The organism is Actinoplanes sp. NPDC049548, from assembly GCF_040676695.1.
Lineage (GTDB): Bacteria > Actinomycetota > Actinomycetes > Mycobacteriales > Micromonosporaceae > Actinoplanes.
In genome coordinates this window covers 57,672-114,229 of sequence record NZ_JBFAPM010000003.1, presented here as the reverse complement: position 1 = coordinate 114,229, position 56,558 = coordinate 57,672, and the positions used below count along the sequence as shown (strand labels likewise).

Annotated in this window: 55 protein-coding genes and 1 pseudogene (2 of these 56 cut by a window edge); 33 read left to right on the top strand and 23 right to left on the bottom strand. The window is 72.6% G+C overall.

All coding sequences use genetic code 11. The features are described from left to right. Positions 1-192, bottom strand: the 5' end (the start) of a protein-coding gene (locus tag AB0J80_RS07710) for an LON peptidase substrate-binding domain-containing protein (protein ID WP_364701541.1). It extends 516 nt beyond the left edge of the window; 192 of the gene's 708 nt are visible here — the first part of the coding sequence; the start codon lies at positions 190-192; the stop codon falls past the left edge of the window. Positions 193-341: 149 nt separating this feature from the next. Between AB0J80_RS07710 and hisD the strand changes: the two genes are divergently transcribed. From hisD to AB0J80_RS07670, 8 genes are read left to right on the top strand one after another with little or no spacing between them, the layout of a single operon-like run. Beyond that, positions 342-1,652 (top strand): histidinol dehydrogenase, encoded by a 1,311-nt coding sequence (hisD, locus tag AB0J80_RS07705; RefSeq protein WP_364701539.1) that lies wholly within the window; start codon positions 342-344, stop codon positions 1,650-1,652. Beyond that, positions 1,649-2,725 (top strand): histidinol-phosphate transaminase, encoded by a 1,077-nt coding sequence (locus tag AB0J80_RS07700; RefSeq protein ID WP_364701537.1) that lies wholly within the window; start codon positions 1,649-1,651, stop codon positions 2,723-2,725. The genes hisD and AB0J80_RS07700 overlap by 4 nt, the downstream gene beginning before the upstream one ends. Further along, positions 2,722-3,333, top strand: a complete 612-nt coding sequence (gene hisB, locus AB0J80_RS07695) for an imidazoleglycerol-phosphate dehydratase HisB (protein WP_364701535.1) — start codon at positions 2,722-2,724, stop codon at positions 3,331-3,333. Before AB0J80_RS07700 ends, hisB begins: the two co-directional genes overlap by 4 nt. Beyond that, a complete protein-coding gene (locus AB0J80_RS07690; RefSeq protein WP_364701533.1) occupies positions 3,330-3,500 on the top strand; it encodes a hypothetical protein in 171 nt (56 codons plus the stop codon). Before hisB ends, AB0J80_RS07690 begins: the two co-directional genes overlap by 4 nt. Further along, complete coding sequence (gene hisH / locus AB0J80_RS07685; protein WP_364701531.1) at positions 3,497-4,117, top strand: imidazole glycerol phosphate synthase subunit HisH; 621 nt, start codon at positions 3,497-3,499, stop codon at positions 4,115-4,117. Before AB0J80_RS07690 ends, hisH begins: the two co-directional genes overlap by 4 nt. Positions 4,118-4,121: 4 nt before the next feature. Next, positions 4,122-4,436 carry a hypothetical protein gene (locus AB0J80_RS07680; RefSeq protein WP_364701529.1) on the top strand — a complete coding sequence of 105 codons (315 nt, stop codon included), beginning with the start codon at positions 4,122-4,124 and terminating at the stop codon, positions 4,434-4,436. A gap of 16 nt (positions 4,437-4,452) precedes the next feature. Then, a complete protein-coding gene (gene priA / locus AB0J80_RS07675) occupies positions 4,453-5,178 on the top strand; it encodes a bifunctional 1-(5-phosphoribosyl)-5-((5-phosphoribosylamino)methylideneamino)imidazole-4-carboxamide isomerase/phosphoribosylanthranilate isomerase PriA (protein ID WP_364701527.1) in 726 nt (241 codons plus the stop codon). Next, a complete protein-coding gene (locus tag AB0J80_RS07670) occupies positions 5,175-5,558 on the top strand; it encodes a Rid family hydrolase (protein ID WP_364701525.1) in 384 nt (127 codons plus the stop codon). Before priA ends, AB0J80_RS07670 begins: the two co-directional genes overlap by 4 nt. Here AB0J80_RS07670 and AB0J80_RS07665 read toward each other — a convergent pair whose 3' ends face one another. Next, positions 5,559-6,452: a LysR substrate-binding domain-containing protein gene (locus AB0J80_RS07665; RefSeq protein WP_364701523.1), complete on the bottom strand. Its 894-nt coding sequence runs from the start codon at positions 6,450-6,452 to the stop codon at positions 5,559-5,561. A 71-nt stretch (positions 6,453-6,523) separates the two neighbouring features. On the opposite strand from AB0J80_RS07665, the gene AB0J80_RS07660 reads away from it, so the two are divergent. Together AB0J80_RS07660 and hisF are read left to right on the top strand one after the other, a co-directional pair. Beyond that, positions 6,524-7,405 (top strand): EamA family transporter, encoded by an 882-nt coding sequence (locus AB0J80_RS07660; RefSeq protein ID WP_364701521.1) that lies wholly within the window; start codon positions 6,524-6,526, stop codon positions 7,403-7,405. Continuing rightward, positions 7,402-8,178, top strand: coding sequence for an imidazole glycerol phosphate synthase subunit HisF (gene hisF, locus AB0J80_RS07655; protein WP_364701519.1), 777 nt, complete (start codon positions 7,402-7,404; stop codon positions 8,176-8,178). Before AB0J80_RS07660 ends, hisF begins: the two co-directional genes overlap by 4 nt. A gap of 16 nt (positions 8,179-8,194) precedes the next feature. Here hisF and AB0J80_RS07650 read toward each other — a convergent pair whose 3' ends face one another. Beyond that, a complete protein-coding gene (locus tag AB0J80_RS07650) occupies positions 8,195-8,620 on the bottom strand; it encodes a hypothetical protein (protein ID WP_364701517.1) in 426 nt (141 codons plus the stop codon). 169 nt (positions 8,621-8,789) lie between these two features. Further along, positions 8,790-9,449: a hypothetical protein gene (locus AB0J80_RS07645; protein WP_364701515.1), complete on the bottom strand. Its 660-nt coding sequence runs from the start codon at positions 9,447-9,449 to the stop codon at positions 8,790-8,792. A gap of 59 nt (positions 9,450-9,508) precedes the next feature. Between AB0J80_RS07645 and AB0J80_RS07640 the strand changes: the two genes are divergently transcribed. Continuing rightward, positions 9,509-10,963: a PLP-dependent aminotransferase family protein gene (locus AB0J80_RS07640; RefSeq protein WP_364701513.1), complete on the top strand. Its 1,455-nt coding sequence runs from the start codon at positions 9,509-9,511 to the stop codon at positions 10,961-10,963. Continuing rightward, complete coding sequence (locus tag AB0J80_RS07635; RefSeq protein ID WP_364701511.1) at positions 10,960-11,421, top strand: pyridoxamine 5'-phosphate oxidase family protein; 462 nt, start codon at positions 10,960-10,962, stop codon at positions 11,419-11,421. Before AB0J80_RS07640 ends, AB0J80_RS07635 begins: the two co-directional genes overlap by 4 nt. A gap of 1,071 nt (positions 11,422-12,492) precedes the next feature. Here the strand turns inward: AB0J80_RS07635 and AB0J80_RS07630 are convergent. Then, complete coding sequence (locus AB0J80_RS07630; RefSeq protein ID WP_364701509.1) at positions 12,493-12,741, bottom strand: hypothetical protein; 249 nt, start codon at positions 12,739-12,741, stop codon at positions 12,493-12,495. A 91-nt stretch (positions 12,742-12,832) separates the two neighbouring features. On the opposite strand from AB0J80_RS07630, the pseudogene AB0J80_RS07625 reads away from it, so the two are divergent. After that, positions 12,833-13,547: pseudogene (locus AB0J80_RS07625) on the top strand (transposase family protein). A gap of 192 nt (positions 13,548-13,739) precedes the next feature. Here the strand turns inward: AB0J80_RS07625 and AB0J80_RS07620 are convergent. After that, positions 13,740-14,225, bottom strand: coding sequence for an SRPBCC family protein (locus tag AB0J80_RS07620; RefSeq protein ID WP_364701507.1), 486 nt, complete (start codon positions 14,223-14,225; stop codon positions 13,740-13,742). Next, entirely contained in the window at positions 14,222-14,584 is a 363-nt protein-coding gene (locus AB0J80_RS07615; RefSeq protein WP_364701505.1) for a metalloregulator ArsR/SmtB family transcription factor, read from the bottom strand. The genes AB0J80_RS07620 and AB0J80_RS07615 overlap by 4 nt, the downstream gene beginning before the upstream one ends. Before the next feature lie 123 nt (positions 14,585-14,707). Here AB0J80_RS07615 and AB0J80_RS07610 point away from each other — a divergent pair, with 123 nt between their 5' ends. Then, positions 14,708-16,951, top strand: coding sequence for a restriction endonuclease (locus tag AB0J80_RS07610; protein ID WP_364701503.1), 2,244 nt, complete (start codon positions 14,708-14,710; stop codon positions 16,949-16,951). 95 nt (positions 16,952-17,046) lie between these two features. Here the strand turns inward: AB0J80_RS07610 and AB0J80_RS07605 are convergent, their stop codons facing one another. Then, complete coding sequence (locus tag AB0J80_RS07605) at positions 17,047-18,870, bottom strand: long-chain fatty acid--CoA ligase (protein ID WP_364701501.1); 1,824 nt, start codon at positions 18,868-18,870, stop codon at positions 17,047-17,049. A gap of 204 nt (positions 18,871-19,074) precedes the next feature. Between AB0J80_RS07605 and AB0J80_RS07600 the strand changes: the two genes are divergently transcribed. After that, positions 19,075-20,289, top strand: a complete 1,215-nt coding sequence (locus tag AB0J80_RS07600) for a S8 family peptidase (RefSeq protein WP_364701499.1) — start codon at positions 19,075-19,077, stop codon at positions 20,287-20,289. 107 nt (positions 20,290-20,396) lie between these two features. Here the strand turns inward: AB0J80_RS07600 and AB0J80_RS07595 are convergent, their stop codons facing one another. From AB0J80_RS07595 to AB0J80_RS07585, 3 genes are all read right to left on the bottom strand, one after another. Next, positions 20,397-21,074, bottom strand: coding sequence for a PepSY domain-containing protein (locus AB0J80_RS07595; protein WP_364701497.1), 678 nt, complete (start codon positions 21,072-21,074; stop codon positions 20,397-20,399). Between the two features lie 139 nt (positions 21,075-21,213). Then, the gene (locus AB0J80_RS07590) at positions 21,214-22,479 is read right to left on the bottom strand and encodes a HAMP domain-containing sensor histidine kinase (RefSeq protein ID WP_364701495.1); all 1,266 of its coding nucleotides are present in this window, start codon (positions 22,477-22,479) and stop codon (positions 21,214-21,216) included. Further along, complete coding sequence (locus AB0J80_RS07585) at positions 22,476-23,159, bottom strand: response regulator transcription factor (RefSeq protein WP_364701493.1); 684 nt, start codon at positions 23,157-23,159, stop codon at positions 22,476-22,478. The genes AB0J80_RS07590 and AB0J80_RS07585 overlap by 4 nt, the downstream gene beginning before the upstream one ends. A gap of 102 nt (positions 23,160-23,261) precedes the next feature. Between AB0J80_RS07585 and AB0J80_RS07580 the strand changes: the two genes are divergently transcribed. The 4 genes from AB0J80_RS07580 to AB0J80_RS07565 are packed head-to-tail and all read left to right on the top strand — an operon-like array spanning position 23,262 to position 26,599. Further along, a complete protein-coding gene (locus AB0J80_RS07580) occupies positions 23,262-23,744 on the top strand; it encodes a hypothetical protein (RefSeq protein WP_364701492.1) in 483 nt (160 codons plus the stop codon). A 41-nt stretch (positions 23,745-23,785) separates the two neighbouring features. Beyond that, a complete protein-coding gene (locus AB0J80_RS07575) occupies positions 23,786-24,208 on the top strand; it encodes a MerR family transcriptional regulator (protein WP_364701490.1) in 423 nt (140 codons plus the stop codon). Further along, positions 24,205-25,200 (top strand): aldo/keto reductase, encoded by a 996-nt coding sequence (locus AB0J80_RS07570; RefSeq protein WP_364701488.1) that lies wholly within the window; start codon positions 24,205-24,207, stop codon positions 25,198-25,200. Before AB0J80_RS07575 ends, AB0J80_RS07570 begins: the two co-directional genes overlap by 4 nt. A gap of 4 nt (positions 25,201-25,204) precedes the next feature. Continuing rightward, a complete protein-coding gene (locus AB0J80_RS07565) occupies positions 25,205-26,599 on the top strand; it encodes a PLP-dependent aminotransferase family protein (RefSeq protein ID WP_364701486.1) in 1,395 nt (464 codons plus the stop codon). On the opposite strand, the gene AB0J80_RS07560 is transcribed toward AB0J80_RS07565, so the two are convergent. Both AB0J80_RS07560 and AB0J80_RS07555 read right to left on the bottom strand, forming a co-directional pair. Further along, entirely contained in the window at positions 26,494-27,768 is a 1,275-nt protein-coding gene (locus tag AB0J80_RS07560; RefSeq protein ID WP_364701484.1) for an amino acid permease, read from the bottom strand. The two genes, AB0J80_RS07565 and AB0J80_RS07560, sit on opposite strands and share 106 nt — an antisense overlap. A 68-nt stretch (positions 27,769-27,836) precedes the next feature. After that, the gene (locus AB0J80_RS07555) at positions 27,837-28,454 is read right to left on the bottom strand and encodes a TIGR03085 family metal-binding protein (RefSeq protein ID WP_364701482.1); all 618 of its coding nucleotides are present in this window, start codon (positions 28,452-28,454) and stop codon (positions 27,837-27,839) included. A gap of 139 nt (positions 28,455-28,593) precedes the next feature. On the opposite strand from AB0J80_RS07555, the gene AB0J80_RS07550 reads away from it, so the two are divergent. Together AB0J80_RS07550 and AB0J80_RS07545 are read left to right on the top strand one after the other, a co-directional pair. Next, on the top strand, positions 28,594-30,366 hold the full coding sequence (locus AB0J80_RS07550) for an ABC transporter ATP-binding protein (protein WP_364701480.1): 1,773 nt from the start codon (positions 28,594-28,596) through the stop codon (positions 30,364-30,366). Then, positions 30,363-32,135: an ABC transporter ATP-binding protein gene (locus AB0J80_RS07545; protein ID WP_364701478.1), complete on the top strand. Its 1,773-nt coding sequence runs from the start codon at positions 30,363-30,365 to the stop codon at positions 32,133-32,135. The genes AB0J80_RS07550 and AB0J80_RS07545 overlap by 4 nt, the downstream gene beginning before the upstream one ends. A 3-nt stretch (positions 32,136-32,138) precedes the next feature. Here the strand turns inward: AB0J80_RS07545 and rpsD are convergent, their stop codons facing one another. Beyond that, positions 32,139-32,747, bottom strand: coding sequence for a 30S ribosomal protein S4 (gene rpsD / locus AB0J80_RS07540; RefSeq protein WP_364701476.1), 609 nt, complete (start codon positions 32,745-32,747; stop codon positions 32,139-32,141). 84 nt (positions 32,748-32,831) lie between these two features. On the opposite strand from rpsD, the gene AB0J80_RS07535 reads away from it, so the two are divergent. Then, on the top strand, positions 32,832-33,584 hold the full coding sequence (locus tag AB0J80_RS07535) for a DUF2470 domain-containing protein (protein WP_364701474.1): 753 nt from the start codon (positions 32,832-32,834) through the stop codon (positions 33,582-33,584). Here the strand turns inward: AB0J80_RS07535 and AB0J80_RS07530 are convergent. From AB0J80_RS07530 to AB0J80_RS07515, 4 genes are all read right to left on the bottom strand, one after another. Then, the gene (locus AB0J80_RS07530; RefSeq protein ID WP_364701472.1) at positions 33,551-34,153 is read right to left on the bottom strand and encodes a TetR family transcriptional regulator; all 603 of its coding nucleotides are present in this window, start codon (positions 34,151-34,153) and stop codon (positions 33,551-33,553) included. The genes AB0J80_RS07535 and AB0J80_RS07530 overlap by 34 nt on opposite strands. A gap of 20 nt (positions 34,154-34,173) precedes the next feature. Beyond that, a complete protein-coding gene (locus AB0J80_RS07525) occupies positions 34,174-34,911 on the bottom strand; it encodes an ABC transporter permease (protein ID WP_364701470.1) in 738 nt (245 codons plus the stop codon). After that, entirely contained in the window at positions 34,908-35,633 is a 726-nt protein-coding gene (locus tag AB0J80_RS07520) for an ABC transporter ATP-binding protein (protein WP_364701468.1), read from the bottom strand. The genes AB0J80_RS07525 and AB0J80_RS07520 overlap by 4 nt, the downstream gene beginning before the upstream one ends. Positions 35,634-35,756: 123 nt before the next feature. After that, positions 35,757-37,133, bottom strand: a complete 1,377-nt coding sequence (locus tag AB0J80_RS07515) for a hypothetical protein (protein WP_364701466.1) — start codon at positions 37,131-37,133, stop codon at positions 35,757-35,759. 184 nt (positions 37,134-37,317) lie between these two features. Here AB0J80_RS07515 and hisI point away from each other — a divergent pair, with 184 nt between their 5' ends. Genes hisI through AB0J80_RS07500 form a run of 3 tightly spaced genes read left to right on the top strand, consistent with a single transcriptional unit; the run spans position 37,318 to position 39,790 of the window. Continuing rightward, positions 37,318-37,713, top strand: coding sequence for a phosphoribosyl-AMP cyclohydrolase (gene hisI / locus AB0J80_RS07510; RefSeq protein ID WP_364701464.1), 396 nt, complete (start codon positions 37,318-37,320; stop codon positions 37,711-37,713). Next, entirely contained in the window at positions 37,710-39,251 is a 1,542-nt protein-coding gene (locus AB0J80_RS07505; protein WP_364701462.1) for an anthranilate synthase component I, read from the top strand. Before hisI ends, AB0J80_RS07505 begins: the two co-directional genes overlap by 4 nt. Then, positions 39,248-39,790, top strand: coding sequence for a Trp biosynthesis-associated membrane protein (locus AB0J80_RS07500; protein ID WP_364701460.1), 543 nt, complete (start codon positions 39,248-39,250; stop codon positions 39,788-39,790). The genes AB0J80_RS07505 and AB0J80_RS07500 overlap by 4 nt, the downstream gene beginning before the upstream one ends. A 59-nt stretch (positions 39,791-39,849) precedes the next feature. Here AB0J80_RS07500 and AB0J80_RS07495 read toward each other — a convergent pair whose 3' ends face one another. Further along, entirely contained in the window at positions 39,850-40,122 is a 273-nt protein-coding gene (locus AB0J80_RS07495; protein ID WP_364701458.1) for a hypothetical protein, read from the bottom strand. A gap of 353 nt (positions 40,123-40,475) precedes the next feature. Between AB0J80_RS07495 and trpC the strand changes: the two genes are divergently transcribed. Genes trpC through AB0J80_RS07470 form a run of 5 tightly spaced genes read left to right on the top strand, consistent with a single transcriptional unit; the run spans position 40,476 to position 45,643 of the window. Beyond that, the gene (gene trpC / locus AB0J80_RS07490) at positions 40,476-41,279 is read left to right on the top strand and encodes an indole-3-glycerol phosphate synthase TrpC (RefSeq protein WP_364702596.1); all 804 of its coding nucleotides are present in this window, start codon (positions 40,476-40,478) and stop codon (positions 41,277-41,279) included. Beyond that, positions 41,276-42,517, top strand: coding sequence for a tryptophan synthase subunit beta (trpB, locus tag AB0J80_RS07485; RefSeq protein ID WP_364701456.1), 1,242 nt, complete (start codon positions 41,276-41,278; stop codon positions 42,515-42,517). The genes trpC and trpB overlap by 4 nt, the downstream gene beginning before the upstream one ends. Further along, complete coding sequence (gene trpA / locus AB0J80_RS07480) at positions 42,514-43,320, top strand: tryptophan synthase subunit alpha (RefSeq protein WP_364701454.1); 807 nt, start codon at positions 42,514-42,516, stop codon at positions 43,318-43,320. Before trpB ends, trpA begins: the two co-directional genes overlap by 4 nt. 34 nt (positions 43,321-43,354) lie before the next feature. After that, entirely contained in the window at positions 43,355-44,437 is a 1,083-nt protein-coding gene (gene lgt, locus AB0J80_RS07475) for a prolipoprotein diacylglyceryl transferase (RefSeq protein ID WP_364701452.1), read from the top strand. Positions 44,438-44,452: 15 nt separating this feature from the next. Next, the gene (locus AB0J80_RS07470) at positions 44,453-45,643 is read left to right on the top strand and encodes an NAD(P)/FAD-dependent oxidoreductase (protein ID WP_364701450.1); all 1,191 of its coding nucleotides are present in this window, start codon (positions 44,453-44,455) and stop codon (positions 45,641-45,643) included. Between the two features lie 31 nt (positions 45,644-45,674). Here AB0J80_RS07470 and AB0J80_RS07465 read toward each other — a convergent pair whose 3' ends face one another. Both AB0J80_RS07465 and AB0J80_RS07460 read right to left on the bottom strand, forming a co-directional pair. Next, positions 45,675-47,114, bottom strand: coding sequence for an ATP-binding protein (locus tag AB0J80_RS07465; protein WP_364702594.1), 1,440 nt, complete (start codon positions 47,112-47,114; stop codon positions 45,675-45,677). Between the two features lie 78 nt (positions 47,115-47,192). Then, positions 47,193-48,074, bottom strand: coding sequence for a GNAT family N-acetyltransferase (locus tag AB0J80_RS07460; protein WP_364701446.1), 882 nt, complete (start codon positions 48,072-48,074; stop codon positions 47,193-47,195). Positions 48,075-48,204: 130 nt separating this feature from the next. On the opposite strand from AB0J80_RS07460, the gene gltB reads away from it, so the two are divergent. Beyond that, positions 48,205-52,776 carry a glutamate synthase large subunit gene (gltB, locus tag AB0J80_RS07455; RefSeq protein WP_364701444.1) on the top strand — a complete coding sequence of 1,524 codons (4,572 nt, stop codon included), beginning with the start codon at positions 48,205-48,207 and terminating at the stop codon, positions 52,774-52,776. Beyond that, entirely contained in the window at positions 52,769-54,247 is a 1,479-nt protein-coding gene (locus AB0J80_RS07450) for a glutamate synthase subunit beta (RefSeq protein WP_364701442.1), read from the top strand. The genes gltB and AB0J80_RS07450 overlap by 8 nt, the downstream gene beginning before the upstream one ends. Before the next feature lie 47 nt (positions 54,248-54,294). Here the strand turns inward: AB0J80_RS07450 and AB0J80_RS07445 are convergent, their stop codons facing one another. Next, positions 54,295-54,513: a hypothetical protein gene (locus tag AB0J80_RS07445; protein ID WP_364701440.1), complete on the bottom strand. Its 219-nt coding sequence runs from the start codon at positions 54,511-54,513 to the stop codon at positions 54,295-54,297. A 23-nt stretch (positions 54,514-54,536) separates the two neighbouring features. Beyond that, a complete protein-coding gene (locus tag AB0J80_RS07440; RefSeq protein ID WP_364701438.1) occupies positions 54,537-55,547 on the bottom strand; it encodes a hypothetical protein in 1,011 nt (336 codons plus the stop codon). 403 nt (positions 55,548-55,950) lie between these two features. On the opposite strand from AB0J80_RS07440, the gene pyk reads away from it, so the two are divergent. Beyond that, positions 55,951-56,558, top strand: partial view of a pyruvate kinase gene (pyk, locus tag AB0J80_RS07435; RefSeq protein ID WP_364701436.1) — the 5' portion only. Its footprint extends 829 nt past the window's final position; 608 of the gene's 1,437 nt are visible here — the first part of the coding sequence; its start codon is at positions 55,951-55,953; its stop codon lies beyond the right edge, outside the window.

Below are 56,558 nucleotides of genomic sequence, written 5' to 3'. Positions count from 1 at the left end.
GTCGCCGTCGCCGGACAGCACCTCGGACCCCTGCCGCAGCGTCACCACCCCGAACTCGTGCGGCTCGTCGGTGGCCGTGGCGACCAGGTCGCGCACGAGGGTGCGGTATCGCTCCTCGAAGATGTGCAGGGGCAGCACCAGGCCGGGGAAGAGCACCGTGCCCAGCGGGAAGACCGGGAGAATCGCGCCCACGGTGCGAGCGTATCGGCATGGTCGCTGTCCGCGCGCCTTCCCGCTGCGGTGATCTTTGCTTCTCCGGCGGCAAAAGCCACATAGTGGCTCTTCCCACTGCCTGGTACGGCGGCCGGGGGTGCTCCGGCCGGCGGCCTAGACTTGGCGGCGTGCTGAACCGGATCGACCTGCGCGGCTCCCGCCGGGACCCGCGCGGTCTGCTGCCCCGTGCCCAGCTCGACGTCTCCCAGGCCGTCGAGAAGATCCGTCCCGTCGTGGAGGCGGTCCGGGAGCATGGTTTCGCCGCGATCCGGGAGGCCACCGAACGCTTCGACGGCGTACGTCTCGAGCGGCTGCGGGTGCCCGCCGAGGCCATCGCCGCGGCGGCCGAGTCCCTCGACCCGGACGTGCGTGCCGCCCTGCTCGTGGCCATCGAGCGCGCCCGCAAGGTGCACGCCGACCAGCGCCGCACGGACGTGACCACGCAGGTGGTGCCCGGCGGCAGCGTCACCGAGCGGTGGGTGCCGGTATCCCGCGTCGGCCTCTACGTCCCCGGCGGCCTCGCCGTCTATCCGTCCACCGTGGTCATGAACGTCGTGCCCGCCCAGGAGGCCGGCGTCGGCTCGCTGGTGGTGGCCAGCCCGCCGCAGCAGGACAACGGCGGCCTGCCCGACGCCCGCGTCCTGGCGGCCTGCGCCCTGCTGGGCGTCGACGAGGTCTATGCGGCGGGCGGCGCCCAGGCGATCGCCATGCTCGGCTACGGCTCCGACGGTGCCGACGAGAACGACCGCTGCGAGCCCGTCGACGTCATCACCGGACCAGGCAACATCTGGGTGACCGCGGCCAAGCGGCTGCTGCAGGGCACGGTCGGCATCGACGCCGAGGCGGGGCCCACCGAGATCGCCATCCTGGCCGACGACACGGCCTCGCCGGTGCACGTCGCCGCCGACCTGATCAGCCAGGCCGAGCACGACCCGCTGGCCGCGAGCGTGCTGGTCACCGACTCCCCGGAGCTGGCCGACGCGGTGGACGCGCAGCTCGCCGTGCTGGTGCCGGCGACCAAGCACGAGGCCCGCGTGCGCGAGGCGCTGGGCGGCAGGCAGTCCGGCGTGGTGCTCGTCGACGACCTCGAGCAGGGCCTGACGGTCGTGGACGCGTACGCGGCCGAGCACCTGGAGATCCAGACCCGCGACGCGCGAGAGTGGGCGATGCGGGTGCGCAACGCCGGGGCGATCTTCGTGGGGGCGTACTCGCCGGTGTCCCTGGGCGACTATGCGGCCGGCTCCAACCACGTGCTCCCGACCGCGGGCTGCGCCCGGCACTCGTCCGGCCTTTCCGTGCAGTCGTTCCTGCGCGGCATCCACGTCGTCGAGTACGACGAGGCGGCCCTGCGCGACGTCGCCCCGCACGTGGTCGCGCTCGCCAACGCCGAGGACCTCCCGGCGCACGGGCAGGCCGTCACGGCGAGGTTCGCGTCGTGACCACGCTCGACGACCTGCCGCTGCGCGACGACCTGCGCGGGAAGTCCCCGTACGGCGCGCCGCAGCTCGACGTGGCGGTGCGGCTCAACACCAACGAGAACTCGTACCCGGTGCCGGACGCGGTCGTCGACGCGATCGGCAAGGCGGTGCAGGCGGAGCTGCGCGACCTGAACCGGTATCCCGACCGTGACGCCGTCGCCCTGCGCGCCGATCTCGCCGGCTACCTCGGGCACGGGCTGACCACCGCGAACGTGTGGGCGGCCAACGGCTCCAACGAGGTGCAGCAGCAGCTGTTGCAGACGTTCGCGGGCCCGGGGCGCACGGCGCTCGGGTTCGGCCCGTCGTATTCGATGCATCCCCTGCTCGCCGCCGGCACCGGCACCCGCTGGATCGGCGCGCTGCGCGACCCCGACTTCGGCCTCACCCCGGCGTCGGCGCTGGCCCAGCTCCAGGAGCACGACCCCGACCTCGTCTTCCTGTGCTCGCCCAACAACCCGACCGGCACCGCCCTGGACCCCGGCGTCGTCACCGCGGTGCTCGAGGCGGCGCGCGGCATGGTGATCGTGGACGAGGCCTATGCGGAGTTCGCCCGTCCCGGCACCCCCAGCGCCCTCGGCCTGCTCGCCGACCACGCGCGGCTGGTCGTGACCCGCACCATGAGCAAGGCGTTCGGTTTCGCCGGCGGCCGGTTGGGCTATCTCGCCGCGGATCCGGCCGTGGTCGACGCGGTGCAGTTGGTCCGCCTGCCGTACCACTTGTCCGCGCTGACCCAGGCCGCAGCCCGCGCGGCGCTGGCCGAGCGGAACGCCCTGCTCGCCACCGTGGACGCGATCAAGGAGCAGCGGGACCGCATCGTCACCACGTTGCGGGACCGGGGCGTCGAGGTGGCCGACAGCGACGCCAACTTCGTGCTGTTCCGGACCGGCGCCGACCAGAAGGCCGCCTGGCATGCCTTCCTGGAGCGCGGGGTGCTGATCCGCGACGTCGGCCTGACCGGCTGGCTGCGGGTGACCGCGGGCACCGAGACCGAGACTTCCGCCTTCCTGAGCGCCGCCGAGGAGATTCTGTCGTGAGCCGCACCGCGCGCATCGAGCGCGTCACCAAGGAGACCAAGGTCCTCGTCGAGATCGACCTCGACGGTACGGGCCAGGGCGACCTCTCCACCGGCGTCGGGTTCTACGACCACATGCTCAACCAGCTCGCCAAGCACGGCGGCTTCGACCTCACCGTGCGCACCGAGGGCGACCTCGAGATCGACGCCCACCACACCATGGAGGACACCGCCATCGCGCTGGGCGAGGCCTTCGCCCAGGCGCTCGGCGACAAGGCCGGGATCCGGCGGTACGGCTCGGCCACGATCCCGATGGACGAGGTGCTCTGCCGCGCCGCGGTGGACCTGTCCGGCCGGCCGTACGTGGTGCACGACGAACCGGAGCTGGCGCCGTACATCGGGCCGGTCTACCCGACGAGCATGACCCGGCACATCTTCGAGTCGTTCGGTCACGCCGCCAAGGTGACCCTGCATGTCAGCGTGCTGCGCGCGGCCCGCGACGGCGGCCGCCCCGACGCCCACCACGTCGTCGAGGCGCAGTTCAAGGCGTTCTCCCGGGCGTTGCGCGAGGCCGTCGAGATCGACCCGCGCAACGCCGGCGCGCTGCCGTCGACGAAGGGCGTGCTGTGACCCTCGTGCCGATCCTGCTGCTGGGGCTCGCCGGCATCCTGGTCGGCGGCGTGATCTCGCTGGCCCGGCAGGGTGCCACCAAGTTCTCCATCGGACTCGTCGCCGCGCTGGCCGTGCTCGCGCTCGCCGGCGGGGTGCTGTGGCTCATCCCGGGGGACTCGCGATGACGAGCGTCGTGATCCTCGACTACGGGTCGGGCAACCTGCGGTCGGCGGAGCGGGCGGTCGCGCGTACCGGTGTGGACGTCACCGTGACCGACGACCTCGACGCCGCCGCGGCGGCGGACGGCCTGGTCGTGCCGGGTGTCGGCGCCTACGCGGCCTGCATGGCGGGCATCGACAAGCTGGGTGCCGGCCCGGTCATCGCCGCTCGGGTGGCGTCCGGGCGTCCGGTGATCGGCATCTGCGTCGGCATGCAGATCCTCTTCGAGACCGGCGTCGAGCACGGCGTCGAGACCCGCGGCCTGGGCCTGCTGCCCGGCGCGGTGACCAAGCTGGCTGCCCGGCGCATCCCGCACATGGGCTGGAACACGGTCACGCCGCCGGAGGGCTCGGTCCTGCTCGACGGGCTGGCGGCGGACACCCGGTTCTACTTCGTGCACTCGTACGCCGCGTCCGATCTCGAAGCCCTCGAGAACGCCGGGGCCAAGGTCACCACGGCCGCGCACGACGCGCCCTTCGCGGCGGTCGTCGAGCACGGGCCCCTGTCGGCCGCCCAGTTCCACCCGGAGAAGTCCGCCGACGCGGGCTACGCGCTGCTGCGCAACTGGGTCGCCGGGCTCTGACACGGTGAGCAAGGAAAGGGCCCTGCGGCGGGCCGAGCGGCTCGCCGTCCTGGAGAAGGAGAAGGCCGCCCGCGCGCGCCGCGTCGCCAGGCGGGACCGTCGCCGCGCCCTGATCCGCTCGCTGCGGCCGCAACGGCGCGGCTCCGGGCGGCTGCACCGGCGCAGCCGCGCCCAGCGCGTCGGCATCGTGGTCGTGCCGCTGCTGGCCTCGGCCCTGATCTGGTTCCTGGTGCCGGAGCTCGCGCTGCGCATCGTCCTCATCGCGTTGATCGTTCTCGTCCTGCCGGCCCTGGTCGTCGTGGTCCTCGGCCGTCGCTAGCTGATCGGAGTTCCCCGTGACCCTCACCCTGCTGCCCGCCGTCGACGTCGCGGACGGCCAGGCGGTGCGCCTCGTCCAGGGCGCCGCCGGCTCCGAGACCGGCTACGGCGACCCGCTCGAGGCCGCCCTCGCCTGGCAGAACGACGGCGCCGAGTGGGTGCACCTGGTCGACCTCGACGCCGCCTTCGGCCGGGGTTCCAACGCCGCCCTGCTCGCCGACGTGGTGGGCCGCCTCGACGTCAAGGTCGAGCTCTCCGGCGGTATCCGCGACGACGAGTCGCTGCGCGCCGCCCTCGGCACCGGTGCGGCCCGCGTCAACATCGGCACGGCCGCCCTGGAGGACCCGCAGTGGTGCGACCGCATCTGCGGCGAGTACGGCGACCGCGTCGCGATCGGCCTGGACGTGCGCGGCCGTACGCTCTCGGCCCGGGGCTGGACGCGCGACGGCGGTGACCTCTTCGAGGTGCTGGTGCGGCTCGACAAGGCGGGTGCGGCCCGCTACGTGGTCACCGACATCACCAAGGACGGCACCATGAAGGGGCCGAACCTGGAACTGCTGCGCGAGGTGTGCTCACGGACGCCGGCGCCGGTGATCGCCAGCGGCGGCGTGTCCACCCTGGACGACCTGCGCGCCCTGGCCACCCTCGAGCCGGTCGGCGTCGAGGGCGTCATCGCCGGCAAGGCGCTCTACGCGGGCGCGTTCACGGTCGCCGAGGCCCTCACCGCCCTGCGCTCGGCATGATCGAGCGGTTCGGCTCGGGCGGTCCCTGGGAGGAACGGTACGGCTACTCCCGCGTGGTCCGCGCCGGCGACCTGCTGGTGACGGCCGGCTGCACGGCCACGGTGGACGGCGTGGTGGTCGGCGTCGGTGACCCGCGGGAGCAGGCGCTGACCGCGTTCCGCATCGGCCTGGACGCCCTCGCCGGGGCGGGCGCGGCCCCCGCTGACGTGATCCGCACCCGCATGTACGTCACCGACCGGGCGTACGCGGAGGCGGTCACCCAGGTGCACGGCGAGCTCTTCCGGGACGTACGGCCGGTGACGGCGCTCATCGTGGTGGCGGGGCTGCTGCACGAGGACCACCTCGTGGAGGTCGAGCTCGACGCGTACGTGGGCGGCTGATCACGCGGCCTGCCGGTCCCACGCCTGTCGCAGCACCGCCCGTGCGGCGGTGAGCGCCGGCCGGGTGCCCGAGGCCGAGCGCCAGGCCAGGACGATGCGGCGGGTCGGCTCCGGGCGTACCGGAACCGCGGTGACGCCCTGCGGCAGGGCAGGCCGCGCGAGGCGCGGCACCATCGCGATCCCCAGACCGGCCGCGACCAGCGTGAGCTGGGTTTCGAACTCGCCGACGTGGAAGCCGGGACGCACACCGGGAAGGACCCGCAGCAGCCATTCGTGGCAGATGTCGCCGGCCTTCGCGGCGATCCACGTCTCGTCGCGCAGCCGGCTCAGCCGCACCGACGGTTCGCTCGCAAGCCGGTGACCGGACGGCACGACGAGGTCCGCCACGTCGCGGCCGATCTCCTCGTGGGCGACGCCCGGCGGGTAGCGCAGGGACACCTCGGGCCAGTCGTCGAGCACGGCCAGGTCGACGTGGCCCCGGCGCAGTGTCTCCAGGCCCTCGTGCGGGTTCACCTCGACGAGGCCGGTGGTCAGGTGCGGGTGGTCGGTGGCCAGCCGGTGCAACGCGTACGGGAGCAGCGACCGGCAAGCCGTGGCGAACGCGGCCACCGTGAGCCGCCCGACGACGGTGTCGCGATGCGCGGCGAGCGCGGCCTCGGCCTCGTCCACCGTGGCCAGCACCCGTTCGGCGTGGTCGGCGAGCACCCGGCCCGCCTCGGTCAGCCGCAGCCCACGGCCCGCCTTCTCCACCAGCGTGGCGCCGGTCTCCCGTTCGAGCTTGCCGAGCTGCTGGGAGACCGCTGACGGGGTGCAGTGCAGGGCGTCCGCGGCCGCGAGCACCGTGCCGTAGCTGGCCACGGCGTGCAGCGCCCGGAGCCGGCCGAGATCGATCATGTAGCGACGCTACACCGTCAGGCAAGAATTATTCGCTGGTGCTTCACGTACGGCTCGCCGAGGCTGAGCGGGTGAAACCCCGTGACATCGCCCTGGCCGTCGCCATCGCCGCCGCCTGGGGCGTCAACTTCGTGATCATCGACGTCGGACTCGGCCACTTCCCGCCGCTGCTGTTCAACGCCCTGCGCTTCACGCTCGCCGCCTTTCCGGCCGTGCTGCTGGCCGGCCGTCCACCCGCCGCCTGGCGCTGGGTCATCGCGGTGGCCCTCGCGCTGAGCGTGACGAAGTTCTCGCTGCTCTTCGTGGGGATGCACGCGGGGATGCCGGCCGGCCTGGCCTCCCTCGTGCTGCAGAGCCAGGCGGTCTTCACCATCGGACTGGCGGCGCTGCTGCTGCGCGAACGCCCCGGTCGCCGGCAGCTCGCCGGCCTCGCCGTCGCGGCGGCCGGCATCGGCGTCGTCGCCACCCGGGTCGGCGCCGGCGGACTGCCGGCCGGGGCCTTCGCGTCGGTGCTGGGCGCCGCCGCGGCCTGGGGACTGGCCAACATCGCCACCCGCCGCGCGGCACCCACCGACGTCCTGCGGTTCATGATCTGGGTCAGCGCCGTGGCGTCCGTCCCGCTGATCCTGCTCTCGCTGCTCGTCGAGGGGCCGGCCGCCGACCTCGCCGCGCTGCGCGCGATCGACGGACCGGCCGTCGCGGCCCTGCTCTATGTCGTGCTGGTCGCGACCCTCGCCGGCTTCGGTGGCTGGGGCCTGCTGATCCGACGGTACGGCGCCAGCCCGGTGGCCCCGTTCTCGCTGCTGGTGCCGGTGTTCGGCCTCGCGTCCGCGGCGCTGTTCCTCGGCGAGCGGATCCACCGCACCGACCTGCTCGGCGGGGTCCTGGTCATCGGGGGAGTGCTCGTGGGGGTCGCACCGGTGGTTCGCCCGCTCGATAGGGTGGCGGCATGACGGTCGCGGTGCGGGTGATCCCTTGTCTGGACGTGGACGCCGGGCGGGTGGTCAAAGGGGTCAACTTCGTCGACCTGCGCGACGCCGGGGACCCCGTCGAGCTGGCCGCCGCGTACGACGCCGCGGGTGCCGACGAGCTGACGTTCCTGGACGTGACCGCCTCCTCGGACGACCGGGGCACCATGCTCGACGTCGTCCGCCGTACGGCCGAATCGGTCTTCATCCCCCTGACCGTCGGCGGCGGCGTCCGCTCGGTGGAGAACGTCGACACCCTTCTGCGCGCGGGCGCGGACAAGGTCGGCGTCAACACGGCGGCCATCCACCGCCCGGAGCTGATCTCCGAGATCGCCGACCGCTTCGGCAACCAGGTGCTCGTGCTCTCGCTCGACGTGCGGCGGGTGCCGTCCGGCCCGTCGCCCGAGCACCCGAGCGGCTGGGAGGTCACCACCCACGGCGGCCGCAAGTCCGCCGGCCTCGACGCGGTCTCCTGGGCCCGCCGGGTGGCCGAGCTCGGTGCGGGCGAGATCCTGCTCAACTCGATGGACGCCGACGGCACGAAGGCGGGCTTCGACCTGGAGCTGATCGCGGCGGTGCGGGCGGTCGTCGACATCCCGGTGATCGCCAGCGGCGGGGCGGGAGCGGTGGAGCACTTCCCGCCGGCGGTGGCGGCCGGCGCGGACGCGGTGCTGGCGGCCAGCGTGTTCCACTTCGGAGACCTGACCATCGGCGAGGTCAAGCAGAGCCTGCGGGCGGCCGGCAACCCGGTCCGCTGAGCGTCGGCCGCCTTGGTCAGCGGCCGTCGGCGAGACGTAGGGAGTATTCGCGAACGGCTGCGTTGTAGGTCTTCTCGTCCAGCTTCCAGTCGGAGTCGCCGGGCGTCGCCGCGCGGTTGAGCTGGGTCTGCAAGGTCACGACCGCTGACGAGAGGCCGCTGAACGGGCGCGTACGCCACAGCTGCTCACCGGCCGGCGCCACCTCGACCAGGTCGTCGTCGACGGTCAGCAGGCCCGCGCCGGCGAGGCGGCGGACCGACTCCTCGAGCTCCGAGCGGCTCGGGACGCTGTGGTGCAGGAAGTCGGCGGCGGCCAGGACGTCCGCCAGGCTCGCCCCCGTCACGGGCAGGGCGGCGTGCAGCGCCCGGTCGCGCTCGAGGCGCTCGGCGATGACCGCGGACACGAAGATCCATGCGTCGTTCCAGTGCCAGCCAGCCCCCATGCCGCAATGATGCCGTCTGTCCGGCCAACCGGAAAGCACATGTGTCGCGATGATCACGACCTGTGTCCTGCCGCACGGACAAATCGCCCGTGCGGCGGTCACTCGTCCCGCGTAGGTCACCCGTGGCGCAGCTGGTCACTCGATTTTGCAGCGGTCGCCGCGGTTCCACCTAGGAGGATGCGAGCGCGGGCGCCGGGCGCGTCGCACCCGTCGTGGCCCGCACCGCGAACACCGGCATCAGGAGCTGGACCAGTGGTCCGATCGCCAGGGCGTACGCGATGGTGCCGACACCGACCGTGCCGCCGAGCAGGAAGCCGGTCGCCACGACCGACACCTCGATGGTGGTGCGGACCAGGCGGATGGACAGCCGCGGGAAGCGGTTGACGATGCCGGTCATGAGGCCGTCGCGGGGGCCGGGGCCGAACCGGGCGCTGAGGTACATGGCGGTCGCCACGCCGTTGAGCAGGATGCCGACGACCAGGTACGTGACGCGCATCGCCATCGACCCGCCCGGGGTCAGGACCGACAGGGCGGCGTCCACGACGAGGCCGATCACCACGAGGTTGGCCATGGTGCCGAAGCCGGGCCGTTGCCGCAGCGGGATCCACAGCAGCAGGATGGGGATGCCGGCGAGGATCACCACCCAGCCGAGGCTGACCCCGGTGGTGTTCGACACGCCCTGGTGGAAGACGTCCCAGGAGGTCAGGCCGAGGCGGGACTCGACCATGAAGGCCATGCTTATGCCGTACAGGACCAGGCCCGCGAAGAGCTGACTGACTCGGCGGGGAAGGCGGCGGGTGGTCGTTTCGGGGTTGCTCTGGAACGTCATGAGTGCCACTCTGAAGGCCAATTGGACCGGCTGACAGAGCCAATTTCGGGGAGGTGGCCATGACGACGTCGGTGCGGGGAGGCCAATTGGCCCGCCTGCTGGGTCAGTGGCACTCGCTTCCGGGCCGCCACCGCAGCCCCGACTACGCCGCGCTGGCCGGTGCCGTCCGAGGACTGCTGACCGACGGGCGGCTGCCGCTGGGCGTACGGTTGCCCGCCGAGCGCGAGCTGGCCGAGGCGCTGGGCGTGAGCCGGACGACCGTCACCGCCGCGTACCGGAGCCTCCGCGAGACCGGCCACCTGACCAGCCGGCGCGGCGCCGGCAGCTGGACCACCCTGCCGAACGGTCACCGGGTCGCCAGCTCCGGCCTCTGGACACCCAGCGACGACCTCGACATGATCGACATGGGTGTGGCGGCCTCGGCGGCGCCGGTCGAGCTGGTGCCGGCCGCGCGCGCCGCCGCCGACGACCTGCCGCGCTTCCTGGGCAGCGCCGGCTACCACCCGACCGGCCTCACGGAGCTGCGCGAGGCCGTCGCCGCGACCTACACGGCCCGGGGCGTGGCCACCAGCGCCGAGCAGATCCTCATCACCAGCGGCACGCAGCAGGCCCTCGACCTGGTGCTGCGCCTGTCCGTCCCGGCGGGCGCGCCGGTGCTGGTGGAATCCCCGACCTACCCCAACGCGCTGGCCGCACTCTCGGCCCGCCGCGCCCGGATCAGCACCCATGGCCTCGACGCCGGCACCGGCTGGGACGGGGAGCTGCTGCTCGCGGCGCTGCGCCAGACCCGGCCCAGGCTGGCGTACGTGATCCCCGAGTTCCAGAATCCGACCGGCCACCTCATGCCGGCCACCTTGCGCGAACGCCTCGTCGCCGCGGCCCACGCCACCGGCACCGAGCTGGTCGTCGACGAGTCCTTCGTGGACCTCCCGCTCGACGGCGACGAGATGCCCCCACCGGTCGCCGTCTTCGACCGCCACTCCCGCGTGGTCTCGATCGGCGGCATGAGCAAGGCATACTGGGGCGGCCTGCGCATCGGCTGGGTCAGGGCGTCCGCGCCGCTGGTGCAACGCCTGGCCGCGCTGCGGGTCGGCGTCGACATGGCAAGCCCGGTCCTGGAACAGCTCGTCGCCGTCCACCTGCTCCAGGACGCGCCGAGCATCGTTGCCGCCCGACGGGCACAGCTCGCCTTCCGCCGTGCCGCACTCGTGGAGGCGCTGACCGAGCACCTGCCGGAGTGGCGCTTCACCGTGCCCCGCGGCGGCGTGACGCTGTGGGCGGAGCTGGACGGCCCGATCTCGAGCGCGCTGTCCCGGGCGGCCGAGGACGTGGGCGTGCGGCTCGCGCCGGGACCGCGATTCGGGCTCGACGGAACGCTGGAACGCTTCGTACGCCTGCCGTTCACGCTGGCGGCGGATGATCTGACGGAGGCGATCCGGCGCATCGCCTCGGTGCGCCACGACCTGGACCGCGCATCCCGGCCGGCCTGGCGCACGCCGGCGGTCATCGCATGACCGGGCAGCAGGCGCCCCGGACCCGGGCCCGGCGCAAGGCGGACACGCTGGCCAAGCTCGAAGGCCCGGTGGCCGACTGCTGGGTGGCCACCGCGGACGGCGCAACCCCCTACCTCGTCCCGCTGACGTTGGCCTGGCTGCGCGAACGCATCGTCCTCGCGACCGACGGAAACTCCCGCACGGCTCGCGCGATCACCGCTACCGGGACCGCGCGGCTGGGGCTGGGCGGCACCAGGGATGTCGTGATGATCGACGTGCGGCTGGAGTCGGTCACCGCCGTCAACGCGGCACCGGACTGGCTGGCCGAGGGCTACGCCGGCCGGGCGGACTGGGACCCGCGAACGGCCGGCGACGGCTACGTCTTCCTCGTGCTGGCCCCGGACCGGATTCAGGCCTGGCGCGAGGCCGACGAGATCCCCGGCCGCACTCTGATGCGCGCCGGGGTCTGGGAGTGCTGACCGGCCGAACCCGTCCGCTGCGGCGCTGATCGTGACATCGCCGGGCCCTGCTACCGCACGTCAACGACCGACCTCGATCAGCCCGGAAGATCGACATGAATTCGCCAGGAGACCAACCGGCTTATTCGTATCGTCCGTGCCGAGTAGGCGCGCCCTTCTGGCCGATCAACGCCCGCGGGAACCGAACGCGGTGGGATGACACCGCCAACCACAGCCGCGTTCAAGCACATGTTTGGCTGCGGTAGGTAATTGCGCCCGAATTCGCCATCAAGGAGGGCCTCGTCCGCCTTTCCACCGTGATCGGCGGCGGTTACCTTGCCGGGCCGGAATGAGAATGGCCGCTGATTCGATGACGACGGGAAATCCGGGCGCACGGGAGCGGTGGGCAGGCTTCGGTCGGAGCCGCTTTCTGGGCACAAGGGATGGCCGGCGGTGTCCACGACTGTCGCGCCCGGTTGGAGGTGGCGGGCCGGCCGCGTGCGTCCGCTGCGTGGTTGTCGCCTCGCGTGGGGGATCTTCCGCGCTGTTGCTTTGCGCTTCGCCTTCCTGGGGTGCGGTGCCTCGGCCCGGGTCGTCATTCCGTACGGAGCTTTCCGGCTGCTCGAGATGACCGGTTGTGTCACCTTGACGCCTCGTGCGTGGCGGCGTCTCAGGGTGGGGGTCGCCGGGGCGACGGTCGTCAGGGTGGGGACCGCCAGGGCGGAGGTCGTCAGGGCCGGGCTGCGGCCGGCGGGCCGGTCCGCGGACTCGCGCAGGCGGCGCAGGCGCCGGGAATGACGTTGCACCAAGCCCCACGAGCGGTGCCGCTCATGCTCGAGTCGGAACTTCTCAGCCGTCGGCGAATAGCTGCGACGCAGCGTCCGGTCCCGCACATTCTTCGTGGGGAACAATGCGAGCTGCATCATCCCATTATTGTCTCAGGAGCCCGCAGGGCTCGACCATGATCACCGCCTGTATTTCATATTCAGAAAGGATTCTTGGCCCGCTGGGTGGTCCGCACATCCGAGTCGACGACAACAGCGACAAGGCCACGCATATCGATTGCTTTGACTAAGCGATGTCTCGTAACGATCAGCGGGTAGGGCTGTCTTCGGGCGACGGCGGGTCGTCCTGGTCGGGCTGCCAATAGAAGGTAACTGACCACCATGGGCCGTCCTCGGTGATGTCCTGGCTAACTGTCAGGTCGAGGATGTCCATCGGATCGATGCCGCGCGCCTCGATCTCGTCGGCAACTCGCCGCAGCAGGCGCGGCAGGTCTGTGCTCCCGTCATCGCGTGGGTTGGCCAGGCTGAAGCGGCGAGACGTCCACCATTCGCTCACTGCATGATTCTGTCGGCGGTTGCGCCCAGTTCGTGGAGTGTTGCGGGAACCCGACGGCTTTCTCGATGCAGTGATGGTCAACGATGGCATGGTGCAGGTGGTCTCAGCGTCGTGCCCGAAGTTGATTCACCCGTTCACCGGACTGCAGCCAGCGCAGTTCTGCCGGCTGGTGCGTCTGGTCGCCCGACGCGGCGGTGATGCCGACGGGCGTCCGGGCCATCCCTGGGCGCTTGACCTGCCGGATCGGGTGCTGCTGGTGGCCGTGCATTGGCGTACGAACCTGACGATGCGTCGACTTGGGCCGCTGTTCGGGGTGTCGCACTCGACGGCCCACCGTGTGATCGACACGGTCGGACGGCACCCTGATCCCGACCCGTGACCATCGACTCGCCGCGCAAAGCAAGAACTACCGCTATTCGGCGAACCTGCAGGTGGCCATCGACGCCAACACCCACCTGGTCATCGCCTTGGGCGAGCCGCAACCCGGCAACCGTAACGACACGATCGTCTACCGCAGCAGCGGCATCAACACCCAGCTCGCCGGTCGTGAGGTGATGGCTGACGGCGGCTACCGCGGCAACCCCGAGGTGATCATGCCGTACCGCAAACCCCGTGACGGCAGCGAGCTGACCGAGTGGAAGCAGGACTGCAACACCGGCCACCGCAAGGTCCGCGCTCGTGTCGAGCATGCCCTGGCCCGACTCAAGACCTATCAGATCCTGCGCGACTACCGTCGCGCCGCCCGAACCCTCGCTGTCACCTCGGCCGGAATCGCTCACCTGCACAACATCGCCCTGGCCGGCTGACCCGCAAACCAGCCACAGGCAACAACCCGAGGAGTTACGAGACATCGCTTAGCTGCGATGCGCCGGCCTTTGGGGCTTTGCCTGGCAACTCGCCGGCCGGATCAAGGCGGTTGTCCGAAGCCTCGAACCGCCGCACGGGAAGGGACCTGCGTGCAGTTCCCGAGAGGCAGGTGTCGTTCGGCGGACCGCTCTTCAGGCGTCTCGCTGCGCCTCGAAGTGGTTCTTCATGGCAGGGTAGTAGTCGTCGAAGGTCGGCATCGGTGTGCCGTCGCGCGACGCGGTCAGGGCGTCCAGGTAGTACTCCCAGCCCGGGCCGATCTCGCCGACGCCTTCCGTGTCGGTCAGGTGTTGAGTGAAGCGGAGCTCGGTCACGCCGGCGGTCTCGGTGAGCTCCATGTCCAGGTACCAGTTTCCGTGGTCTCCCTCGGCGGAGAGGGCCAGCCGGCGGGGTGGGTCGCAGGCGTCGATGGTCATGTCCATCCAGGGTGCGCCTTCCTCGTGCACCATCTGGACCTTGATCGGGCGGCCCGGTGCCGCGTCGCCCTCCCAGGGGCCGAACCAGCGGGCCGTGCGGTGCGGGTCGGTGAGGCTCGCCCAGACGTCCGTCACGGGGGCGTGGAACGTGCGGGTCAGGACGAGGTCGGTGCCGAACAGGCGGCCGGTGGGGGTCGGGCTCATGCGGTTTCCTCCTGGGGTCGGTGGCGGCCGGCGGCCGTGCGCCGTTCGCGGCGGGTGCGGTAGACCTCGGTCTCCAAGGCGTCGAGGTGGTGCTGCCAGCCGGACGGGCGGGTCATGCGTTCGATCCAGCCGGCCAGCTCGGCGAGGGGCGCGGTGACCAGCTCGTAGACCCGGTGGCGGCCGTCGGCCCGGTCCGACACCAGGCCGGCTTCGCGCAGCACCCGCAGGTGGCGGCTGACGGCCGGGCGGCTGATCTCGAAATGGTCGGCGATCTGGCCGGCGGACAGCGGCTCGCGCCGCAGCATCAGCAGGATCTCGCGCCGCACCGGATCGGCGATCGCCCCGGCTACCTCGTCCACGCCGGAAGCGTAACCTACTGGTTACGCTTTCGGCAATGGCGAACCCAAAGGTGTAACGCCCGGGAGGCACCCGACAGAACTGCTACTGTCGTGCCTCGTGTTGTCCCGACAAGCGGGGTGCGAATGGACGGCTTCGATCTCGCCAGACTGACGGATGTCGATTTCGAGGCGGTGTGCAAGGACCTGTTCGAGGATCTGCTCGGGGTCCGGCTCGAAATCTTCGCTCCGGGAGCCGATCAAGGGATCGATCTCCGGCATCTCGGCTCGGACGGACATCGGACCGTGGTGCAGTGCAAGCACTGGATCAAAGCCGGCCGCGCGGCCCTGATCCGCCACCTCGCCCAGCACGAGGCGGCGAAGGTGCGCCGGCTGGATCCGGCGCGATACGTTCTTGCCACCTCAGTGGATCTCACTCCGCAGTCGAAAGCGGCGATCGTGCAGGCGCTCGCCCCGTACGGAATGCGCGAGGGTGACATCTTCGGTCTCCGGGAGTTGGAGAGCGAGCTCAGGAAGCGCCCGGAGCTGGTACGACGCCATCTGCGGCTGTGGCTGACCAGTGCCGGGGTGCTGGACTCGCTGCTGTCCCGGGAGATCGTCGTCCGGTCGGCGGCCCTGGCGGCGGAGATCGAGGAGACCTCGCTCACGTACGTGCCGAACGCCAGCTTCGACCGTGCCATGAAGCTGCTGGAAAGCAAGCACGTCTGCGTTATCTCCGGGATTCCCGGCATCGGCAAGACCACCCTCGCCCATGTCGTCCTGGCGGCGCACCGAGCGGCGGGGTTCGAGATCGTCGAGGTGTCGGAGGATGCCGAGGAGGCCAACCGGCTCTGGGACGAAGCCGTTCCTCAGGTGTTCTACTACGACGACTTCCTGGGTCAGACGACCCTGGAGGACAAGCTCCACAAGAACGAGGACGTGCGCATCATCTCGCTTCTTCGTCGCTCCAGCAGATCCGCGGGGAAACGGTTCGTGCTCACCACTCGCGAATACATTCTGGCGCAGGCGCGGGCGCGGTACGAAAAGCTCGCCAGCCAGGATTTCGACACCCTGGGCTGCGTTCTCGACCTCGCCGACTACACGCCCCTGATCCGGGCCGAGATCCTCTACAACCATCTCTACTTCTCCCGCCTGGGACCGCGGCAACGCGCCTACTTCGCCGCTCCCGAGGCGTACTGGCCCATCATCCGGCACAAGAACTTCAACCCTCGGCTCGTGAGCGCGACCATCGACGCCTTCGTCGACGAGACGTTTGCGCCGCAGGAGGTCTTCGAGGCGATCCTGGAGAACCTCACGCGTCCCATGCGCCTGTGGGCGCACATCGTCGAGGAGCAGCTGGGGGAGTCCGACGTCCATGTCCTGCTCTGCCTGCTGCTCTTCGGAGGCTCGGCCCGGACCGACGAGCTGCAGACAGCCTGGACGGCCTATCGCCGGCACCTGGCCGCACCCGTCGACCTCGAGCGGATGCGCCGATCGCTGCGGGTTCTCGACGGAACGGTCACCCGGGGAGCCGACAGCGTCCGCGGCCGGCCGGGCGTGGTGTTCCACAACCCTTCCATCCGCGACTACATGGGCGAGTACGTGCGAGAGCGCCCGGACGTCTTCCTGGCGTTGGTCGCGTCGGCGGTCTACTACGACCAGATCGCGGCATGCCGGCCCCTGCTCCGGGGCCTCCGGTCCGCCGACACCGCGCTTGTGGCGGAGCTACGGCGCTCGCTGGTGGCGCGTTCGATCGAGATGATGGACGAGTCGGCTCCGGCGACGAGATACCACAGCGAGCTGGACAAGCTGACGACGCTCCTGCTCGTCTCGGAGGACTTCGACCTCGCCGAGCTGAGCGACCATGTGGCCGGCCGTCTTGACGACGGCACCGACGTGTTCGCGTCTGCCGGCGACCCCGACGACGTGGCGCAGTTCGTCCGCGCCGTCGAGTCCTCGCACGAACCGCGCGTCCGGGACCATGCGGCGCGTCTCGCCGGCCTCGCCGTCAAGGACGCCCTGGGAGATCTTGGCAGTTGGGACGGTTGCCTCTGGGCCGAAGCGGTACTCGACGGGCTCGCGGAGCTTGCTCCGCGAGCCGCCGTGGAGGAGGTCGAGGCCGCCAAGATGCGGTTGGCGATCCGGGAGTTCGAGTGGTGGTCCGAAGGGGACGGACCGCTGGACTCGGAGATCTTCGACTTCGCCGAGTCGTTCAGCGACCCCGAGGCGGTCTTCCCCCAGTTCGACCTCGTCCGCCGGGCGCACGGGACAAGGACCGTGCTCGACCCGCCGGCGAGTCACGCGGGTACGGCACATGCTTCGACCGAGGAGATGAACGAGCGGATCATCAGGATGTTCTCGTCGCTCGGCCGGGACGCGGCCGGCCTCTGATCTCGCCGGCCCCGGTGCGGAAGGCTTCGCTGCTACGGCCGTACCGGAAAAAGGCGGTGCCCGGTCACGAAGACCGGGCACCGCTGGGTTTCTGGTCAGATCTGGGCGAGCGTCCCCGCATACATCTTGTCGATCTGCTCGGCGAAGTTCTGCTCGACGCTGCGCCGCTTGATCTTCATGGACGGGGTGATCTCGCCCTGCTCGATGCTGAGGTCGCGGGGGAGGATTGCGAACTTCTTGACCGTCTCCCAGCGGTTCAGCTTGCCGTTGAGCTCCTCGATGTAGCCCGCGACCAGCTTCTCCGTCTCGGGCGCCGCGACGATCTCGGCGTAGGGGCGGCCGGCGAGCGGGCCGCCTGCCGCCCAGGCGGCGATGGCGTCCTCGTCGAGGCTGATCAGCATCGTGACGAAGTTGCGGGCCTGGCCGACCACGACCGCCTGCGAGGTGTACGGGCAGACGGCCTTGAACATGCCCTCGATCGCCGACGGGGCGATGTACTTGCCGCCGGACGTCTTGACCAGGTCCTTCTTGCGGTCGGTGATGCGCAGGAAGCCGTCCGCGTCGAGCTCGCCGATGTCGCCGGTGCGGAAGAAGCCGTCCTCGGTGAACGCCTCGGCGGTCTCCTTGGGCAGGTTGTGGTAGCCGCGCATGACCGGCTTGCCGCGCAGCAGGATCTCGCCGTCGGTGTCGATGCGGCACTCGAGGTCGCCGAGGGGGCGGCCGACCGTGCCGATGCGCAGCTCGCCCATCTTGTTGACGAAGTTCGCCGCGCTGCTCTCGGTGAGGCCGTAGCCCTCCATGATCGGCAGGTTGGCGGCCGCGAAGAACTCGGCGATGTCGCGGCTCAGCGGGGCCGAACCGGAGACCAGAACCCGCAGGCGGCCGCCCAGCTTCTCCTGGAGCTTGCTGAAGACGAGCTTCTCGGCGACCGCGTACTTCGCCTTCAGGGCGGCGGGGACCGGCTTGCCCTCCTGCTCGAGCGCCACCTTCTGCCGGCCCGTCGCGACCGCCCAGCCGAAGATCTTGGCCTTGAGGCCGCCCGCGCTGACCGCGGTGGTGACAGTCTTGTTGTAGACCTTCTCGAAGATCCGGGGGGCCGCGCACATCAGGGTCGGCTTGACCACGGCGAGCATGTCGACGAGCTTGTCGACCCGGCCGTCGATGTATGTCGGGACGCCCACGTGCAGGATGCCGCAGAGCAGCGACTTGCCGAACGAGTGGGACAGCGGCAGCCACAGGTACTGCAGGTCGGTGGACTCGAACAGGCCCAGCCCGGCCTGCGCGACGCCCTCCCAGCACCAGCCGCCGTGCAGCAGCTGCACGCCCTTGGGGCGCCCGGTGGTGCCGGAGGTGTAGATCAGGGTGGCGATGTTGTCCGGGCCGATGGTCTCGGCGATCCGCTCGACGAGGTCCGGTGTCTCGGCCAGCGCCGCCCGACCGCGCTCCTCGAGCTCGGCCAGGGTCAGCTGGGGCGGCTGGGCCGAGGCGTCCGCGAGGCCGTCGATGAGCACGACGTGGGTCACCGAGGTGTCCGCACCGGAGAGCTTGAGCGCCTGCTTCGGGTTCTCCGCGACCAGGATCTTGGAGCCGGAGTCGGCGACGATGTACGCCGCGTCCTCGGGCTCGGTCGTCGGGTAGACCGTGGTGGTCGCGCCGCCGGCACAGTTGACGCCCAGGTCGACCAGGGCCCACTCCAGCCGGGTGTTGGACAGGATGGCGACCCGGTCCTCCAGCCCGATCCCGAGTCCCACCAGGCCGGCCGCGACGGCCTTCGCCCGCTCACCCACCTGGGCCCAGGTCAGCCAGGTCATCCCGGTGTCGTCCGCGGTGGGCACGGCGAACGCCTGGCCGTTCGGAGTGGCCTGCACCCGCTGCAGGAACATATCCGGGATCGAGCGGTAGGGAACCTCGAGAGCCATCGGCGCCGCCTCTTTGCGTCTATGGGGGTTACAGCCGTGTTACCGAAGAGTATTGCCAGGAAGCGGCGGACGGAAGGGTGGCCCCGGCCTCGGTTGCATCATAGCGACGGCCGGGCGCTGGTATGGCCCATTCGATATAGAGGTACGTCGACGTATTGCCCCTACTGTCTCTCTCATCGGCAGCAGGCGCGAGAGAGGAAAAGCATGGCGATTCGACGTCCCCGACGCAGCCAGGTGCTGGCCGTCGGTCTGCTCGCTCTGGCCACGACCGCCGCGACCGTGACCCCGGCCGCGGCCGCCCCCGCCACCGGCCAGGTCCGGCTCGCGGGCACCGCCGAGGCGATCCCCGGCAGCTACATCGTCGTTCTCAAGGACTCAGCGGTCGGCGGCAAGGCCGGCAGCCAGAAGGCGGCCGCGGCGGTCGGCGCGAAGTCCGGCGCGCTCGCCCGCAGCTACGGCGGATCGGTCAAGCAGACCTTCGGCGCCGCCCTCAACGGGTTCGAAGCCACCCTCAGCCCGTCGGCGGCCGCGCGGCTCGCGGCCAACGGCGACGTCGCGTACGTCGAGCAGAACCAGCGCGTCTCGCTGCTCGCCACGCAGACGAACGCCACCTGGGGCCTGGACCGCATCGACCAGCGCAACCGGCCGCTGAGCACCACGTACACGTACTCGCAGACGGCGTCGAACGTGACCGCGTACATCATCGACACCGGCATCAAGTACACGCACAACGACTTCGGCGGGCGGGCCAGCTTCGGCTACGACGCCGTCGGCAGCGGTGGTGTGGACTGCAACGGCCACGGCACGCACGTGGCGGGCACGGTCGGCGGCACCACCTACGGCGTCGCCAAGCAGGTCCGGCTGGTCGGCGTCCGGGTGCTGAACTGCTCCGGCTCGGGGACCACCGCGGGCGTCGTCGCCGGCGTCAACTGGGTCACGCAGAACGCCCGCAAGCCCGCCGTGGCCAACATGAGCCTCGGCGGCGGCGCCAGCACCGCCCTGGACAACGCCGTCGCCAGCTCGATCAGCTCGGGTGTCACGTACGCCCTCGCGGCGGGCAACTCGAACGCCAACGCCTGCAGCACCTCGCCGGCCCGGGTGGCCTCGGCCATCACCGTCGGCGCCACCACGAGCACCGACGCCCGCGCGTCGTACTCGAACTACGGCACCTGCCTGGACATCTTCGCGCCGGGCTCGTCCATCACGTCCGACTGGTACTCCAGCAACACCGCCACCAACACGATCAGCGGCACCTCGATGGCCTCGCCGCACGTCGCCGGCGCGGCGGCCCTGGTCCTGTCGGCCAACCCCGGCTACAGCCCGGCCCAGGTGCGCGACTCGCTGGTGAACAACGCGACACCGAACGTGGTCACCGGCGCGGGCTCGGGCTCGCCGAACCGGTTGCTCTTCGTCAGCTGAGCACAACCAGCAGTGCCCGGGCTTCGTCGGCCCGGGCACTGCTGTGTGGGTTCCTCTTCATCGGTACGGCCGTTGCCGCCCCGCCTTCCGCAGCGGGGCCGGATGGATCAGTCGTCGGACCCGTGGCCCCCGTGCCGGCGGCCCTTGTCGTCCGCCTGGGTGTCGTCGCCGCCGCGACCGCGGTCGTCGGCCTGGGTGTCGTCGCCGCCGCGGCCCCGGTCGTCGGCCTGGGTGTCGTCGCTGCCGCGACCGCGGTCGTCGGCCTTTGTGTCGTCGCTGCCCCGGCCGCGGCCCCGGTCGTCGGTGCCGTTGTCGTCGCTGCTGCGCACGCGGTTGCGGCTGCCGCCCTTGTCGTCGGCGTCCTGCCGGTGCCGGACGACGGCGCCCGTCGCGCGGTCCACGTCGATGTCGTGCTCCACTGAGCCGTTGCGCACCTCGATGTCCCACACCGCGCGGCCGTGCTCGGTCTCGCTCTCCGCCTTGGTGACCCGGCCGCCCCCGGCCGCCCGCACCGCGATGACCTTCGCGGCGTCGAGGCTGATCGCGCCCGCGTCCGACGGCGACGAGGACGAGGACGACGGGGCCGGCGTGGCCGAGTCGTCGGAGGAGTCGTTGCCCGAGTCGTCGCTGAACGTCGGAGCCGGGGTGGCGACGTCGCCGTTCGGCAGCATCGGCACGGCGCCGGACGAGTCGTCGGCGCCGTCCGAGGCGAGCGCCACGCCGCCGAGGGCGAGCGCGAAGACCGCGCCGGCGGCCAGGGTCGAGGCGGTACGAAGCCTGTTCATGGGTTCCTCCGTGTGTGGCGTGAATGTGACACCAGGAAGATCCCGCGGTACGCCCTATGGTGGCGCTGTGTGATCGCTAAGGGCGGGTTAAGGCTTGCGGTAGACGGAGATGTGGTCGCGGGACTCCGGTCCAGAGCGCTCAGCCGGGTGGCAGCGCTGGTACCCCGGTGAGCTCGAGGCATACCCGGCCACCGCCGCCCGGGGCGGTCTTCACCCGCAGGGAGCCGCCGGACGCCTCCGCGGCGCGGCGGGCGATGTCGAGGCCCAGCCCGGTCGAGCCGCTGCCCGACGCGCCGCGGCGCTGGGCGCCCGGAGGGAACCCAGGGCCGTCGTCGTCGACGGTGAGCACGGCACCGCCGCCGGGGCGGGGCGCCAGCGACACCCCGAACGCGGTGCCGTCGGGGGTGTGCGCGAAGACGTTGCCGAGCAGGGCGTCGAGGGCGGCGGCCAGCTCGTCGGCGGGGATCGCCACCGGCAGGGGGCCGTGCGGCACCTCCCGGCGTACCCGTCGGTCGGTGTCCTCGGCCAGCACGGTCCAGAAGGCGACCCGGTCGGTGACCACCGCCGTCGCGTCGCAGGCCTGCCGTTCGCCGCCGCGGCGGCGGGCCTGCTGGATCACCGTGGTGACCGCCCGCGCGATCCCGTCGGCGGCCGCGGCGACCCGCTCGGCCTCGGCCGGATCGCGCAACGACTCGGCCTCCAGCCGCAGCGCGGTCAGCGGCGTGCGCAGCCGGTGCGACAGGTCGGCCACCTGTTCGCGCTCGTCGCGCAGCAGGTCCTGGATGCGCCCGGCGAGGTGGTTGAGCGCGAGCGCCACCTCGCGGACCTCGGGCGGGCCGGCCGGTGTGGCCCGCGCCGACAGCTCGGCCCGGGCCAGCCGGTGCGACACCGCCGACAGGTCCGCGATCGGGGCGACCAGCGTCCGGGCCAGGCGGTCGGCGACGACGAGGCCGAGGACCACCAGCGCCAGTCCCAGCCCGGCGAGCGCCAGCCAGGAGCGGGTGACGCCGCGGCTCAGCTCCGCCTCGGGCACGACCGTGCGGACCACGTACGTGCCGCGGGTGCTCGCCACGGGCACGACCACCTCCCGGCCCGCCGCGGTGTCGACGGCGAAGGACTCGAGCTGTGCCGCGGACAGCGCGACGGCGGGGGTGGGGGCGGCGTCCTGCCCGATCACCGCGCCGTCGGGTGCGAAGACGCTGACCGGCAGGGGCTGACCGTCGACGGCGAGAGCGAGGTCGGTGTCGGTGCCGATCAGCGGGACGATCGTCTGCAGCACGCCGTTGGCGCGGCTGATCGCCCGGTCCTCGGCCACCTGCCGCACCAGCAGCGCGAGCGGCACCAGGAACGCGATGAGGACCAGGCACGTCGTCGCCGCGACGAGCAGGGTCAGCCGGCGCCTCATGCCGGTTCGCTCAGGCGTACGCCCACGCCGCGCACGGTGTGCAGGTAGCGCGGCTCCTGCGCGGTCTCACCGAGCTTGCGGCGCAGCCAGGACAGGTGCACGTCGACGGTCTTGTCGGCGCCGCCGTACGGGACCTGCCACACCTCGCTGAGCAGCTCCCGCTTGGTGACCACCTGCCCGGCCCGGGTGGCCAGGTGATGCAGCAGGTCGAACTCGCGCGGGGTCAGGTCCAGGCTCGCCCCGTCGAGCGTCGCGGTCCGCGCCCCCGCGTCGATGCGCAGCCCGCCGACGCTCAGCGCGGCCGGCTCGGCGCCACTCGGGCCGCCGCGGCGCAGCACCGCCCGGATGCGCGCGTCGAGCTGCGCGGCGGTGAACGGCTTGACGATGTAGTCGTCGGCGCCCGCGTCCAGCACCTGCACGATCTCGATCTCGTCGTCGCGGGCAGTCGCGACGATGACCGGCACGGTGCTCACGGCGCGCAGCATCCGCAGCAGCTCGCGGCCGTCGAGGTCGGGCAGCCCGAGGTCCAGCACCACCAGGTCGGGGCGCTCGGCCAGGGCCGTCTGGAGCCCGTCCATCGCGGTGTGCGAGGCGGCGACCGCGTGGCCGCGCTCCCGCAGCGCGCGCAGCAGCGACGTCCGGATAGCCGGGTCGTCCTCGATCAGCAGCAGGTGGGCCACGCAGGCAACCTATCCCGCCGTACCGGACGAAACGGGGTCCTTAACCGTCCTTTAGCGTGCCTGCGAGCCCGCGTTAGCGTCCGGCCGGGCATAGTCGACCCCGTGAACCGACGTACGCTGCTCGTGACCGCCGGCTGGGCCGGCGCGGCCGTCCTCGCCGTGCTGGTCGGCATCGCCATGATCGGCGACATCGGCGCCGACCTCACCGATGCCGGCAGCCGGCCGCGCACCGAGGCCCAGGTGGCCCGGGAGCTGGCGAGCCTGCCGTCGGCCGCACCGTCGGTGCCCTCCGCGTCCCCCGCGCGCTCCCGGCCGGCCCCGTCGGTGTCGCAGGCGACCGGCGCGTCGCCTGCCGCGGTCAGCCGGACGCTCGCGACCCGCGGCGGCACGGTCGTCGCCCGCTGCGTCGCCGGGCGGTCCCAGATCGTCACCATGTCGCCGGCGCCCGGCTTCTCGCTGCACGAGCAGGACGGCAACGAGGGCGAGTTCCGCAGCACCTCCGACAACCACGACAGGGTGAAGTTCGAGGTCGTGTGCTCGTCCGGCCGTCCGGCCCTCGCCGCCCACGGCGGCGGCGACGACTGACGGTTGCGCTGGAGTGAACTCCAGCGGCTAGCGTTCGGCGCATGACGACCTCCACGGGCGCGGGCATCCGCGCCGTCGCCGAGCGCACCGGCCTGAGCGTCGACACGCTGCGCTGGTACGAGAAGGAGGGCCTGCTCCCGCCCGTGCGGCGCGGGCCCGACGGCCGCCGGCGCTACGACGAGGCGGCGCTCGGGTTCCTCCAGCTGGTCAGCGCGTTGCGGCGCACCGGGATGCCGGTGGCCGACGTGCGCGCGTTCGTCCGGGCTGCGGAGGAGGGTGCGGCCTCGTACGGGCGCCGCATGGCCCTGCTGACCGCCCACCGCGCGGCGATCCAGCGGCGCCAGGAGGAGCTCCGCCGCGACCTGGGGCTGGTCGAGGCGAAGATCGCGCACTACTCCGACCTCGTCGCCCGCGGCCTCGACTGCCAGGGCCTGCCCGTCCACCCCGCGAAGGAGAACCCGTGAAGCGTGTCGAGCTCGGCGACGGCCTGACCGTCAGCGCCCTCGGATACGGCGCCATGGGCCTGGCCGACGTCTACGGCCCGGCCGAGGACACCGAGTCGCTGGCCACCCTGCACCACGCCGTCGACGCCGGGGTCACCCTCATCGACACCGCCGACGTGTACGGCGCCGGGCGCAACGAGGAGCTGGTCGGGCGCCTGCTCGCCGGCCGCCGCGACGAGGTCACCCTGGCCACGAAGTTCGGCATCGTCACCGACGGCGAGTGGCCGGCCGAGATGCGCCAGCGCGGGGACGTCGCGTACGTGCGTCAAGCCTGCGACGCCAGCCTCCGGCGCCTGGGCACGGACGTCATCGACCTCTACTACCTGCACCGCCGGGACGTGTCGGTGCCGCTGGCGGAGACCGTCGGCGCGATGGCGGAGCTGGTCCGGGCGGGCAAGGTGCGCCACCTCGGGTTGTCCGAGGTCACCGCCGGTGAGCTGCGGGAGGCGTACGCCGTCCACCCGATCGCGGCCGTGCAGAGCGAGTGGTCGCTGTGGAGCCGCGACGTCGAGCGGGCCGTCGTCCCGGCCGCCGTGGAGCTCGGCGTGGGCTTCGTGCCGTACTCGCCGCTCGGCCGCGGGTTCCTCACCGGCACGCTGGACCGGGAGGCGATCGCGGGGGACTGGCGGTCCGGGCTGTCGCGGTTCCGCGGCGAGGCGTACGACCGCAACCAGGCGGTGGTCGCCGCGGTCCGCGGCGTGGCGGCCGAGGCGGGGGCGACCCCCGCGCAGGTGGCGCTGGCGTGGCTGCGGCTGCGCGGCGAGCAGCTGGGCCTGCCGGTCGTGCCGATCCCGGGCACCCGGCGGGCGGCGCGGGTCGACGAGAACGTGGCGAGCCTCGGCGTGCGGCTCGATGCGGACCAGCTGAAGCTGCTCGACGACCTGGCGGCGGTGGTGGTCGGCCCGCGCAGCGACCACCGGGATCCCAACTGGGTGTCCGACACCCGAGAATGAGGGCGTGGACCTGGTCATCAGCCTCGACGGCGGCGGGGAGAAGACGGTCCGGGTCTACCGCGCGCTGCGGGAGGCGATCGAGGACGGCCGGCTGCCCGAGGGGCACCGGCTGCCCGCGACCCGGGTGCTCGCCGCCGACCTCGGGGTGGCGCGCAACAGTGTGGCGACGGCGTACGAGCGGCTGGTGGCCGAGGGCTACCTGGTGGCCCGGACCGGTGCGGGGACGTTCGTGGCGCCCGTACGCGAACAGCCCGCCCCGCGCCGCACCCCGGCCGACCCCCTGCGTCCCCGCGCGGGCTGGACCTTCACCCCGCTGCCGACCAGCGCCGACGTGCCCGCCCCGCGCTACGACTTCCGCACCGGCATCCCCGACGCCCGGCTGTTCCCGTTCGAGACGTGGCGCCGGTTCGTGGCCGGCGAGCTGCGGCTGCGCGCCCACGACCCGGGCGGGTACGCCGACCCCTTCGGCCTGCCGGCGTTGCGTGCGGCCATCGCCCGCTACCTCGGCTACTCGCGGTCCCTGCGGGTCGCGGCGGACGACGTGCTCGTCACGAACGGGACCCAGCACGCGCTGGACCTGATCGGGCGGGTGCTGCTGCGCCCCGGCGAGGTGGTGGCGGTCGAGGAGCCGGGCTATCCGCCGGCGCGACGGCTGTTCACGTCGCTCGGGGCGCGGGTGGTGGGCGTACCCGTGGACGGCGACGGCCTGGTCGTCGACGCGCTGCCGCGGGCCGCCCGGGTGGTCTACGTGACGCCGTCGCACCAGTTCCCGCTGGGCCGGGCGATGAGCCTGACCCGGCGGCACGCGCTGCTCGACTGGGCCGGCCGGCGTCAGGTCGCGGTGGTGGAGGACGACTACGACACCGAGTTCCGGTTCTCCGCCCGCCCGCTGGAGCCGCTGTACGGCCTCGACAACGCCGGCCGGGTGCTGCACGTCGGCACCTTCTCCAAGACGATGCTGCCCAGCGTGCGGACCGGCTACGTGCTCGCGCCGGCCGCGGTGCGCACGGCGCTGGCCGCGGCGCGGCAGCTCGGCGACGGGTACGGCCAGATCGCCGTGCAGGCCGCCCTCGCCCGCTTCATCGACGAGGGGCAGCTCGCGCGGCACGTACGCCGGGCGGTCAAGGCGTACGCGGACCGCCACACCCGCATCGTCGCGGCGCTGCACCGGCACCCCGGCCTCGAGGTCGTCCCGTCGGTGGCCGGGCTCCACGTGACGGCCCTGGCGCCGGCGTCGGCCCGGGTCGTGGCCGCGGCGAACGCCCGCGGGGTCGCGGTGGAGGACCTCGGTGACTACGGCAGCGACTCGACCGGGTTCGTGTTCGGTTTCGGCGCGATCGATCCGGCGCTGCTCGACGAGGGACTCGCGATCTTCGCCGGCGTCCTGCGCGAGACGTAGGCCACCGCCCCGGCCGCCACGACGAGGCTGAGCAACGCGGGCGGTCCGTTGAGCACCAGCAGCGCGAGGGTGGCCACGAACGCCAGCGCGGCGCCGCGGCGGGACCAGCCCGGGGGCAGCAGCTTGAGGGCGGCTGCGGTGCCGAGGACGTACACCAGCGTGAAGCAGCCGGTCACCAGCAGCATCGCGGTGTGCAGGCTGATCGGCAGCGCCACAGACACGAGGCTGCCCGCCGTGACGACGGCCAGCGACCGGCGCGGGGTGCGGAACGGGCGGGCCGGCAGGGCACCGTCGCGGGCGAGCGCCACCCCCAGCCGCGACGCCCCGGCGAGGTACGCGTTCACCGCCCCGATCGTCAGCAGCACCGCGACGACGGCGGTGACGACCCGCACCGGCCCCCCGAACCCGACCGCGAGCAGGTCGGCGAGCGGGGCCGGGCTGTTCCCGACGGCCGGACCGAGCACGAGCACGCTGGCCGCGGCCACCGCCAGGTAGAGCACGCCCACGACCAGCACGGCGGCGGCGGTGGCCCGGGGCACGTCGCGCCGCGGGTCGCGGTACTCGCCCGACAGCGACGACACCGCCTCCCAGCCGGCGAAGCCCCACACCAGGATCGCCGCCGCGGCGCCGACGCCGGACCAGCCGTGCGGGGCGAACGGCGTCAGGTTGGCCCAGCGGGCGTGCGGCAGCGCGGCGACGACGGTGACGAACAGCAGCGCCGCCAGGGCCGCGGCGAGGTAGAGCTGCACCCGGCCGGAGATCTGCAGCCCGAACCAGTTCATGGTGGCGACGAGGGCCAGCACGCCCAGGAAGGTCGCGACGACCGTGGCGCGGCCTCCGCCCGTGACGTCGGCGACGTACCCGCCCGCGAAGGCGACTGCCGGCGGTGCGCCCAGCGGAACCGCGAAGGAGAAGCACCAGCCCACCGCGGCGGCGGCCTGCGGTCCGAAGGCCAGCCGGACGTACGTGGACACCCCGCCGCCGTCGGGGTGGCGGGCGCCGAGGGCGGCGAAGGTCCAGGCGAGCGGCGCGGACAGCAGGATGAGGGCGAGCCAGGCGACCAGGGAGGCCGGCCCGGCCACCTGGGCGGCCAGCGCGGGCATCGAGATGACGCCGGTGCCGAGGACGGCGCCGACGCTGAGGGCGGTGCCCTGGGCTCGGGTCAGCATGGGCCCACCGTAGGGCGCGGATTGGCCCTACGTCCGGGCCAATCCCGTGCTGATCGGAGGGGCCAATCTCACATGGCCAGCCGGGCCGTGCGGATGCTGTCGTCCCCGGTCACGTCGACGCGGGCGACCCGCTGGCGCCCGGAGAGGAAGAGCACCAGCTCGCCCGGCTCGCCGAGCAGCGTGGTGGCCGGTTCGCCGTCGCCGACCTGGAACGCGCCGAAACCGGGCGCCTCCACCCGGACCGGCCGGCCGAGCCGGCGCAGGGCGAGCCGCGCGGTGAGCTTCAGCGCCTTCCAGATCGCGGCCTGCTCGCCGCGGTCGAGGACGCGGGGCTCCCAGCCCGGCCGGGCCCGGCGTACGTCCTCGTGGTGGATGAAGAACTCGACGGTGTTGAAGAGCTCGTCGGTGGCGGGGTTGCTGACCGGGCTCCACCACGGCGGCCGGCGGATCTCGTCGACCACCTCGGCGTACGGCTGGGCGGCCTTGGCGCGGCGCACGTGCTCACCGTGGCCGGCGAGGGGCGGCACCAGCACGCCGATCATGGCGTCCGGCCGGCGCTCGCGGACGACCAGGTGCGCGGCGAGGTCGCGGGCGGTCCAGCCCGTACACATCGTCGGCGCCTCCGGCCCGACCTCGAGCAGCAGATCCGCGAGGAGCGTCCGTTCGACACGCGCATAACCGGCCATGAATGACAGGTCTACCCGGGCTGCGCGCGGATGTAACAGCGGACACAATGTAAATCCCGTGGCTTCGGGCAACCGGTTCGGCAGGATGGATCGGTAAGGCCGCATCGGCCGGCAGGGACTTACTTCAGGGCGGGGGACATTGACCACGACGGCCAGCCGTGACGTGCTCGGTCGCGGCCTTCGCGTGCTCGGGCGCGCGATCCGCACCGAGCCCCGCCTCTTCGCCATCGGCGCCGCCGGCAGCAGCCTGTTCGGCCTGCTCGTCATCGCCAACTCGTACGTCGTCGGCGCGGTCATCGGGCACGTGGTCGTGCCCGCGTTCACCGAGCACCGGGCCGGCGCGGCCGAGCTGGGCCTGATCGCGGCCGCGTTCATCGGCATCTCGGTGCTGCGGGTGGCGAGCATCTTCGGCCGCCGGCTCGGCGCGGGCTTCATGCAGTTCCGGCTGCAGGCCCGCTACCGGCGCGCGGTGACCCGCCGCTACCTGTCCCTGCCCCCTGCCTGGCATCAGCGGCACGCCACGGGCACGTTGCTGTCGAACGCCAACTCCGACGTCGAGGCCGCCTTCGTCCCGATCGCGCCGCTGCCGTTCGCCGTCGGCACGATCGTGATGATCCTGGCGGCGGTGGTCTCGCTCTTCCTCACCGACCGGGTGCTCGCCCTGGTGGGCGTCTGCCTCTTCCCGGCGCTGTTCGGCCTCAACTACGTCTACTCGCGGCGGATGTCGCCCCGGCAGATCCGCGCCCAGCGGCTGCGCGCGAAGGTCAGCGCGGTCGCGCACGAGAGCTTCGACGGCGCGCTGGTGGTCAAGACCATGGGTCGTGAGGCCGCGGAGTCGCAGCGCTTCCAGGTGCACGTGGCGGAGCTGCGCGACGCGCTCATCGCCGTCGGCCGGCTGCGCGGCCTCTTCGACCCGCTGATGGACGCCCTGCCCAGCGTCGGCACGCTGGCGGTGCTCCTGCTCGGCGCGTGGCGGCTGCAGACCGGCGCCATCAGCGTCGGCGAGCTGGTCAGCGTCGCGTTCCTGTTCACCGTGCTGGCCTTCCCGGTGCGCGCGATCGGCTGGGTGGTCGCCGAGCTGCCGCGCAGCGTCGCCGGCTGGGAGCGGGTCCAGGCCGTGCTCGCCGCCGAGGGCGACCTCGCCTACGGCACGACTGAGCCCACCGCGCAGGGTCCGGCGGCGCTCACCTTCGACCAGGTCCACTTCTCGTACGGCGAGGGCCCCGAGGTCCTGCACGACGTCTCCTTCACCGTCCCGGCCGGGCGCACGGTGGCGCTGGTCGGCGCGACCGGCTCCGGCAAGTCGACGATCGCGTCGCTGGCCGTGCGCCTGGTCGACCCCGACAGCGGCACCGTCTCGGTGGACGGCACCCCGCTGCCCGAGCTGACCGAGCAGGCGCTGGCCTCGACGTCGGCGCTCGTGCCCCAGGTGCCCTTCGTCTTCGACGACACCGTGCGCGGCAACGTCACCCTGGAGCGCGACGGCGTCGGCGACGCCGAGGTGTGGGCGGCGCTGCGGCTCGCGGAGGCCGACGGGTTCGTGGCGAACCTGCCCGAGGCGCTGGACACCGCGGTCGGTGAGCGCGGCACCTCGCTCTCCGGTGGGCAGCGGCAGCGGCTCACGCTGGCCCGCGCGCTGGCCGGGCGGCCCCGGCTGCTCGTGCTCGACGACGCCACGAGCGCGGTCGACCCGCGCGTGGAGGCGGCCATCCTGGCGTCGCTGCGCGGTCACGACGCCGGCGCCTCGATCCTCGTGGTGGCCTACCGGCGGGCGACGATCGCCCTGGCCGACGAGGTGGTGTACCTGGAGGACGGCAAGGTCGTCGCCACCGGCACGCACCCGCACCTCATGGCCACCGAGCCGGGATACCTGGCGCTGGTCACCGCGTACGAGCAGGGAGTGCACCCGTGAGCACGGCGGTCGTGGAAGAGGGAACGCTCGCGACCGTGCGGCGGGGCATCGCGCTGTCGCCCGAGCTGCGGCCCGGGCTCGCCGGCACGCTGGCGCTCGCCTTCGTCTCGATGGCGGGCCGGGTCGCCGTGCCGATCGCGATCCAGCAGGGCATCGACCGGGGCATCCGCGCGCCCGGCGGCCCGCACCTGGGCACGGTCGGCCTGATCGTGCTGCTCACCCTGGGGGTCCTCGCCGTCTCGACCTCCTGCGGGTACGCGATGACCCGCCGGCTGTTCACCGTCAGCGAGACCGCCCTCGCCGGCCTGCGCGCCCGCACGTTCCGGCACATCCACGATCTGTCGATGCTGCACCAGCAGTCGGAGCGGCGCGGCTCGCTGGTCTCGCGGGTCACCGGCGACGTCGACCAGATCACCCAGTTCCTGCAGACCGGCGGCGTGATGCTGCTGCTCACCAGCGGCCAGGTCGTGGTCACCACCGTGGTGATGATCGTCTACTCGTGGCAGCTCACGCTGGTGGTGTTCGCCGCGTTCGTGCCGGCCGTCATCGTCATCCGGCTCTTCCAGAAGCGCCTCGCCGGGGTCTACCGCACGGTGCGGGAGCGCACCGGCATCATGCTGGGCGCGGTCGCCGAGAGCGTCGTCGGGGCCACCGTGATCCGGGCGTACGGGGTGGCGGGGCGCACCGAGAAGCGGCTCGACACCGCCATCGACGACCTGCGCGTGGCCCAGCAACGGGCCCTGCGGACCAGCGTCACCAGCTTCTCCACCGGTGAGCTGGCGGCCGGGGTGGCGCTGGCCGCGGTCGTCGTGGTCGGCGTGCTGCTCGGCGTGGACGGTGGGCTGAGCGTCGGCCGGCTCACCGCGTTCCTGTTCCTGGTGACACTCTTCATCCAGCCGGTGCAGATCGCCACCGAGGTGCTCAACGAGGCGCAGAACGCGGTGGCGGGCTGGCGCCGGGTGCTGGACGTGCTCGACATCCGGCCGGACGTCGCCGACCCGGGCACCGACGGGGTGGCGCTGCCGCCGGGGCCGCTGTCGGTGCGCTTCCGCGACGTGTCGTACCGCTATCCGGGCGGGCCGGTCGTCCTCTCCGGGGTGGATCTCGAGATTCCGGCACGGACCAGGGTCGCGGTGGTGGGGGAGACCGGCAGCGGCAAGACGACCTTCGCGAAGCTGCTGATCCGGCTCATGGACCCGGCCGGCGGCGAGGTGCTGCTCGGCGGGACGCCGCTGACCGCCGTGCGGTTCGAGTCGCTGCGCTCGCGTGTCGTGATGGTGCCGCAGGACGGGTTCCTCTTCGACGCGACCGTGGCCGAGAACATCCGCTTCGCCCGGCCCGCCCTCACCGACGGCGAGCTGGAGACCGCCTTCGCCGAGCTGGGGCTGGCGGACTGGCTCGCCGGCTTGCCGCGCGGCCTGGACACCCCGGTCGGCGAGCGCGGGGAGTCGCTCAGCGTGGGGGAGCGGCAGCTGGTCGCTCTGGTACGGGCGTACGTGGCGGATCCCGACCTGCTCGTGCTCGACGAGGCGACCAGCGCGGTCGACCCGGCCACCGAGGTACGCCTGCAGCGCGCCCTCGACACCGTCACCCGGGGGCGGACGACGGTGGCGATCGCGCACCGGCTGTCCACCGCCGAGTCGGCCGACGAGGTGATCGTGGTCGACGCGGGCCGGGTCGTGCAACGCGGCCCGCATGCGGACCTGCTGCGCGACCCGGAGTCCATCTACGCCAAGCTCTACGCGAGCTGGTTGGAGCAGACGCGCTGAGCCTCAGCGCGCGTAGAACTCGACGACCAGCTGCTCGTCGCAGATCACCGGGACCTCGGCGCGCAGCGGCTTGCGGATGACGGTGGTGCGCAGCTCCTCGATGACCGTCGACAGGTACGGCGCGGTCGGCCCGTCGAGGTGGGCGCCGGTGGCCGCGATATGGAACGGCGGCTTCTGCCGGCTGCTCTCGCGCACCTCGACGACCTGGCCGGGCTTGAGCCGGTACGACGGGCGGTCCACCTTCTTGCCGTCCACGGTGAAGTGGCCGTGGGCGACGAGCTGACGGGCCTGGTAGATGGTGCGGGCCAGGCCGGCGCGCTGCACGGTGGCGTCGAGACGGCTCTCGAGCAGGGCGACCATGTTCTCGCCCGTCTTGCCCTCGCCCCGGTGCGCGTCGTCGTACGCCCTGCGCATCTGCGCCTCGCTGACGTTGTACTGGTGCCGCAACCGCTGCTTCTCGAGCAGGCGTACCTGGTAGTCCGACTGCTTGCGCCGGCCCCGGCCGTGCACGCCGGGCGGGAACGGGCGCCGCTCGAAGTACTTGACGCACTTGCGCGTCAGCGGGATGCCGAGTGCCCGCGACAGCCGGGCCTTGGGACGGGAGTTGTTCACGGGCGATTCTTCCTTCGGTACGGGATGCTACGGTTAGCCTCGCCTAACTAAGGTTAGCCTAACCGGTGCCCGGAGGTTCTTGACATGCAGCCCACCCATGCCGAGGTCGCGCGCACGCTCGCGGCCGGTCACCTGCCCGCCACCGCGCACATCGCCTGCCGCCCGGGCCCGCAGCCGGTGCGGCACGTGACCGACGCCCAGGGCCGGGTGCTCCTGCTCTCGCCCCGCGACGGCGCGCTCGCCGCCGCCCTGCGCCCGGCACCGGACACCGACGACACGGCCCTGGTCCTCGACATCCCCGACGTGCCCCCGGTCGCCGGGGCTCCCTCCCTGGGCCGCATCTGGGTGGCCGGCTGGGCCGCGCTGCTCACCGGCGACGAGGCGCGGCAGGCGGCGCTCGACTACGCCGACACCGACCCGGCCGCCGACCTGCTCGACGTGGGCACCACCCAGGTCATCCACCGTATGGACGTGGCCGAGGTGCGCTACGAGCGCAACGGCGTACTCGTCGACGTCGACCCCGACGAGTACGCCGAGGCGAGCCCCGACCCGCTGCACACCATGGAGTTCGACCTCATCGCCGACCTCGCCGATCACCACGTCGACGAGATGGCCGGCTACGTGCGCCGCCGGCTCGGTCCGGCCGCGCGCCCCGGCGACGAGCCGCGCGTCGTCCGCCTCGACCGCTACGGCTTCCTGGTGCGCATCGGTGCCCGCCTCGCCCGGCTCTCGTTCCCCCGCCCGGTCGCCGACCGCCACGACCTCGCCCACCTGCTGCACCCGGTGCTGTGCAACCGGTGCGTTCAGAACACCCCCGGCAGCTCGTCCGTCAGGTAGCGCTGCACGGCGGGACCCACCGCGGCCACCAGCTGGTCGGGGTCGGCCGACGCCACCGGTTCGACCTTGAGCACGTACCGGACCACGGCCAGGCCGGCGATCTGCGTCGCGACGAGGGCCGCCCGCGCGGGCGCCTCCTTCTCGTCGATGCCCAGCTCGGCCACGGCCCGGCGCAGCACCTGGGTCACCACGAACTCCCGCATCAGCCGGGCGGTCCACTCGTTGCTCATCGCGGAGCGCATGAGGGCCACGGCCGCGGCTCCGGCGGGGGAGTCCCACACGCTCAGCACCAGCCGCACGAGCCGTACGCCGGCCTCCTCGCGGGGCCCGTCCAGTGCCCTGGGCACCAGCTCGGCGGGATCGACCGGGGAGTTCATGGCGGCCAGGAAGAGCTTCTCCTTGGTGCCGAAGTAGTGGTGCACGAGCGCCGGGTCGACCCCGGCGTCCCCGGCGATGGCGCGGATCGACGCCTTGTCGAAGCCCCGCTCGGCGAAGATGGTGCGGGCGGCCTCCAGGATGGACTGCTTGGTGTCCTGGTTGCCCGGACGCCGCCCGCTGCGCCGTACCAAAGAAGATCTCCCCCGTCGTCTCAGCCGGTCCGTCGCCGCAGCGTGGCGGCCGCGAGCACGAGCGCCGCGATCGCCGCGGCGGTCACGACCGCCAGGTCCCACCACATCGTCGTCGTCGGGTCGGCGTGCCGGCCGACCTGCGCGAGGGCGTCCACCGCGTATGACAGCGGGAAGACGTCACTGACCGCCTGCAGCCAGCCCGCCATCTGCCCCCGCGGCACGAACAGCCCGCAGAGCAGCAGCTGCGGCACGACCACCACCGGTAGGAACTGTACGGCCTGGAACTCCGTACGGGCGAAGGCGCTGCACAACAGCCCCAGCGCGACGCCCAGCACGGCATTGACCACCGCGATGAGCACCACCAGCCCGGCGTTGCCCACGGTGTCGAGCCCGAGCAGCCAGTACGCCGCCCCGACCGCCACCGCGGCCTGCAGCGCCGCGGCCAGGCCGAAGGCGATGCCGTAGCCGAACAGCAGGTCGAGCTTGCCCAGGGGCGTGGTCAGCAGCCGCTCGAGCGTGCCCGTGGTCCGCTCCCGCAGCATGGCGATGCTGGTCACCAGGAACATCGTGACGAACGGGAAGACCCCGAGCATCACGAGCGCGATCCGGTCGAACGTCGGGCCGGCGTTCTCGTACATGAAATAGAGCAGCGTCAGCAGCGCCGCGGGAACGACGATCAACAGCGCGACGGTACGCCGATCGTGGCGCAGCTGCCGCAGGATCCGGCCCGCCGTGCTGAACGTGATCCGCAGGTTCATCGTGCCCCGACCTCCTCGCGGTCGCGGATCAGGCGCAGGAACGCCTCCTCCAGGTCCTCGGTCCCGGCCGCCGCGCGGATGGCGGCGGGGGAGTCGTCGCCGATCAGCCGGCCCTCCCGGATGAGCAGCAGCCGGTCGCAGCGCCCGGCCTCGTCCATGACGTGGCTGGAGACCAGCAGGGTGGTGCCGTCGGCGGCGAGGGCGTGGAACCTCGCCCACAGGTCGGCGCGCAGCACCGGGTCCTGTCCGACGGTCGGCTCGTCGAGCACCAGCAGCCGTGGTCTACCGATCAGTGCGCAGGCCAGCGACGCGCGGCTGCGCTGCCCGCCGGAGAGGTTGCCGACGAGCTGCCCGGCGGCGTCTGCCAGGCCGACGTCGGCGACGGCCCGCTCCGCGTCGGCGGCCGACAGCCCGTGCAGGGACGCGAAGTACCGGGCGTTCTCCCGCACGGACAGGTCGGCGTAGACGCTGGGGGCCTGGGTGACGTAGCCGACGGTGTGCCGCAGGGGCGCGGCACCGGCCGGCTGCCCGAGCACGGTCACCGTGCCGGACCGCACGATCTGGACGCCGACGATCGCCCGGATGAGCGTCGTCTTCCCGCTGCCGCTGGGCCCGAGCAGCCCGGTGACGCTGCCGGCCGGGACGGCGAAGGAGAGCCCGTGCAGGACCCGTCGCCTTCCCCGCTCGACCACGAGGTCGCGGACCTCGATGGCGCTGGTCATGGTGCCTCCCGCAGAAACTCATCAACTGTTGAGTTCAACAGTAGATGAATTCTTGGGCGGGGACAACATGCAAAAGGCCGCGACCCCGCCTCAGCGGGATCGCGGCCTTGAAGACGCGCGGAGCTACAGACCCAGGATGCGGTCCAGGAACTCGCGGTAGCCGCGCATCGCCATGCGCATGCTCTCGGTGTCGGGGGTGTCGGTGCCGCGCAACGGGTCGAGCTGGTCGCGCTCGGCCAGCATCGACTCGGTCAGCTCCTGCACCGCCTCGGTGAGCAGGTCGTGGGCCCGGGTCAGCGCGGCCACCGGATCGTCCACGAACTGTGCCTTGACCTCGTGCCACTCGGTGCGCAGCCGCTCGGCGCCGGCCTCGTCCCAGAACGAGATCGGGCTGTGGTCCAGGTCGCCGGGGCGCAGCGGCTGCGCGGACGCGACCTCGCCGGTCTGCCGGGCCGCGCGCCGCCCGCCCGGGGTCTCCTCTTCTCCCGCGGCCCGCGCCTCGTCGAGGTGCGGGCTCCGCTCCTCGGCCCGGCTGCGCCGCCCGCCGCCGGGCGAGGCCGGCGCGGGGTCCAGCGGATCGGTGCGGAACGCGGTCGCGGGGTTGCCGTCCCGGCCCCACCCGAGCTCACCCGCGCGAGCCGGATCGGCACCCGGCGGGGACTGGCCGAGAGCGAAGGCATTCCCGCCCGGGAAGGGCTCGAGCGGCGCGTTCGCGCCGGGGATCGAAGCGCTGCCCGCGGTCGCGCCGCGGTGCGCCGGGGGCGCCCAGGCGTCGTGAGCCGGCGGCTCCGACTCGGCGGCCTGGGCCGGTCGATCGGCGCCGGGCGCACCCGACACCGGCCGGGCGCCGGACGGGCGGGTCGAGGGCGGCAGCGGCACCTGAGCCGATCCCGAGGCGGCGGGCTGGCCGCTCACCGGACGCCCGCCCGGGAACGCGTCGCCGGGCAGCTCGGGCCCGGCCTGCGGCGGGGTGAGCGGGTCGATCGGCTGCTCCGGCACCGGCGGGTTGCCCGCGGTCGCGAACGGCGACGGTGCGTACAGCGGCGGGGTCTCGGGTGGCGGCCCGAACGGCGAGAGCGAGTGCGGCAGCCCGCCGTTGATCAGCGGCGACTGCCCGTTCTGCGGCGCGCCGCCGTGGCGCGGCCCGGTCTCTCCGTTGCGGTGCCCGTTGGTCTCCACGGGTGGGAAGCCTCCCTGGTTCGTCCAGCGCAGTCCGTTGGTGGTGCCGCCCAGCAGTGCGTCCGCGGGGCGCCGCGAGCCGAGCGCGACCAGCTTCGTGTCGTCGGTCAGCGCCGGGTGCGGCCGGGCAGCAGCGTAGGAGGTCGGTGCACCCTCCGCCTGGTCGGCGGCCGCCCGCTCGCCGTTCGCTTCGTCGTCGCTGCCGGACTCGTCGGCGGTGTCGGCCTGGTCGTCGGCGGCGCGGTCGGCGCCGGAGGCCGGCCAGAAGCGGCCGGGACCGCGCGACTGCCGCCCGTCCTCGGGGTTGGCCGTCGGCTCCATCTTCGAGACTCCCGTCACGGTGGCGGCACGACCCGTCCGGACGTCCGGGCGGGCGCGGGGCACGACGACGGTACCGTCCCCGCCTCACCTGTCACACCCCCTGTGCGGGTCCGTGACCGGATCGTGGGCTAAAGGGCGGGTACAGGCCGTGGCCGTTCGGCGGCATGCGAGACAATCTGGCACTGTGCCCGCCGCAGACCTCTCCCAGCAGCCCGCCCGGCCGTCCGCCCTCGACCCCGCCGTCGCCGCCCGCCTGCGCCGCAGCGCCGACGGACTGGTCGCCGCGATCGTGCGCGAGCACGACACCGGCGACGTCCTGATGCTCGCCTGGATGGACGACGAGGCGCTGCACCGCACCCTCACCACCGGGCGCGCCACCTACTGGTCGCGCAGCCGCAAGGAGTACTGGGTGAAGGGCGCCACCTCCGGGCACCACCAGTACGTCCGGTCCGTCGCCCTGGACTGCGACGGCGACGCCCTGCTGGTCACCGTGGACCAGGTCGGCGCCGCCTGCCACACGGGTACGCACACCTGCTTCAGCGACGAGCTGACCGTCACCCGGCCCGAGGAGGACGCATGACCAGCGGTGCCGTGACGCCCGGCGAGGAGACCTTCGTCGCTCAGGCAGCGCGGCGGCGCGTGGTCCCGGTGACCCGCCGGCTGCTCGCCGACGGCGAGACCCCGATCGGCGTCTACCGCAAGCTCGCGGGCGGCCCGGGCACCTTCCTGCTCGAGTCGGCGGAGCAGGGCGCGGGATCCGCCGCGTGGTCGCGCTACTCGTTCGTCGGGGTACGCAGCGTCGCCACGCTGGTCGAACGCGACGGCGAGGCGGCCTGGCTGGGCAGCCCGCCGGGCGGCGTACCGCTGAGCGGGGACCCGGTCGCCGCCCTGCGGGAGACGGTCGCGGCACTCGCCGCCCCGGACGACGGGGACCTCGGTGACGAGCTGCCCCCGCTCACCGGAGGCATGGTCGGCTACCTGAGCTACGACCTGGTCCGCCGGTTCGAGCGCCTGCCCGCCACGGCCGCGGACGATGTGCCCCTGCCCGAGCTGGGCATGATGCTCGCCACCGACCTCGTGGTGCTCGACCACTACGACGGCTCGGCGATCCTGGTCGCCAACGCGGTCCTGCCCGACGGCGCCGACCCCGACACGGCGCGGGCCGCGTACCACCAGGCGGTGGGCCGGCTCGACGCGATGACCACCGCCCTGTCCCGGCCCACCCCGCCGATGATCTCCACGGTGGAGCGCGTACCGGCCGGCGACGTGGTCAGCCGCACCGCGGCCGGCGACTACCAGAAGGCGGTGGAGACGGCCAAGGAGGCGATCCGGGCCGGCGAATGCTTCCAGATCGTCGTCGCCCAGCGCTTCGAACGCGCCACCGACGCCGACCCCCTCGACGTCTACCGGGTGCTGCGGGCGACGAACCCCAGCCCGTACATGTATCTGCTGCGCTTCGACGACTTCGACATCGTCGGCTCGTCCCCGGAGGCCCACCTCAAGGTCAGCGCGGCCGAGAGCGGCGTACGCCGGGCCCTGCTGCATCCCATCGCCGGCACCCGCTGGCGAGGCGCGACGCCGGAGCAGGACAACGCCCTCGCCGCGGAGCTCCTCGCCGACCCGAAGGAACGCTCGGAGCACGTCATGCTCGTCGACCTCGGCCGCAACGACCTGGGCCGGGTCTGCCGGGCCGGCACGGTCGAGGTGCCCGACTTCGCCCGCATCGAGCGGTACAGCCACGTCATGCACATCGTCTCCACGGTCGTCGGCGAGCTCCGCGACGACCGCACGGCCTTCGACGCGCTCGCCGCGACCTTCCCGGCCGGAACCCTCTCCGGAGCCCCCAAGGTCCGCGCCATGGAGATCATCGAAAGCCTCGAACCGACCCGTCGAGGCCTGTACGGAGGCACGGTCGGCTACTTCGGCTTCGCCGGAGACATGGACATGGCGATCGCGATCCGCACGGCCCTGATGCGCGGCGGCACGGCGTACGTGGGCGCCGGCGCCGGCATCGTGGCCGACTCCGACCCGGCCGCCGAGGAGCAGGAGACCCGCAACAAGGCCGCAGCGGTCCTGGCAGCGATCGCCGCCGCCGAGACCCTGCGCGCGGCGCGGTGACCACGCCGGCCCGCAGGCTCGGCGTGACGGTCCTGTGCTGCGTGGCGGGTGCCGGCCTCGCGCTCTACGGCATCACCCGGACCTGGGCGGTCACGGTCACCGCCCGCCCGGGCCTGCCGGAGCTGCGCACGGCCCGCACCGGCACCGACCTGGCGCCGTGGGTGACCGGCCTCGCGCTGGTCGCGCTGGCCGGGGGCGGCGCCCTGCTCGCCACCCGCGGAACGGCCCGCCGCGTCCTCGGCGCCCTGCTGGCGGCGGCCGGCGCGGGCCTGGCGGTCGCCGCGGGCCTCGGCCGGGCCGGTCTCGACATCGGCGCGGCCGGAGCCGGCGGCACGCTCTGGCCGGTCGCCTGCGTGCTGGGCGGGCTCCTGATCGTGGCCGGCGGCTGGCAGGCCGTCCGGCACGGTCACGAATGGCCGGGGATGGGGGCACGCTACGAACGCCGCCCGGCGACCACGCCGGCCCAGAACGAGGACCGGGCGGACACGAGAGCGGTCTGGGACGCACTCGACCGGGGCGACGACCCGACCGCGCGCTGATCCTGATCCCCGGCCCCCCGGGTTGGTCGGCCTTGGTGCGCCCCCGAAATCGGGACGGTTCAGCGGCTGGTCACAAGAGCGCCGTCCGGGCGACCCGCCGCCCCGGCATTCCGGCGCCGAGGCTGGGCGGCCAGCGCCGCCACCATCGCGTCCATGTCGGCGCGGGCCTGCGCCCGCGCCCGGTCTGCGCACAGAGCTGCCCAGGCGTTCCCCTGGGCGGTCCGCACGTTGTCCTCCCCGACGACCACCCGCTCCACGCCGGCGATCAGATCGGCGGCGTACGAGACGACGGCGCGGGAAACGGCGGCGAAGCCGCTGTCGTCGCTGGCCATGGTCACCTCCACAGTGCTCGCGCGCGGGCCGGCGTGCGGGGACGCCGCCGACCAGTTTGCCCGAGTCCCATGCTGCCGGAGTCGTATTTCCGAACGGTGACGCGGCCGTCAACACGAAGGGGTATCAGCCGATCATCCAGGGGGTCCCAGCTAGTCGCGAGATGCGGCGGGGGAGGATGTGACAGAGGAGACAGGCTCCGCCCGGGAGCGCATTATGCCGCAGCCCACCTCGTGAGGCGCGCCATACCCCGGGCGGCTGGACACGTCGGCGGCCACCTAGCATCGGGCCGAGGACACCCGGAGAGGGGAGTCATTAGGTGACATCCGATCAGCGTGGTGCGGGATCGCAGAACGTGCTCGAGGAGATTCTCGCGGGAGTGCGCGAGGACGTCGAGGCTCGGCAGGCGCAGGTCTCGCTGGAGCAGGTCCGCGAGCTCGCGGCGGCGGCCCCGCCGGCGATCGACGCGTACGCGGCCCTGCGCAAACCCGGCGTGGCCGTGATCGCCGAGGTGAAGCGGTCGTCGCCGTCGAAGGGCGCCCTGGCCGACATCCCGGACCCGGCGGAGCTCGCGGGCGAGTACGCGGCCGGCGGCGCCCGATGCATCAGCGTCCTGACCGAGGGCCGCTGGTTCGGCGGCTCCCTGGAGGACCTGGCCGCGGTGCGGGCCGCGGTCGGCGTGCCGGTGTTGCGCAAGGACTTCGTCGTCTCCAGCTATCAGGTGCACGAGGCCCGCGCCCACGGTGCCGACCTCGTGCTGCTCATCGTGGCGGCGCTCGAGCAGAACGTCCTCGTCGGCCTGCTCGAGCGGATCGAGTCGCTGGGCATGACCGCGCTCGTCGAGGTGCACAACGAGGAAGAGGCCGACCGGGCACTGGACGCCGGCGCTCAGGTCATCGGGGTGAACGCCCGCGACCTGCGGACGCTGGAGGTGGACCGGTCCGTCTTCGAGCGGATCGCGCCGGGCCTGCCGAACAACGTCGTGAAGATCGCCGAGTCCGGGGTGCGCGGCCCGCACGACCTGATCCGGTACGCGTCCGCGGGCGCCGACGCGGTTCTCGTGGGCGAGGGCCTGGTCACCAAGAAGAGCCCCCGCGACGCCGTGGCCGAGCTGGTCAACGCCGGAAACCACCCCGCCACGCCGCGGCCGGTGCGATGAGCGCCCCCGCTCTTCCCGACCTGGCCGGGCATTTCGGCCGGTACGGCGGACGGTTCGTTCCCGAGGCGCTGGTGCGCGCGCTCGACGAGCTCGACGCCGCGTACCGTTCGGCCAAGACCGACCCGGTCTTCCAGGAGCGGTTCACCGGCCTGTTGCGCGACTACGCCGGGACGCCCTCCCTGCTCTACCGCGCGGAGCGGCTGTCGGCGGCGCTCGGGGCGGAGGTGCTGCTCAAGCGGGAGGACCTCAACCACACCGGCGCGCACAAGGTGCGCAACGTGCTGGGTCAGGCCCTGCTCGCCAAGCGGATGGGCAAGCCGCGGGTCATCGCCGAGACCGGCGCGGGCCAGCACGGCGTAGCCAGCGCCACCGCGGCCGCGCTGCTCGACCTCGAGTGCGTCGTGTACATGGGTGAGACCGACACCGAGCGGCAGGCGCTGAACGTCGCCCGGATGCGGATGCTCGGCGCGACGGTCATCCCGGTGACCAACGGCTCGCGGACCCTCAAGGACGCCCTGAACGAGGCCCTGCGGGACTGGGTCTCGAGCGTCGACACCACCCACTACCTGCTCGGGACCGCGGCCGGCCCGCACCCGTTCCCGGAGATCGTCCGGGACTTCGTCGGCGGTATCGGCACCGAGGCCCGTGAGCAGTGTCTCGCGCAGCTGGGCCGGCTGCCCGACGCCGTGGCCGCGTGCGTCGGCGGCGGCTCGAACGCCATCGGCATCTTCCACGCCTTCGTGCCCGACGAGCAGGTCCGGCTGTACGGCTTCGAGGCCGGCGGCGACGGTGTGGAGACCGGCCGGCACGCCGCGTCCATCACCGGCGGCTCGGCGGGGGTCCTGCACGGGGCCCGCACGTACGTGCTGCAGGACGAGGACGGGCAGACGGTCGAGTCGCACTCCATCTCGGCGGGCCTGGACTACCCGGGCGTCGGCCCGGAGCACGCGTGGCTGCACGACACGGGCCGCGCGACGTACGAGCCGGTGACCGACGACGAGGCGATGGCGGCGTTCCAGCTGCTGTGCCGCACCGAGGGCATCATCCCGGCGATCGAGAGCGCCCACGCGCTCGCCGGCGCCGCCCGCATCGCGCCGCAGCTGGCGGAGGAGCTCGGCCGCACGCCGACCATCGTGGTCAACCTGTCCGGCCGTGGTGACAAGGACGTGCACACCGCGGGCGCCTACTTCGGCATCCTCGACGAGCGCGAGGTTCTCGTACCCGGGGAGCAGGAGTGAGCATTCTCGAGACCTTCGGCAAGGCGAAGGCCGAGGGGCGGTCGGTGCTCGTCGGGTGCATGCCGGCCGGCTTCCCGAACGTCGACGACAGCATCAGGTCGATGGTCGCCATGGCCGAGGCCGGATGCGACGTCATCGAGGTCGAGCTGCCGTACAGCGACCCGGTCATGGACGGGCCGGTGATCCAGAAGGCGAGCGACATCGCGCTGGCGAACGGCGTCCGCACCCGGGACACGCTGCGGATCATCGAGGCCGTGGCGGGCACCGGCGCGACGGTCGTGCTGATGACGTACTGGAACCCGATCGAGAAGTACGGCGTCGACGCGTTCGCGCGGGACCTGGCGGCGGCCGGTGCCACCGGCATGATCACGCCCGATCTCATCCCGGACGAGGCGCAGGAGTGGATCGCCGCCGCCGACCGGCACGCGATCGACCGTACGTTCCTCGTCTCGCCCTCGTCGACCGACGAGCGCATCGCGATGACGGTGGCCAACTGCCGGGGTTTCGTCTACGCGACGGCCCTGATGGGTGTCACCGGCGCGCGCACGTCCGTGTCGTCGCAGGCGCCGGAGCTGGTGGCCCGGGTCCGCGCCGCCGACCCCGACATGCCCGTTGGTGTCGGTCTCGGGGTGGGCACGGGGGCACAGGCCGCCGAGGTCGCCGCCTTCGCCGACGGTGTGATCGTCGGCAGCGCGCTCATCCGCTGCGTGCTCGACGCCCCCGACCTGGCCACCGGCCACCAGCGGCTGCGTGCCCTGAGCGCGGAACTCGCCGAGGGCGTACGCGCGGGCAAACCCTCCTGACACCACACGCAGCAAACGGCGGTAGTGTGCGCCCGTGACAGTCGCCGCTATCCCCAGTCCGACCACGTCGGTGTGGCACCTCGTCGGCATCCCGATCCGGGCGTACGCGCTCTGCATCGTCCTCGGCATCGTCGTGGCCGTCCTCGTGATGGAGCATCGGCTGCGCCGCCGAGGCGTCGCGCCGTGGGCCTCGCTGGACATGGCCGTGTGGGCCGTGCCGTTCGGCATCGTCGGCGCGCGGATCTACCACGTGATCACCTCGCCGGACGAGTACTTCGGCGCCGGCGGTGAGCCGATCCGGGTCTTCCAGATCTGGGAGGGCGGCCTCGGCATCTGGGGCGCGGTGGCCGGCGGCGCGCTCGGCGCCTGGTTCGCCGCCCGCCAGCTGGGCCTGCCGCTGTCGGTGTTCGCCGACGCGCTGGCGCCCGGCCTGCCGCTGGCCCAGGCGATCGGCCGCTTCGGCAACTGGTTCAACAACGAGCTGTACGGCAGCGTCACCACCCTGCCGTGGGGCCTGCGCGTGCACGACATGGACCGCTCGAACCCCGGGCACGCCACGGTCATCGACGGCAAGCCGGTCACCCTGCCCGACCTCTACCACCCGACCTTCCTGTACGAGGCGATCTGGGACGTCGGCGTGGCCGGGCTCGTGTGGGCGCTGGACCGGCGGTTCAAGTTCGGCCGCGGGCGCGCGTTCGCGATCTACGTGATGGCGTACACGGCCGGCCGCTGCTGGATCGAGATGCTGCGGATCGACGAGGCCAACAAGCTGTTCGGCATCCGCCTCAACGTCTTCACGTCCATCGTCGTGTTCCTGCTGGCGCTCGCGTACTTCCTGATCGTCAAGGGCCCCCGCGAGTACGTGGTGCCGATCGACGCGCCGGAGACCGAGCCCGAGCCGGAGACCGCCGGCGACGTCGACCAGATCGACGTCGGGGCGAGCGAGCCGGTCGCCAAGGCCCCGAAGGCCTATCAGGTGGTCAGCGAGGAACGGTTCCGGGCGTACGAGCGCACGGGCGTGCTGCCACCGGCCGCTGCGGCGGAGGCCGCGCCGGAGGAGAAGCCGGCCGAGCCCGAGGAGAAACCCGCCGCCTCCACCTCCGCCGACGAGCGCTAGAAGCCGGGCCGCGACATGCGCACGGCCGTGGTGGTGGGCGCGGGGATCGCGGGGCTCGCCGCCGCCGGTGCTCTCGCGCGGGAGGGCTGGCGGGTCACCCTCCTCGAGCGCGGCGAGCGGGTGTCCGCGCCGCCGACCGCCCTGGTGCTGTGGCCCAACGGCCGCCGGGCGCTGGAGTCGCTGGATCCGGACGGCGGGTGGCCGGGCATCGCCGCCCCGCTGCCCGACGGCGGCGTCCGCCGCCCGGACGGCCAGTGGCTGGTCTCCCCGCACACCCGGCCGGGCGCGGGTCCGGCCCCGGCGGTCGTGCACCTGGAGGACCTCTACGACGCCCTGGTGGCCGGGCTCGGCGAGGGCGTCGAGATCCGCACCGGCGTGGAGATCACCAAGGTACGGGCGCCGCGCGCGGCCCGGCCCGCGGTCGGCGACGGCAGCCGGCTCCTGGAGGCCGATCTGATCGTCGCGGCCGACGGCATCGACAGCCCGGTACGCCGTGCGCTGGCCCCCGAGGCGGTCGCGGTCGGATCCGGCTTCGCGGCGTGGCAGGCCGTCGTGCCGGCGTACCGGATGCCCGCTCTGCCGCCGGACCAGGCGGCCGGGGGAGAGACGCTGGGGGCCGGCTACCGCTTCGTGTCGATGCCGCTCGGGGAGCGCGCGGCCGGCCGGGGCGGCGTCTACTGGGTGGCCACGGCGGCGGGCGCGCCCCGGCCGGAACCGCCGGCGACCCAGCTCGCCCTGCTGCGGCGGTGGTTCAAGAGCTGGCACGCGCCGATCGGGGAGCTGCTGGCGGCGACCCGTCCCGAGGACCTGGTCCCGCAGGAGGTCCGCGAGCTGCGGCCGCTGCCGCGGGCGTACGGGTTCCGCTGCGGCTCCGGCGGCGTGGTGCTGCTCGGCGACGCGGCCCACGCCATGCCCCACCACCTCGGTCAGGGCGCCTGCCTGGCGTTCGAGGACGCGGCCACGCTGCGGTCCCTGGTGGCGACAGCGGAGCCTGGGGCGGCGCTCGGGCAGGCCGTGGAGGCCTATGACCGCGCCCGGCGCCCGCGCACCGCCTCGGTGGTGCGGCAGAGCCGGCGCATGTCCGCGGTGGTGCAGGCCCGCGGCCGCCTGGCCCTGCGCGCCCGCGACGCGGCGCTGAGCTCGCTACGCCCCCGGATTCTGGGCTACGCCCACGGCCTCGCCGCGGACTGGCAACCCCCGGACTGAGCCGGCCGGGCGAGGCCACTGTCCGCCGGGCTCACGGTTGCCAGGCCGCCACGACGTCGCCGGGCCCCCAGACGGCGTCGACGGCATCAGCCGGTAGATCCGCCCCGGAGCGGGAGACCACGATCAGCCCGGTGTGCGAGTCGGCGAAGCCGGGGATCCGGCGTGCGCCCTCCTGAAGCTGGTGCAGATCGCGCGTGTCGAACGGCGTTCCCAGCCACTTCACCGACCCGCAGAAGTGGATCTGCGATGCGACCGGGGCCCGGTCGGCGCCGACCAGATCGATCTCCGGGTCGAACTGCCGGTTCCACCAACCGCCCACCACCTGGGCTTGCGGCCAGGGCAAGATCCCGGTGACCGTGGCTTGCTCCAGCGATGTCCGGATCAGCGGTTCGACAGCCCGGCCGCGCCAGCGCGTCCACCGGTTCTTGAACAGGGCGTAGCCCGCCGCCGGCCTGCCACGCTGCGCCATGGTGTGGACGTCGCGGAGGATCGCGAGGTAGAGGCGCAGGTTGCTGTCGGCGACCCGGTACAGGGCGGGTTTGCCGCTGCTCGTCGACAACGGATAGTCGGCAGCAAGAATCTGTTTGCCGTCGGTGAGCTGGCGCAGGAGCGGGGACAAGGTGCCGGAGCTGACCGGCCCCTCCGGGCCCGCTGCGGTGCCGGCGATGTTCGCGAAGGTACGGGCGTCGCCGCCGACCGCCTCGAGTACTCGCCGGGCGACGTCAGGGTTCGGAAACTGCGACGCGAGGGACTGCTCCGGTACGGCGAACAGCGGCGACGCCGAGTCGGCACACTGGTCACGCACATGGTCGTCGGCGGCCCTTCCGGACGGCCAGCGCATCAGGATGCCGGGTAGACCGCCGGTGATGAGGTGCGCATCGATGGCGTCGGAACCGGCCAGCCCGGTCGCGGCGGCCGTCTCGGCGAGGTTCAGCGGACCGAGGACGAGATTGTCGGCGCGTCCGTAGAAGGGTCTGTCGTACGCGGTGAGGCGTTGCATCATGTGCAGGTCGCTGCCGAGGAGCAACAGCAGAACCGGCCGGCGTGACAGCAGCCGGTCCCAGACGACCTGGAGCTGCCCGTCGAACGTGTCGTCCTGCTCCGAGAGCCACGGCAGCTCGTCGAGCACGACGATGCACGGCCGGTCCGGCAGCGAGCCCGCGAGGATCCGAAGCATGTCTCCCCACCCGCCGGCCGGTGGCGTGCCGGGCAGTAGCGCGGGGTCGTTCGGCAGATCCGACTCTTTGAGGGCGGCCAGGAACTGGATCGTCGACTCCGTCACCGACGCGCCTTTGACGGCGGTGAAGTAGAGGTAGGGGAGTTCCGAGCGGTCGCACAGCTCCTGGACGAGCCGCGACTTACCGACCTGGCGGCGGCCACGGATCGCGACGGCGAGACCGGCTCCCGACTCCGTGATGTGCTCGATCCGTCTGGTCAGAACGGACAGCTCGGTGTCTCGGCCGACGAACAGGACTTCCTCCCGGGGCGAGGATCAGGTAGATGCAGTCTACGTAGATTGAATCTACCTTCCGCCGCCCGGGGGTTTCGGTCAGAGGGGTGCCACCGCGGGGGAGCCGATGCAGGCCGTGCCGATGCGGCGGAAGCCCACCTTCGAGTACAGCCGCGCCACGTCGTCGTCGCCGGCCGACAGGAACACCAGGTCGTCGCCCTGTTCGAGGGCGCGGCGGGCGAGGCTGGCGGTGAGCTGGGAGGCGTACCCGCGACGCCGGGCCGAGGGCAGGGTGGCCACGCCGACGACCTCCGCGACGCCGCCGACGCGCTGCACCGAGCCGGAGGCCAGGATGCCGTCGCCGGGGGACTCGACCACGGCGCTGAGGAAGCGGCCGGACGCGTGCCGGCGTACCAGATCGGCGACGGCGTCGGCAGCGGGCGCCGGGACGGCATCGCGCTGGGCCGGCCCGGCCGGCTCCACCACCAGGGCGCCCGCCCGGTCGGTCGCCGGGGTGGCGCCGGTCGCCGACGCCGGCGCGCCGAAGCCCAGCCGGCCGACCGCGCGGCTGGCGGCGATGTCCGCGGCGAACGCCGGGCTCGCCGGGTCGAGGAACCGGATCGTGGCGCCGGGGATGGGCAGGTCCGGTACGAGCGCGGCCCGGTCCAGCACCATGAGCGGGGCGAGCAGCACGTCGAGCCCGGCCGAGCGCGCGACGGCGAGCAGGTCGGGGGTGGTCTCGTGGACCCATTCGAAGGCTTCGGGGGCGCCGAGCTCTCGTTGCCGGACCCGTACGGCAGTAACATCGGCGGCAGACGGCGTCTCGCCACCCAACCGGGGGCGGGCGTAGTAGGGCCACCCCGCACCCTCGCGGATGAAGAGGACAAAGCCCCCGATATCCTCCGTGACAGCGGCATCTCGGGGTACGGAATCGTAGAAACGCTCCAGCCGGGTGAAGACGTCGGTATCCTCTAGCGCCACCGCGCGAGACTACCTAACCCGCGTCGACGAAGTGTGATCTATCCGCACCTGGCGGAGATCGGTGACGACTAACGTAGTATCGAGAGACTTTGCAGGGCCGACGTCGTCCCGACCTTGAACGGAAACACCAGTGACGATCGGAGGCCCGGTGGCTCTTCCGCACCCCCAGGGTTTGTACGACCCGGAGAACGAGCGCGACGCGTGCGGTGTCGCCTTCGTGGCCGACCTTTACGGCCGCCGTTCCCACGACGTGGTCGCCAAGGGTCTCTCCGCGCTCATCCGCCTCGATCACCGCGGTGCCCGTGGCGCCGAGTACAACACCGGTGACGGCGCCGGCATCCTGATCCAGGTGCCGGACGCGTTCCTGCGGGAGGTCGTCGACTTCGAACTGCCGGCGCCCGGTGCGTACGCGACCGGCCTGGTCTTCCTGCCCACCGACGAGTCGGAGGCGGCCCGCGCGATCGCTGTCTTCGAGAAGTACGCCCTGGTCGAGGGCGGCGACATCCTCGGCTGGCGCGACGTCCCGGTGGACCCGTCCGGGCTCGGCGAGAGCGCCGAGGCCGCCCGCCCCACCATCAAGCAGGTATTCCTCGCCGCGCACCGGCTGACCGGCACCAAGACGGGCAAGGCCGGCGAGCGGCTGTCCGGCATGGAGCTCGAGATCGTCGCGTTCTGCATCCGCAAGCAGGCGGAGCGGGAGACCCAGCAGCGGGGCATCGGCGCGTACTTCCCGTCGCTGTCGGCGCGCACCATCACGTACAAGGGCATGCTGACGCCCGACCAGCTGCCGGAGTTCTTCCCGGACCTGACCGACGAGCGCATGGACAGCGCCATCGCGCTGGTGCACTCGCGCTTCTCCACGAACACGTTCCCGTCGTGGCCGCTCGCGCACCCGTACAGGTTCATCGCGCACAACGGCGAGATCAACACGATCCGCGGCAACAAGAACTGGATGGCCGCCCGCGAGGCGCTGCTGGCGTCGCCGCGCGTGCCGGGCAGCATCAAGCGGCTCTTCCCGATCTGCACGCCGGAGGCCTCCGACTCGGCGAACTTCGACGCCGTCCTGGAGCTGCTGCACCTCGCCGGGCGCAGCCTGCCGCACGCCGTCCTGATGATGATTCCCGAAGCGTGGGAGAACGACCCGGGCATGGACCCGGCGCGGCGCGCCTTCTACCGCTTCCACGCGAGCCTCATGGAGCCGTGGGACGGCCCGGCCAGCGTGGCGTTCACCGACGGCACGGTCATCGGCGCCGTCCTGGACCGCAACGGCCTGCGCCCGGGCCGCTGGTGGCACACCAGCGACGGCCTGGTCGTGCTCGGCTCCGAGGCCGGCGTGCTCGACCTCGACCCGGCCACCGTGGTCGCCAAGGGCCGCCTCCAGCCGGGCCGGATGTTCCTGGTCGACACCGCCGCCGGGCGCATCGTGCACGACGACGAGATCAAGGCCGAGCTGGCCGCGGCCGAGCCCTACGACGAGTGGCTGCACGCCGGGCTCATCGACCTGCAGGACCTGCCGCCGCGCGAGCACACCATCTACACCCACGACTCGGTCATGCGCCGGCAGCAGATCTTCGGCTACACCGAGGAGGAGCTGAAGATCCTGGTGGCCCCGATGGCCCGGGCCGGCGCCGAGCCGCTCGGTTCGATGGGTACGGACACCCCGATCTCGCCCCTGTCGACCCGCCCTCGCCTGCTGTTCGACTACTTCCACCAGCTGTTCGCCCAGGTCACCAACCCGCCGCTGGACGCCATCCGCGAGGAACTGGTCACCAGCCTGTCGATGACCATCGGCCCCGAGGGCAACCTGCTCGACCCCGGACCGGCCAGCTGCCGCCAGGTCGTGCTGCCGTGGCCGATCATCGACAACGACGAGCTGGCCAAGCTGCTCTCCATCGACGAGGACGGCGACCTGCCCGGCTTCAAGGCGGTCCGGGTCTCCGGCCTCTACAAGCTCCGGGAGGGCGCCGACGGCATCAAGGCCCGGCTCACCGAGATCTGCCGGCACGTCTCGGAGGCGATCGAGGACGGCGTCCGCATCCTCGTGCTGTCCGACCGCGACTCCAACGCCGACCTGGCGCCGATCCCGTCGCTGCTGCTCACCGCCGCCGTGCACCAGCACCTCGTCCGGGAACAGACCCGCACGCAGGTGGCACTCGTCGTGGAGAGCGGCGACTGCCGGGAGGTGCACCACGCGGCCGTGCTGATCGGGTACGGGGCAGCGGCGGTGAACCCGTACCTGGCCTTCGAGAGCGTCGAGGACCTCATCGCCACCGGACCCCTCGCCGGCATGGAGGCGAGCAAGGCGATCCGCAACTACGTCAAGGCGCTCGGCAAGGGCGTCCTGAAGATCATGTCGAAGATGGGCATCTCGACCGTCTCCTCGTACTGCGGCGCGCAGGTGTTCGAGGCGGTCGGCCTCGAGGACGAGCTGCTGCAGCGCTACTTCACCGGCACCTCCGGGCGCATCGGCGGCTCCGGGCTCGCCGAGATCCACGCCGAGGTCGCGGCGCGGCACGCCAAGGCGTACCCGAGAAACCCTGCCGAGCGCAGCCACCGCCGCCTCGAGGTCGGCGGCGAGTACCAGTGGCGCCGCGAGGGCGAGATCCACCTGTTCAACCCGGAGACCGTCTTCCTGCTGCAGCACGCCACGCGCAGCAAGCAGTACGACGTCTTCAAGCAGTACACGGAGAAGGTCGACGGTCTGGCCGAGGCGGCGGGCTCGCTGCGCGGGCTGTTCCGCTTCAAGCCGGACCGGCAGCCCGTGCCGCTGGAGGAGGTCGAGCCGGCCTCGGAGATCGTCAAGCGGTTCGCCACCGGTGCGATGTCCTACGGCTCCATCTCGGCGGAGTCGCACGAGACGCTGGCGATCGCCATGAACCGGCTCGGCGGCAAGTCGAACACCGGTGAGGGCGGCGAGGACGTCGAGCGCCTCTACGACCCGGCCCGGCGCTCCAGCGTGAAGCAGATCGCCTCCGGCCGCTTCGGTGTGACCACGGAGTACCTGGTCAACGCCGACGACCTGCAGATCAAGATGGCGCAGGGCGCGAAGCCGGGCGAGGGCGGCCAGCTGCCCGGCAACAAGGTGTGGCCGTGGATCGCCAAGACCCGGCACGCCACCCCGGGCGTGGGGCTCATCTCGCCGCCGCCGCACCACGACATCTATTCCATCGAGGACCTCGCCCAGCTGGTGCATGACCTCAAGAACGTGAACCCGGCTTCGCGCGTACACGTGAAGCTGGTCTCCGAGATCGGGGTCGGCACCGTCGCGGCGGGCGTGGCCAAGCTCAAGGCCGACGTCATCCTGATCTCCGGCCACGACGGCGGTACGGGCGCCAGCCCGCTGAACTCGCTGAAGCACGCCGGGTCGCCCTGGGAGCTCGGCCTGGCCGAGGCCCAGCAGACGCTGCTGCTCAACAAGCTGCGCGACCGGGTGACCGTGCAGGTCGACGGCCAGCTCAAGACCGGCCGGGACGTGATCATCGCGGCGCTGCTCGGCGCCGAGGAGTTCGGCTTCGCGACCGCGCCGCTGATCGTCTCCGGCTGCATCATGATGCGGGTCTGTCACCTGGACACCTGCCCGGTCGGCATCGCCACGCAGAACCCCGTGCTGCGCGAGCGGTTCACCGGCAAGCCGGAGTTCGTCGAGAACTTCTTCCTGTTCCTCGCCGAGGAGGTCCGCGGCTACCTAGCCGAGCTGGGCTTCCGCAGCATCGACGAGGCGATCGGGCACGCCGAGGTGCTCGACGTCGCCCCGGCCGTCAGCCACTGGAAGGCGCAGGGCCTCGACCTGACCCCGATCCTGTACGTGCCGGAGCTGCCCGAGGGCGCGTCCCGCCGCGGCGTCGTCGCCCAGGACCACGGCCTCGACAAGGCGCTGGACAACCAGCTCATCGCGCTCGCCCAGCCGGCGCTCACCGAGGGCACCGAGGTCCGCGCCGAGCTCGAGGTCCGCAACGAGAACCGCAGCGTCGGCGCGATGCTCGGCGGCGAGGTCGCCCGGCGCTACGGCGGCAACGGCCTGCCCGACGACACCATCGCGTTCACCCTGCGGGGCACGGGCGGCCAGTCGTTCGGCGCGTTCCTGCCGCGGGGCGTGACGCTGCGGCTCATCGGCGACACCAACGACTACGTCGCCAAGGGCCTCTCCGGCGGCCGGGTCGTCGTGCGGCCGGACGAGAAGGCGCCGTTCGTCGCCGAGGAGAACATCATCGCGGGCAACACCATCCTGTACGGCGCCACCGCCGGCGAGGTGTTCCTGCGCGGCCGCGCGGGCGAGCGCTTCGCGGTCCGCAACTCGGGCGCGTCCGCGGTGGTCGAAGGCGTGGGCGACCACGGCTGCGAGTACATGACCGGCGGCGTCGTGGTGGTGCTCGGCGCGATCGGGCGCAACTTCGCGGCCGGCATGAGCGGCGGCAAGGCGTTCGTGCTGAACCTCGACCAGACGCTGGTCAACCCGGAGCTGGTCGACCTCGCCCCGCTCACCGGCGAGGAGCAGGAGGTGCTGCACGCCCTGGTGGAGAAGCACCACGCCGAGACCGGGTCCGCGGTGGCCGAGCGGCTGCTCAAGGACTGGTCCGCCGCCGTGGCCGACTTCACCGCGGTGGTGCCGCGCGACTACAAGCGAGTGATGGAACTGATCAAGACCGCCGAGGCTGCCGGTCGCGACGTCGACGAGGCGGTCATGGGGGTATCTCGTGCCTGATCCGAACGGTTTCCTGCGGTACGAGCGGCAGCTCCCGAAGCGCCGCCCGGTGCCGGTGCGCATCCGCGACTGGAAAGAGGTCTACCCGCCGGCCGGCGAGGAGCTGATCCGCGACCAGGCGACCCGGTGCATGGACTGCGGCATCCCCTTCTGCCACGAGGGCTGCCCGCTGGGCAACCGCATCCCGGACTGGAACGACCTGGTCCGGACCAACGCCTGGGCCGCGGCGGCGGAGAGCCTGCACGCCACGAACAACTTCCCGGAGTTCACCGGGCGGCTCTGCCCCGCGCCCTGCGAGGCGGCCTGCGTCCTCGGCATCGCCGACGACCCGGTCACCATCAAGCAGGTCGAGGTGGAGATCGCCAACCACGCCTTCGACCTCGGGTACGTGCAGCCGCAGCCGCCGGTCACGCTCTCGGGCAAGGCGGTGGCCGTGGTCGGCTCCGGGCCGGCCGGTCTCGCCGCCGCCCAGCAGCTGGCCCGGGCGGGGCACGCGGTGACGGTCTTCGAGCGTGACGACCGCATCGGCGGCCTGCTGCGCTACGGCATCCCCGACTTCAAGCTCGAGAAGGAGCGCATCGACGCCCGCCTCGCGCAGATGGAGGCCGAGGGCGTCGTCTTCCAGACCGGGGTCAACGTCGGTGTGGACGTCACGGCCGAAGACCTGCGTGAGCGCTTCGACGCCGTGCTGCTCACCTGCGGCGCCCTTGCCGGCCGGGACACCCACGAGACGCCGGGACGGCAGCTCAACGGCGTGCACCTGGCCATGGAGCACCTCGTCCCGGCCAACCGGGTGGTCGCCGGCCTGCAGGAGTCGACCCCGATCGACGCCAAGGACAAGCACGTCGTGATCATCGGCGGCGGCGACACCGGCGCGGACTGCCTCGGCGTCGCCCACCGGCAGGGCGCGGCCAACGTCATTCAGCTCGACCAGTACCCGCTGCCCCCCGACACGCGTGCCGCCGAGCTGCACCCGTGGCCCACGTGGCCGGTCATCCTGCGCAACTACCCGGCCCACGAGGAGGGCGGCGAGCGCGTCTTCGGGGTGGCGGTGCAGGAGTTCGTCGACGACGGCAACGGCAACGTCACCGCGGTCCGCATCGCCGACGTCGTCGTCGAGCGGATCAACGGCCGGCGCACGGTCACGACCACCCCCGGCTCGGAGCGCGACCTGCGCGCCGACCTGGTCCTGCTCGCGATCGGCTTCGAGGGTACGGAGCAGCAGCCGCTGCTGGAGCAGCTCGGGGTGAGCCGCAACTCCCGGGGCGCGGTCGACGCCCGTGACGACTGGCAGACCGGTGCCGACGGCGTGTTCGTCGCCGGCGACATGCACCGCGGGGCATCACTGATCGTATGGGCGATCGCCGAGGGCCGGGCCGCCGCCGCGGCGATCCACCAGTACCTGGGCGCGCACGGGGACCTGCCGGCGCCCGTACGCCCGTCCTCGCAGCCGCTGGCCGCGATCCGCTGAGCGCAACCGGAGGAGGAGGACCCGATCCGCGGGTCCTCCTCCTTCGTTCATCCTGGAATGTCGGGGCCCGGTGCCGGTTCGGCGCTGCGCATCCGCTCCGGCGTCCAGTAGTCCGGGTCGAACGAACCCGCCGGGGCCCCGCTGCTCCCGACATCGGGTGGGCCCGCCGGGGCCGCGTCCCGCCGGAGCAGGCCCGCGACTGCGAACACCGCCCCGGTGGCCGCGACGACCGCCAGCATCACCAGGGCCGTGCGGTGCCGGGTCATGGCCATCCCTCCGCCTCTGTCGCTCAGGTCATGTCCTTGACGACGTTGAACATGTCCCGCACGGCGTCGTCGAAGTACGGGCCGTAGTTGTTCGAGCCGTCGATGCCCATTGTCTCGCTGACCGCGTACCCGAGGCCATTGCTCTGGTAGTCGCGCAGCCACGGCCCGCCGCTGGCCCCGCCGCCGAAGCCGCAGGCGATCTTGGTTCCGGGCGTGATGATGCTCCAGCTGGACGTGGTGCCCCAGCAGTACCACTGCACCTCGCCGTTGTCCTTGTTGCCGGGGTAGCCGGCGACGTGCACGTACACCTCCTCGCCCGGGTTGATGACCAGCCCGTGCCCGCCTGCGGCGTTGACCAGCAGCGAACCGCTCGCGTTCGGGCCGGTCACGACGAACGCGACGTCGCGCGTGTAGTCGCTGTCGTTGATGTAGGCGTTGAACGTCCGGTAGTAGGTTGCCGGGAACGTGCCGAGCGGCCGGTTGCCCTGGTAGTAGCCGGGGATGAACACCCAGTTCTGGTGCCAGGTGCCGCCCTTGCCGCCGTGGACGCAGTGCCCGGCGGTCAGCACGAGCCGCTTCGACCCGGAGTTGATCGCCCCGGCGGAGCACATGTAGTTCCCGCCGTTGCTCGCGTTGCGGAAGTACACCTTGCCGGTGGTGTAGGAGAACCAGGCGTCCCGGTTCTTCCCGCCGGGTGACGCGACGGGCTGGGCCACCGTCTGCTGGTCGCCCGCCGGCGCCGCCGGCTTGCTCGCCGCGCTGCGCCACTTGTCGGCGGCGACGTCGGCGGGCTTGGCGGCCGCCAGCCGTGCCGGCGTCCAGTACGCGTCGACCACCCGCCGCACGTCGGCGTCCGACCCGGCGGTGACGGCGCCGACGCCCGGCTGCCACAGCGCGGCGGCGCTGCCACTGGTGGCGCCGCCGCCCGTCGCCGCCGGCGTTGGTGCGGCCGAGGCCGGCCCGGACGCCACCGTGAGCCCGGTCGTGACGAGCACCGCGGCGAGCACCGTCGCCCTGATCCGTTTGATCGTCATCTCTCCCCCTTCACGCTCCGCATGGGAGCCGTGTGGGGGAGTCTCGTGAGTCCCGGGACCCGGTGCGGACGCCGATCCGACAGTTCCCGCGCGTAAGCCGATAGACGGAGCTGAATGCCCAGGTCGCCGGGCCGGGACCGGCTGAAGTCGGATCGAGGACGCCCGCGGGCCGGGGTCGTCACCCTCCTGCCGGAATGGGCGTTGACCCCTGGTCGCCGCGGGGGGCATCTCCGCGCGGACGCCGGACGGCGACCGATAAGCTGAGGGCGATTGCGGTCGCCGACGCCCGCCACCGAGTGTGAGCATGGCGCGCCCGAGGAGAAGTCCGGGGGCGCCGTCATTCGCCGTTCATCCCCATGACGGGGATCGGCCGACGGGCCGATCCGAAAGAGAGACTAGCCTGATGGCTGTGACACGCCGCGCAAAGATCGTCTGCACCATGGGTCCCGCCACCGCCTCCACCGAGCGCATGCTCGGGCTGGTCGAGGCGGGCATGGACGTGGCCCGCATGAACTTCAGCCACGGCAGCCACGAGGACCACCAGAAGATCTACGAGATGGTCCGGGCCGCCGCGAAGCAGACGGGCCGCGCCGTCGCCGTGCTCGCCGACCTCCAGGGTCCGAAGATCCGCCTCGGCAGGTTCGCGAACGGCCCGCACGTGTGGAACACCGGCGACGCCGTCACCATCACCAGCGAAGACATCCTGGGCACCCCGGACCGCGTCTCCTGCACGTACAAGAAGCTTCCGCAGGAGGTCAAGGTCGGCGACCGCCTGCTGATCGACGACGGCAAGGTCGCGGTCGAGGTCACCGCCGTGCAGGACGACGACATCCGCTGCCTCGTCACCGAGGGCGGGCCGGTCTCCAACAACAAGGGCGTGTCGCTGCCCAACGTCGCCGTCAGCGTTCCGGCGATGAGCGAGAAGGACGAGGAGGACCTGCGCTTCGCCCTCGGGCTCGGCGTCGACCTCGTCGCCCTGTCGTTCGTGCGCTCGCCCGACGACATCAAGCT

Bases quoted from the DNA above. Each gene is read 5' to 3' on its own strand.
- hisH (WP_364701531.1), top strand. From the start codon at position 3,497: ATGACGAGCGTCGTGATCCTCGACTACGGGTCGGGCAACCTGCGGTCG.
- AB0J80_RS07670 (WP_364701525.1), top strand. From the start codon at position 5,175: ATGATCGAGCGGTTCGGCTCGGGCGGTCCCTGGGAGGAACGGTACGGC.
- AB0J80_RS07665 (WP_364701523.1), bottom strand. From the start codon at position 6,452: ATGATCGATCTCGGCCGGCTCCGGGCGCTGCACGCCGTGGCCAGCTAC.
- hisF (WP_364701519.1), top strand. From the start codon at position 7,402: ATGACGGTCGCGGTGCGGGTGATCCCTTGTCTGGACGTGGACGCCGGG.
- AB0J80_RS07650 (WP_364701517.1), bottom strand. From the start codon at position 8,620: ATGGGGGCTGGCTGGCACTGGAACGACGCATGGATCTTCGTGTCCGCG.
- AB0J80_RS07645 (WP_364701515.1), bottom strand. From the start codon at position 9,449: ATGACGTTCCAGAGCAACCCCGAAACGACCACCCGCCGCCTTCCCCGC.
- AB0J80_RS07640 (WP_364701513.1), top strand. From the start codon at position 9,509: ATGACGACGTCGGTGCGGGGAGGCCAATTGGCCCGCCTGCTGGGTCAG.
- AB0J80_RS07635 (WP_364701511.1), top strand. From the start codon at position 10,960: ATGACCGGGCAGCAGGCGCCCCGGACCCGGGCCCGGCGCAAGGCGGAC.
- AB0J80_RS07620 (WP_364701507.1), bottom strand. From the start codon at position 14,225: ATGAGCCCGACCCCCACCGGCCGCCTGTTCGGCACCGACCTCGTCCTG.
- AB0J80_RS07610 (WP_364701503.1), top strand. From the start codon at position 14,708: ATGGACGGCTTCGATCTCGCCAGACTGACGGATGTCGATTTCGAGGCG.
- AB0J80_RS07605 (WP_364701501.1), bottom strand. From the start codon at position 18,870: ATGGCTCTCGAGGTTCCCTACCGCTCGATCCCGGATATGTTCCTGCAG.
- AB0J80_RS07600 (WP_364701499.1), top strand. From the start codon at position 19,075: ATGGCGATTCGACGTCCCCGACGCAGCCAGGTGCTGGCCGTCGGTCTG.
- AB0J80_RS07595 (WP_364701497.1), bottom strand. From the start codon at position 21,074: ATGAACAGGCTTCGTACCGCCTCGACCCTGGCCGCCGGCGCGGTCTTC.
- AB0J80_RS07590 (WP_364701495.1), bottom strand. From the start codon at position 22,479: ATGAGGCGCCGGCTGACCCTGCTCGTCGCGGCGACGACGTGCCTGGTC.
- AB0J80_RS07575 (WP_364701490.1), top strand. From the start codon at position 23,786: ATGACGACCTCCACGGGCGCGGGCATCCGCGCCGTCGCCGAGCGCACC.
- AB0J80_RS07560 (WP_364701484.1), bottom strand. From the start codon at position 27,768: ATGCTGACCCGAGCCCAGGGCACCGCCCTCAGCGTCGGCGCCGTCCTC.
- AB0J80_RS07555 (WP_364701482.1), bottom strand. From the start codon at position 28,454: ATGGCCGGTTATGCGCGTGTCGAACGGACGCTCCTCGCGGATCTGCTG.
- AB0J80_RS07535 (WP_364701474.1), top strand. From the start codon at position 32,832: ATGCAGCCCACCCATGCCGAGGTCGCGCGCACGCTCGCGGCCGGTCAC.
- AB0J80_RS07525 (WP_364701470.1), bottom strand. From the start codon at position 34,911: ATGAACCTGCGGATCACGTTCAGCACGGCGGGCCGGATCCTGCGGCAG.
- AB0J80_RS07520 (WP_364701468.1), bottom strand. From the start codon at position 35,633: ATGACCAGCGCCATCGAGGTCCGCGACCTCGTGGTCGAGCGGGGAAGG.
- AB0J80_RS07515 (WP_364701466.1), bottom strand. From the start codon at position 37,133: ATGGAGCCGACGGCCAACCCCGAGGACGGGCGGCAGTCGCGCGGTCCC.
- AB0J80_RS07505 (WP_364701462.1), top strand. From the start codon at position 37,710: ATGACCAGCGGTGCCGTGACGCCCGGCGAGGAGACCTTCGTCGCTCAG.
- AB0J80_RS07495 (WP_364701458.1), bottom strand. From the start codon at position 40,122: ATGGCCAGCGACGACAGCGGCTTCGCCGCCGTTTCCCGCGCCGTCGTC.
- trpB (WP_364701456.1), top strand. From the start codon at position 41,276: ATGAGCGCCCCCGCTCTTCCCGACCTGGCCGGGCATTTCGGCCGGTAC.
- AB0J80_RS07470 (WP_364701450.1), top strand. From the start codon at position 44,453: ATGCGCACGGCCGTGGTGGTGGGCGCGGGGATCGCGGGGCTCGCCGCC.
- AB0J80_RS07445 (WP_364701440.1), bottom strand. From the start codon at position 54,513: ATGACCCGGCACCGCACGGCCCTGGTGATGCTGGCGGTCGTCGCGGCC.
- AB0J80_RS07440 (WP_364701438.1), bottom strand. From the start codon at position 55,547: ATGACGATCAAACGGATCAGGGCGACGGTGCTCGCCGCGGTGCTCGTC.